At 71.8% G+C, this 57,052-nt stretch carries 48 protein-coding genes and 1 pseudogene (2 of these 49 only partly in view); 26 read left to right on the top strand and 23 right to left on the bottom strand.

All coding sequences use genetic code 11. The features are described 5' to 3' along the window. From ACZ4O3_RS05305 to ACZ4O3_RS05270, 8 genes are all read left to right on the top strand, one after another. Positions 1-717 carry the 3' portion of a hypothetical protein gene (locus ACZ4O3_RS05305; RefSeq protein ID WP_467721228.1) on the top strand. Its footprint begins 24 nt before the window's first position, so only the last 717 of its 741 coding nucleotides appear in the window; the start codon falls outside the window, past its left edge; the stop codon is at positions 715-717. Continuing rightward, positions 714-1,943 (top strand): ATP-binding protein, encoded by a 1,230-nt coding sequence (locus ACZ4O3_RS05300; protein WP_467721226.1) that lies wholly within the window; start codon positions 714-716, stop codon positions 1,941-1,943. The genes ACZ4O3_RS05305 and ACZ4O3_RS05300 overlap by 4 nt, the downstream gene beginning before the upstream one ends. A 127-nt stretch (positions 1,944-2,070) precedes the next feature. Continuing rightward, positions 2,071-3,432 carry an FtsW/RodA/SpoVE family cell cycle protein gene (locus tag ACZ4O3_RS05295; RefSeq protein WP_467721225.1) on the top strand — a complete coding sequence of 454 codons (1,362 nt, stop codon included), beginning with the start codon at positions 2,071-2,073 and terminating at the stop codon, positions 3,430-3,432. Positions 3,433-3,458: 26 nt separating this feature from the next. After that, positions 3,459-4,916 carry a penicillin-binding transpeptidase domain-containing protein gene (locus ACZ4O3_RS05290; protein WP_362728795.1) on the top strand — a complete coding sequence of 486 codons (1,458 nt, stop codon included), beginning with the start codon at positions 3,459-3,461 and terminating at the stop codon, positions 4,914-4,916. Between the two features lie 133 nt (positions 4,917-5,049). Further along, positions 5,050-5,988, top strand: coding sequence for an AurF N-oxygenase family protein (locus ACZ4O3_RS05285; RefSeq protein WP_467721224.1), 939 nt, complete (start codon positions 5,050-5,052; stop codon positions 5,986-5,988). Between the two features lie 82 nt (positions 5,989-6,070). Beyond that, a complete protein-coding gene (locus ACZ4O3_RS05280) occupies positions 6,071-6,724 on the top strand; it encodes a TetR/AcrR family transcriptional regulator (RefSeq protein WP_384999182.1) in 654 nt (217 codons plus the stop codon). Positions 6,725-6,734: 10 nt separating this feature from the next. Further along, complete coding sequence (locus ACZ4O3_RS05275; protein WP_467721222.1) at positions 6,735-7,067, top strand: hypothetical protein; 333 nt, start codon at positions 6,735-6,737, stop codon at positions 7,065-7,067. A 104-nt stretch (positions 7,068-7,171) separates the two neighbouring features. Continuing rightward, positions 7,172-8,305: a C40 family peptidase gene (locus ACZ4O3_RS05270; protein ID WP_467721220.1), complete on the top strand. Its 1,134-nt coding sequence runs from the start codon at positions 7,172-7,174 to the stop codon at positions 8,303-8,305. Between the two features lie 171 nt (positions 8,306-8,476). On the opposite strand, the pseudogene ACZ4O3_RS05265 reads toward ACZ4O3_RS05270, so the two are convergent. After that, a pseudogene (locus tag ACZ4O3_RS05265) lies at positions 8,477-8,952 on the bottom strand (tyrosine-type recombinase/integrase); the annotation flags it as partial. A 62-nt stretch (positions 8,953-9,014) separates the two neighbouring features. On the opposite strand from ACZ4O3_RS05265, the gene ACZ4O3_RS05260 reads away from it, so the two are divergent. Continuing rightward, entirely contained in the window at positions 9,015-9,401 is a 387-nt protein-coding gene (locus tag ACZ4O3_RS05260; protein WP_467721219.1) for a hypothetical protein, read from the top strand. 71 nt (positions 9,402-9,472) lie between these two features. Next, positions 9,473-9,766, top strand: coding sequence for a hypothetical protein (locus ACZ4O3_RS05255; RefSeq protein WP_467721218.1), 294 nt, complete (start codon positions 9,473-9,475; stop codon positions 9,764-9,766). A gap of 838 nt (positions 9,767-10,604) precedes the next feature. On the opposite strand, the gene ACZ4O3_RS05250 is transcribed toward ACZ4O3_RS05255, so the two are convergent. Genes ACZ4O3_RS05250 through ACZ4O3_RS05230 form a run of 5 tightly spaced genes read right to left on the bottom strand, consistent with a single transcriptional unit; the run spans position 10,605 to position 16,216 of the window. Beyond that, positions 10,605-11,858: a styrene monooxygenase/indole monooxygenase family protein gene (locus tag ACZ4O3_RS05250; RefSeq protein ID WP_467721217.1), complete on the bottom strand. Its 1,254-nt coding sequence runs from the start codon at positions 11,856-11,858 to the stop codon at positions 10,605-10,607. Between the two features lie 15 nt (positions 11,859-11,873). Next, complete coding sequence (locus ACZ4O3_RS05245; protein WP_362729460.1) at positions 11,874-12,509, bottom strand: GTP-binding protein; 636 nt, start codon at positions 12,507-12,509, stop codon at positions 11,874-11,876. After that, positions 12,490-12,921, bottom strand: coding sequence for a DUF742 domain-containing protein (locus ACZ4O3_RS05240; protein ID WP_362729462.1), 432 nt, complete (start codon positions 12,919-12,921; stop codon positions 12,490-12,492). The genes ACZ4O3_RS05245 and ACZ4O3_RS05240 overlap by 20 nt, the downstream gene beginning before the upstream one ends. After that, positions 12,918-13,421: a roadblock/LC7 domain-containing protein gene (locus tag ACZ4O3_RS05235; protein WP_362729464.1), complete on the bottom strand. Its 504-nt coding sequence runs from the start codon at positions 13,419-13,421 to the stop codon at positions 12,918-12,920. Before ACZ4O3_RS05235 ends, ACZ4O3_RS05240 begins: the two co-directional genes overlap by 4 nt. Then, the gene (locus tag ACZ4O3_RS05230; RefSeq protein ID WP_467721214.1) at positions 13,418-16,216 is read right to left on the bottom strand and encodes a sensor histidine kinase; all 2,799 of its coding nucleotides are present in this window, start codon (positions 16,214-16,216) and stop codon (positions 13,418-13,420) included. The genes ACZ4O3_RS05235 and ACZ4O3_RS05230 overlap by 4 nt, the downstream gene beginning before the upstream one ends. Positions 16,217-16,623: 407 nt before the next feature. Between ACZ4O3_RS05230 and ACZ4O3_RS05225 the strand changes: the two genes are divergently transcribed. Continuing rightward, entirely contained in the window at positions 16,624-17,412 is a 789-nt protein-coding gene (locus ACZ4O3_RS05225; protein WP_467721213.1) for a hypothetical protein, read from the top strand. A 489-nt stretch (positions 17,413-17,901) separates the two neighbouring features. On the opposite strand, the gene ACZ4O3_RS05220 is transcribed toward ACZ4O3_RS05225, so the two are convergent. After that, positions 17,902-18,393 carry a MarR family winged helix-turn-helix transcriptional regulator gene (locus ACZ4O3_RS05220; protein WP_467721212.1) on the bottom strand — a complete coding sequence of 164 codons (492 nt, stop codon included), beginning with the start codon at positions 18,391-18,393 and terminating at the stop codon, positions 17,902-17,904. Between the two features lie 275 nt (positions 18,394-18,668). Between ACZ4O3_RS05220 and ACZ4O3_RS05215 the strand changes: the two genes are divergently transcribed. Beyond that, a complete protein-coding gene (locus tag ACZ4O3_RS05215; RefSeq protein ID WP_362728333.1) occupies positions 18,669-19,475 on the top strand; it encodes a lysozyme in 807 nt (268 codons plus the stop codon). A gap of 68 nt (positions 19,476-19,543) precedes the next feature. Here the strand turns inward: ACZ4O3_RS05215 and lon are convergent, their stop codons facing one another. Further along, positions 19,544-21,964: an endopeptidase La gene (gene lon / locus ACZ4O3_RS05210; protein ID WP_467721211.1), complete on the bottom strand. Its 2,421-nt coding sequence runs from the start codon at positions 21,962-21,964 to the stop codon at positions 19,544-19,546. A gap of 194 nt (positions 21,965-22,158) precedes the next feature. Here lon and ACZ4O3_RS05205 point away from each other — a divergent pair, with 194 nt between their 5' ends. Next, positions 22,159-22,968, top strand: coding sequence for a GNAT family N-acetyltransferase (locus ACZ4O3_RS05205; RefSeq protein ID WP_467721209.1), 810 nt, complete (start codon positions 22,159-22,161; stop codon positions 22,966-22,968). A 70-nt stretch (positions 22,969-23,038) separates the two neighbouring features. Here ACZ4O3_RS05205 and ACZ4O3_RS05200 read toward each other — a convergent pair whose 3' ends face one another. Next, positions 23,039-23,788 (bottom strand): rhomboid-like protein, encoded by a 750-nt coding sequence (locus ACZ4O3_RS05200; RefSeq protein ID WP_467721208.1) that lies wholly within the window; start codon positions 23,786-23,788, stop codon positions 23,039-23,041. Between the two features lie 256 nt (positions 23,789-24,044). Between ACZ4O3_RS05200 and ACZ4O3_RS05195 the strand changes: the two genes are divergently transcribed. From ACZ4O3_RS05195 to ACZ4O3_RS05180, 4 genes are all read left to right on the top strand, one after another. Continuing rightward, positions 24,045-24,743, top strand: a complete 699-nt coding sequence (locus ACZ4O3_RS05195; RefSeq protein WP_467721207.1) for a spermine/spermidine synthase domain-containing protein — start codon at positions 24,045-24,047, stop codon at positions 24,741-24,743. Positions 24,744-24,853: 110 nt separating this feature from the next. Then, positions 24,854-25,594, top strand: coding sequence for a response regulator transcription factor (locus tag ACZ4O3_RS05190; protein ID WP_362722323.1), 741 nt, complete (start codon positions 24,854-24,856; stop codon positions 25,592-25,594). Beyond that, the gene (locus tag ACZ4O3_RS05185; protein ID WP_362722326.1) at positions 25,591-26,697 is read left to right on the top strand and encodes a HAMP domain-containing sensor histidine kinase; all 1,107 of its coding nucleotides are present in this window, start codon (positions 25,591-25,593) and stop codon (positions 26,695-26,697) included. The genes ACZ4O3_RS05190 and ACZ4O3_RS05185 overlap by 4 nt, the downstream gene beginning before the upstream one ends. A gap of 325 nt (positions 26,698-27,022) precedes the next feature. Further along, a complete protein-coding gene (locus ACZ4O3_RS05180; protein WP_467721206.1) occupies positions 27,023-30,856 on the top strand; it encodes a multifunctional oxoglutarate decarboxylase/oxoglutarate dehydrogenase thiamine pyrophosphate-binding subunit/dihydrolipoyllysine-residue succinyltransferase subunit in 3,834 nt (1,277 codons plus the stop codon). 91 nt (positions 30,857-30,947) lie between these two features. Here ACZ4O3_RS05180 and fxsT read toward each other — a convergent pair whose 3' ends face one another. The 8 genes from fxsT to ACZ4O3_RS05140 form a co-directional block, all read right to left on the bottom strand. Then, the gene (gene fxsT / locus ACZ4O3_RS05175; protein ID WP_467721204.1) at positions 30,948-33,956 is read right to left on the bottom strand and encodes an FxSxx-COOH system tetratricopeptide repeat protein; all 3,009 of its coding nucleotides are present in this window, start codon (positions 33,954-33,956) and stop codon (positions 30,948-30,950) included. A 121-nt stretch (positions 33,957-34,077) separates the two neighbouring features. Continuing rightward, positions 34,078-35,484 carry an aKG-HExxH-type peptide beta-hydroxylase gene (locus ACZ4O3_RS05170; protein ID WP_467721320.1) on the bottom strand — a complete coding sequence of 469 codons (1,407 nt, stop codon included), beginning with the start codon at positions 35,482-35,484 and terminating at the stop codon, positions 34,078-34,080. Further along, entirely contained in the window at positions 35,484-36,638 is a 1,155-nt protein-coding gene (locus ACZ4O3_RS05165; RefSeq protein WP_467721203.1) for an FxsB family cyclophane-forming radical SAM/SPASM peptide maturase, read from the bottom strand. The genes ACZ4O3_RS05170 and ACZ4O3_RS05165 overlap by 1 nt, the downstream gene beginning before the upstream one ends. 145 nt (positions 36,639-36,783) lie before the next feature. Further along, the gene (fxsA, locus tag ACZ4O3_RS05160; RefSeq protein ID WP_362731874.1) at positions 36,784-36,978 is read right to left on the bottom strand and encodes an FxSxx-COOH cyclophane-containing RiPP peptide; all 195 of its coding nucleotides are present in this window, start codon (positions 36,976-36,978) and stop codon (positions 36,784-36,786) included. Between the two features lie 27 nt (positions 36,979-37,005). Further along, entirely contained in the window at positions 37,006-40,386 is a 3,381-nt protein-coding gene (locus tag ACZ4O3_RS05155) for an SAV_2336 N-terminal domain-related protein (RefSeq protein WP_467721202.1), read from the bottom strand. A gap of 7 nt (positions 40,387-40,393) precedes the next feature. Next, the gene (locus ACZ4O3_RS05150; protein ID WP_384991483.1) at positions 40,394-41,425 is read right to left on the bottom strand and encodes an AAA family ATPase; all 1,032 of its coding nucleotides are present in this window, start codon (positions 41,423-41,425) and stop codon (positions 40,394-40,396) included. Positions 41,426-41,537: 112 nt separating this feature from the next. Continuing rightward, positions 41,538-43,754 (bottom strand): VMAP-C domain-containing protein, encoded by a 2,217-nt coding sequence (locus ACZ4O3_RS05145; protein WP_467721201.1) that lies wholly within the window; start codon positions 43,752-43,754, stop codon positions 41,538-41,540. Continuing rightward, positions 43,751-44,209 (bottom strand): CU044_2847 family protein, encoded by a 459-nt coding sequence (locus ACZ4O3_RS05140; RefSeq protein WP_362729983.1) that lies wholly within the window; start codon positions 44,207-44,209, stop codon positions 43,751-43,753. Before ACZ4O3_RS05140 ends, ACZ4O3_RS05145 begins: the two co-directional genes overlap by 4 nt. A 225-nt stretch (positions 44,210-44,434) precedes the next feature. On the opposite strand from ACZ4O3_RS05140, the gene ACZ4O3_RS05135 reads away from it, so the two are divergent. After that, a complete protein-coding gene (locus ACZ4O3_RS05135; RefSeq protein ID WP_152776632.1) occupies positions 44,435-44,614 on the top strand; it encodes a DUF6104 family protein in 180 nt (59 codons plus the stop codon). A 142-nt stretch (positions 44,615-44,756) separates the two neighbouring features. Here ACZ4O3_RS05135 and ACZ4O3_RS05130 read toward each other — a convergent pair whose 3' ends face one another. Further along, positions 44,757-45,554, bottom strand: a complete 798-nt coding sequence (locus ACZ4O3_RS05130; RefSeq protein ID WP_467721200.1) for a hypothetical protein — start codon at positions 45,552-45,554, stop codon at positions 44,757-44,759. Between the two features lie 212 nt (positions 45,555-45,766). Between ACZ4O3_RS05130 and ACZ4O3_RS05125 the strand changes: the two genes are divergently transcribed. Both ACZ4O3_RS05125 and ACZ4O3_RS05120 read left to right on the top strand, forming a co-directional pair. Continuing rightward, the gene (locus ACZ4O3_RS05125) at positions 45,767-46,675 is read left to right on the top strand and encodes a DUF4097 family beta strand repeat-containing protein (protein ID WP_362720225.1); all 909 of its coding nucleotides are present in this window, start codon (positions 45,767-45,769) and stop codon (positions 46,673-46,675) included. 1 nt (position 46,676) lies between these two features. Further along, a complete protein-coding gene (locus ACZ4O3_RS05120) occupies positions 46,677-47,744 on the top strand; it encodes a PadR family transcriptional regulator (protein WP_467721199.1) in 1,068 nt (355 codons plus the stop codon). 95 nt (positions 47,745-47,839) lie between these two features. On the opposite strand, the gene ACZ4O3_RS05115 is transcribed toward ACZ4O3_RS05120, so the two are convergent. Beyond that, entirely contained in the window at positions 47,840-48,805 is a 966-nt protein-coding gene (locus ACZ4O3_RS05115; protein ID WP_362720223.1) for a zinc-binding dehydrogenase, read from the bottom strand. 166 nt (positions 48,806-48,971) lie between these two features. Next, on the bottom strand, positions 48,972-50,204 hold the full coding sequence (locus tag ACZ4O3_RS05110) for an NAD(P)-dependent malic enzyme (protein ID WP_362720220.1): 1,233 nt from the start codon (positions 50,202-50,204) through the stop codon (positions 48,972-48,974). 583 nt (positions 50,205-50,787) lie between these two features. Here ACZ4O3_RS05110 and ACZ4O3_RS05105 point away from each other — a divergent pair. From ACZ4O3_RS05105 to ACZ4O3_RS05095, 3 genes are read left to right on the top strand one after another with little or no spacing between them, the layout of a single operon-like run. Continuing rightward, positions 50,788-51,744 carry an ABC transporter substrate-binding protein gene (locus ACZ4O3_RS05105; RefSeq protein ID WP_362720217.1) on the top strand — a complete coding sequence of 319 codons (957 nt, stop codon included), beginning with the start codon at positions 50,788-50,790 and terminating at the stop codon, positions 51,742-51,744. 30 nt (positions 51,745-51,774) lie between these two features. Next, complete coding sequence (locus ACZ4O3_RS05100; RefSeq protein WP_362720214.1) at positions 51,775-52,704, top strand: amino acid ABC transporter permease; 930 nt, start codon at positions 51,775-51,777, stop codon at positions 52,702-52,704. Continuing rightward, positions 52,701-53,501: an amino acid ABC transporter ATP-binding protein gene (locus ACZ4O3_RS05095; protein WP_362720212.1), complete on the top strand. Its 801-nt coding sequence runs from the start codon at positions 52,701-52,703 to the stop codon at positions 53,499-53,501. Before ACZ4O3_RS05100 ends, ACZ4O3_RS05095 begins: the two co-directional genes overlap by 4 nt. Before the next feature lie 63 nt (positions 53,502-53,564). Here ACZ4O3_RS05095 and ACZ4O3_RS05090 read toward each other — a convergent pair whose 3' ends face one another. Next, positions 53,565-54,335 (bottom strand): class I SAM-dependent methyltransferase, encoded by a 771-nt coding sequence (locus ACZ4O3_RS05090; RefSeq protein WP_362720210.1) that lies wholly within the window; start codon positions 54,333-54,335, stop codon positions 53,565-53,567. Positions 54,336-54,435: 100 nt separating this feature from the next. Here ACZ4O3_RS05090 and ACZ4O3_RS05085 point away from each other — a divergent pair, with 100 nt between their 5' ends. Beyond that, positions 54,436-55,083 (top strand): CGNR zinc finger domain-containing protein, encoded by a 648-nt coding sequence (locus ACZ4O3_RS05085; protein WP_384991459.1) that lies wholly within the window; start codon positions 54,436-54,438, stop codon positions 55,081-55,083. Here ACZ4O3_RS05085 and sodX read toward each other — a convergent pair. Further along, positions 54,969-55,421 carry a nickel-type superoxide dismutase maturation protease gene (sodX, locus tag ACZ4O3_RS05080; protein WP_384991524.1) on the bottom strand — a complete coding sequence of 151 codons (453 nt, stop codon included), beginning with the start codon at positions 55,419-55,421 and terminating at the stop codon, positions 54,969-54,971. The two genes, ACZ4O3_RS05085 and sodX, sit on opposite strands and share 115 nt — an antisense overlap. A gap of 145 nt (positions 55,422-55,566) precedes the next feature. On the opposite strand from sodX, the gene sodN reads away from it, so the two are divergent. Together sodN and ACZ4O3_RS05070 are read left to right on the top strand one after the other, a co-directional pair. Further along, positions 55,567-55,962, top strand: a complete 396-nt coding sequence (gene sodN / locus ACZ4O3_RS05075) for a superoxide dismutase, Ni (protein WP_055634112.1) — start codon at positions 55,567-55,569, stop codon at positions 55,960-55,962. Between the two features lie 101 nt (positions 55,963-56,063). Further along, positions 56,064-56,288 (top strand): hypothetical protein, encoded by a 225-nt coding sequence (locus tag ACZ4O3_RS05070; protein WP_362723757.1) that lies wholly within the window; start codon positions 56,064-56,066, stop codon positions 56,286-56,288. Between the two features lie 108 nt (positions 56,289-56,396). Here the strand turns inward: ACZ4O3_RS05070 and ppk2 are convergent, their stop codons facing one another. Then, positions 56,397-57,052, bottom strand: the 3' portion of a protein-coding gene (gene ppk2, locus ACZ4O3_RS05065; RefSeq protein WP_467721198.1) for a polyphosphate kinase 2. It continues 241 nt past the right edge of the window; the window shows 656 of its 897 coding nt (coding positions 242-897); its start codon lies beyond the right edge, outside the window; the stop codon is at positions 56,397-56,399.

The following is a 57,052-nucleotide window of genomic DNA, read 5'->3' as shown; positions in this document are numbered from 1 at the left end:
ACCGCCCTCGCCGCGGCCGCCGTCGCCCTGCTGGCGGCGGCGGTGGCCGGCTGTGGCGACTCCGGCGGGCTCCAGGAGGCCGGAGCCACCCCGACCGCGGTCAGCCCCGTGAAGCTCTGGCCCGACCTGCGGCCGGCGTCCAGCCCGGCCTGGCCCTACGACGAGGGCAGCGCGCGGACCGTCAAGGGCGTCACGGTGCCCGGCGACGACATCCGCGGGGTCGATCCGGTGGCCGTCGTGGAGGCGGAGATCTCCTCGGGGTCGGCGGACTACGGGTCGAAGGGCCCGTACCACGAGACGGTGAACCGGGTGAGGGAGTGCGCGGCAGGGGGCGGCGGAGCACGGTGTCCGCTGCTCAAGCCGTACTACCGGGATCTGACCGGGGACGGCCGGGACGAGCTGACACTCGGCTTCCGGCTGTATCCGACCAACCAGACCGCGCTGCGCGTGTACACCGTCGAGAATCACCGGCTGGTGCAGGTGCTGGAGGACGACGACGCGATCATCGGCGTCGAACTGGCCGGGCGGGCGGTCATCGTCCGGTCGCCGGCCGGGATCAGCGGGTACGAGTACCGGACGACCTGGGCGTGGGATCCGGAGCGGAAGGCGATGGTCTTCTCCCGGGACGAGTTCCTGCGCACCGGCAAGGCACGGCACAGCCGCGGACCGGCACCCTCCGCGTCGGCCGCTCCCGCCCCCTCGGCGAGCGCGCGATGAGGGTTCCGCGCTGGGCCGGGACGCTGGCGGCCAAGTCCGCCGCGTTCATCACGGTGATGTGCTGTGCGCTGGCCGCGCTGCTCGGCGTGCTCGTGCATGTGTCGGTCACCGACCAGACCGTCGCACAGGCCCGTGACCAGGCGCTGTCCCGGCTGACGGAGGCCACGACCGCCTACCGGGCGGGCGACGCGCTGCCGCCGGGCTCCGCGATCGACCCGGCGGGGCTGCCGCCGCGGCTGCGGGTGACGGCGGTGGCCGGGCAGCGGGGCACGATGGTCGCCAGGGACGACGGCCGTCCCACGATGTGGGCGGCGGGCCCGGCCGACCACGGCCGGGCGCTCGCGGTGGCCGTGGACTACGCGCAGCAGGCCCGTACGATCGCCGGCCTCGACCGTTCCATCCTCTGGTCGTCGGTGCTCGCCATCGGGGCGACCCTGCTGGTCGGCGCGTTCGCGGTGACCCGGGTGACCCGGCGGCTGCACGGCACCGCGCAGGTGGCCCGGCGGATCAGTGCCGGGGACCTGGACGCGCGGGTGCACGACCCGCGGACGAAGGATCCGACCCGGCCGCAGGACGAGGTGGCCGCGGTCGCCGCGGCGCTGGACCGCATGGCCGCGTCGCTGCAGGGCAAGCTGCTGAGCGAGCAGCGGTTCACCGCCGACGTGGCCCATGAGCTGCGGACGCCGCTGACCGGTCTGCACGCGGCGGCGGAACTGCTGCCTCCGGGGCGGCCGACGGAGCTGGTCCGGGACCGCGTCGCCGCGCTGCGCACGCTCACCGAGGACCTGCTGGAGATCTCCCGCCTGGACACCGGCCGGGAGCGGCTGGAGACCGACGCGGAGGCCCTGGGCGCGCTGGCCGAGCGGGTGGTGCGGGCGTCCGGGACGGAGACCGAGGTGAAGGTCGTACGGGACGTGTGGGTGGAGACGGACCGGCGGCGGCTGGAGCGGGTGCTGGGCAACCTGGTCGCCAACGCGCACCGGCACGGGCGGGCGCCGGTGGTACTGACGGTGGAGGGCAAGGAGGTCACCGTCCGGGATCACGGGGGCGGGTTCCCCGAGTACCTGGTGGTGCACGGACCCCAGCGGTTCCGGACCGAGGGCGGGTCCAAGGGGCACGGGCTGGGGCTGACGATCGCGGTGGGGCAGGCGGAGGTGCTGGGCGCGCGGCTGTCGTTCGGGAACGCGATCGCCGGCGGCGCGGTGGCGGTCCTGACGCTCCCTTAGGGGGCTGCGGTTCGCTCGGCTGCGGCCGGGCGCCTGCCACACCGCCCCAGCCGGTCGCACCCCACGCCGCCACGCTGGCGCGGGCCAACAAAGCACGCGACTCGCACTATGTGGGTAAGTTCCGGACATGACCAAGGCCAGTACCACCCTGGCGGCGCCCGAGTCCGCCACCTCCGCCGTACGTCTCCCCCGGCGCCGTGGCATCGAACTCGCCCTGCTCGTGCTGGCCGTACTGCTCTGCGTGTACGGCTACTGCGCGGTCGGCCTGGCCCGGACCGGCACCGTCCCGCCCGGCGCCGCCGGTTACGGCGCCGGGCTCGGCGTCCTCGCGCTCGTCGCCCATCTCGCCGTACGCTTCCGCGCACCGTACGCCGACCCGCTGCCGCTGCCGATCGGCGTGCTGCTGAACGGACTGGGCCTGGTCCTCATCTACCGGCTGGACCTGCAGACCCCCGGCGACCGGGCGGCCCCCGCCCAACTCGTCTGGTCCACCCTGGGCGTCGGCCTGTTCATCATGGTCGTGCTGATGCTGCGCGACCACCGTCTCCTCCAGCGCTACTCCTACGTCTGTGTCGCCGCCGCGCTCGTCCTGCTGCTGCTCCCGATCTTCTTCCCGGCCGTCAACGGCGCCCGGATCTGGATCCGGATCGCCGGATTCTCCATCCAGCCGAGCGAGTTCGCGAAGGTGCTGCTCGCGGTGTTCTTCGCCGCGTACCTCGCCGCCAACCGCAACGCCCTCGCCTACGCAGGGCGCCGGCTGTGGTTCATGCAGTTCCCGACCGGGCGGGTGCTCGGGCCGATCGTCACCATCTGGCTGGTGAGCGTCGGCGTCCTGATCCTGGAACGCGACCTGGGCACGTCCCTGCTCTTCTTCGGGCTCTTCGTCGTCATGCTCTACGTGGCCACCGGACGCACCGGCTGGATCGCCGTGGGCCTGCTGCTCGCGGTGCTCGGCGCGGTCGCCGTCGGCCATCTGGAACCGCACGTCCACGGCCGCATCGAGGACTGGCTGCACCCCTTCGCCTCGATCGACGCCGGGCAGGGACCGAACCAACTCGCCCAGTCCCTCTTCGCGTTCGCCGCCGGCGGGGTCGTCGGCACCGGGCTCGGCCTCGGCCACTCGATCCTGATCGGGTTCGCCACCAAGTCGGACTTCATCCTGGCCACCGCGGGCGAGGAGCTCGGCCTCACCGGGCTGTCCGCGATCTTCCTCCTCTACGGCCTGCTCGTCGAGCGGGGCTACCGGGCCGGCCTGGCCCTGCGCGAGCCCTTCGGCCGGCTGCTCGCGGTCGGGCTCGCCTCGATCGTCGCGCTCCAGGTCTTCGTCATCGCGGGCGGGGTGACCGGCCTGATCCCGCTGACCGGCATGGCGATGCCGTTCCTCGCCCAGGGCGGCTCCTCTGTGGTCACCAACTGGGCGATCGTCGCGCTGCTGATCCGGGTGAGCGACTCGGCCCGCCGTCACTACGACGGGCGGGTGGCCCCGTGAGCCGGCGCGACGGCCAGAACACCGGCATGGCCAGGTACATCCGGCGGGCCCGCGCCTTCTGCGCCCTGCTGCTCTTCGCCCTGCTCGTCAACGCGGCCCGCGTCCAGGTGGTCCGGGCCCACGCCTACGACGACAACCCCGCCAACCGCCGCTCCACCATCGCCCGTTACGGTCTGCCGCGCGGCGACATCCTGGTCGGCGGCGAGCCGGTCACCGGCTCCCGGGACAGCAGGGAGCAGCTCCGCTACGAACGCACCTACCCGCAGGGCCCGTTGTACGCCCCGGTCACCGGGTTCGCCTCCCAGCTGTACGGCACCACGTTCCTGGAGCACGCCGAGGACGGGCTGCTCTCCGGCACCGACCCGGTGCTCGCGCCGTTCCCGCTGTGGAACGACACCAGCCGGAAGCGATACCCGGTCGGGAACGTCGTCACCACCCTGAACCGGTACGCCCAGGAGGCCGCCTACCGGGGACTGGGCACCCGCAAGGGCGCGGTGGCCGCGATCGAGCCGTCGACCGGCCGGATCCTCGCCCTGGTCTCCACCCCGTCGTACGACCCCTCCGAGCTGTCCGGCAACGGCGAGCCGGTGGCCTCGGCCTGGGCCCGCCTGAACGACGACCCGGAGAAGCCGATGCTCAACCGCGCGGTACGGCAGACCTATCCGCCGGGGTCGACCTTCAAGGTGGTCACCGCGGCGGCCGCGCTGGACGCGGGCGTGGTCACCGACCTGGACGCGCCGACCGACTCCCCCGACCCCTACCGGCTGCCGGGCACCACGACCCGGCTGACCAACGAGGCGGACGGCTGCGCGGACGCCTCGCTGCGGGCCGCCTTCGAGTGGTCCTGCAACACGGTCTTCGCCAAGCTGGGCGTGGACGTGGGGGTCGCGGACATGACGGCGACGGCCCAGGCGTTCGGCTTCAACGACCGGAACCTGCGCATCCCCTTCTCCACCGCGCAGAGCACCTTCGACACGAGCGTGGACAGGGCGCAGCTGGCGCTGTCGTCGATCGGGCAGTACAACACCCGCGCCACTCCGCTGCAGATGGCGATGGTCGCGGCGGCGGTGGCGAACGGCGGGATGGCCCGGCCGCCGTACCTGGTGGAGCGGACCGTGCGCAGGACCGGCGAGACGGTCGGCACGGGCGGCGCCGGGTCGGTCCGGCAGGTGATGAGCCCCTCGACGGCCGTCCGGATGAAGGAGCTGATGACGGACGTGGTCCGGGAGGGCACCGGCTCCAACGCGGCGATCCGCGGCGCCACGGTCGGCGGCAAGACCGGCACCGCGCAGCACGGCGTCGGCAACACCGGGTTGCCGTACGCCTGGTTCGTGTCCTGGGCGCAGGCGGACACCGACGTGGAAGCGAAGGTCGCGGTGGCCGTGGTGGTGGAGGACGCGGCGGCCGACCGGGGCGACATCAGCGGAGGCGGGGACGCGGCACCGATCGCCAGGGCTGTGATGCGGGCGGTACTGGGACTGTGAACCGGGTCCGGGGCCCGGGGTCGGGGTAGACGCGGAGTCAACAAGTCGTGCGCGAGGGATTGACCGTCTTACTGACAGGCGGTCTCATAAGGACGGACGACAACATACCCCCGGGTAACGAGGTGAGGGAGCCATGACGACCCTGACGGAAGCGGACGCGGTCGACGGACTGCGCGACGCGCTCGGCCTGCTCAAGGACCGCGAGCAGGTGGCCGAACGGCTGCTCCTCTCCTCCGCGAAACACTCCTTCGACCCGGACAAGGAGCTGGACTGGGACGCGCCCTTCGAGGACGGCAAATGGTTCTGGCCGCCGGAGCTGGTGTCGCTCTACGACACCCCGATGTGGAAGCGGATGTCCGGGGAACAGCGGATCCTGCTCTCCCAGCACGAGGCCGCGGCCCTCGCCTCACTCGGCATCTGGTTCGAACTGATCCTGATGCAGCTGCTGGTGCGGCACGTCTACGACAAGGCGGCGACGAGCGCACACGTGCGCTACGCGCTGACCGAGATCGAGGACGAGTGCCGGCACTCCAAGATGTTCGCGCGCCTGATATCCCGCGGTGACGCGCCCTGGTACCCGGTGAGCCGGGCCCACCTGAACCTGGGCCGCCTGTTCAAGACGATCTCGACCACGCCCGGCTCCTTCACGGCCACACTGCTCGGCGAGGAGGTCCTGGACTGGATGCAGCGGCTGACCTTCCCCGACGAGCGCGTACAGACACTGGTCCGGGGGGTCACCCGCATCCACGTGGTCGAGGAGGCCCGGCACGTCCGGTACGCCCGCGAGGAACTGCGTCACCAGATGCTGACGGCACCTCGCTGGTCCCAGGAGTTCACCCGGGTCACTTCCGGCGAGTTCGCCCGGGTGTTCTCGGTGGCCTTCGTGAATCCCGAGGTCTACACGAACGTGGGGCTGGACCGGCGGGAGGCGGTGGCGCAGGTCCGGGCGAGCGGACACCGGCGGGAGGTCATGCAGAGCGGTGCGAAGAAGCTGACGGACTTCCTGGACGACATCGGCGTCCTGCGCGGCGCCGGGCGGCGGCTGTGGAAGAGCTCGGGGCTGCTGGCCTGAGTTCATGGTGTGGCCGAGGGGACCCGTCGCGCGGGGACCGCGCGACGGGCTGCCACCCGGGGGCACCGGCTACCCTGCGACCATGACCCCGTCGGCCGCCACCCCCGCCTACCGCCGGCTGTCCGTCGAGGAGCGGCGCAGCCAGCTCCTCGAAGCGGCCCTCTCCCTCTTCGCGCACCGCGTCCCCGAGGACGTCTCCCTCGACGACGTGGCGGAGGCGGCCGGGGTCTCCCGCCCCCTGGTGTACCGGTACTTCCCGGGCGGCAAGCAGCAGCTCTACGAGGCCGCCCTCCGGTCGGCCGCCGAGGAGCTCGAGCACTGCTTCGACGAACCCCGCGAGGGCCCGCTGGTGCCCCGCCTCTCCCGTGCCCTCGACCGCTACCTCACCTTCGTCGACCAGCACGACGCCGGCTTCAGCGCCCTGCTCCAGGGCGGCAGCGTGGTGGAGACGTCACGGACGACGGCCACCGTGGACGGCGTACGGCGAGCCGCGGCGCGGCACATCCTCAGCCACCTCGACGTCGCCGACCCCGGGCCCCGGCTGCGCATGACCGTCCGCATGTGGATCACCGCCGTCGAGGCGGCCTCCCTGATCTGGCTCGACGAGGACAAGCAGCCGCCCGCCGACGAGCTGCGCGACTGGCTGGTGGACCAGTTCGTCGCCGTACTGAGCGTGACCGCGCGCCGCGACCCGCAGACGGCCGCCCTCGTCGACGCCCTCGCGGCGGATGGCTGAAACTGGTGCGGTGAAGAGTCAGGACACCCCCTTCGAGGGCGGCCCCATGGACGGGCGTGTGCTCCCGGTGCTGCTCGGTATGACCGGCCACCCCCCGAAGACCTACCGCATCCCGGTCCCGGACCCGGCCGGCGGCCCGCCCACCGTGCTGGTCTACCGGCGCGTCCCCCGGGGTCAGAGCAAGCGACTGGGCCTGAACCAGGGCTGGAAGTACGTGTACGACGCCACGGGCAGGGGCGGCGACGGAGGCCCGAAGTGGCCGTGGTCGAGGAAACCGGCCGCGGACCCCGCCCCCGCACCGGACGCCGCGCCGTTCCGCAAGCCGGATGACACGCAGGGGTGAAACGGCTGGGCCGTTACGCCCACAATCGCTGGCGCGGACCACACATACATGTCTGATTATCACGATGCGGAACGGATGGACCGTCCCGCATCGGAGGTGATGATGTGTCAGGAAGGTTCCTGCGCCTGGCCTGTACCGCCGCGGTGGCCGCTCAGGCCGTCCTCGTGCCCGCGCCCGTACACGCCGCGCCCTCCGCTCCCGGACCCGAGCGGCCGGTGGCCGAGCTGCTGACCGACCTTCAGCAGCGGTACCGCCAGGTGGAACAGGCCACCGAGACCTACAACGCGACCCAGGAGCGGCTGGAACGGCAGCGCACCGAGGTGGACCGGCTGGACGACGAGCTGGCCAGGTCCCGGCTCTCCCTGCACACCAGCAAGGCCGCGGCGGGCCGGCTGGCCCGGCAGCAGTACCAGAGCGCCACCGGGCTCTCCCCGTATCTGCGGCTGCTGCTCGCCCGCGACCCGCAGCACGCGCTCGACGAGGGCCATGTCATCGGGCAGCTGGCGCGCGAGCGGGCCGAGACGGTGGGCCGGCTGGCGGGCGACGAGAAGAAGCACTCCGAGCTGACCCGGCGGGCCCGCACCGCGCTGGACGCCCGGCTCGCGCTCGCCGCACGGCAGAAACAGCAGCGCGACGAGGTGCGGGCCCGCCTCTCGGACGTGGAACGGATGCTGGCCGCGCTCACCCCGGCCCAGCTCACGGCCGTCACCGGCCTGGAGCGGACCGGCGAGGCCGAAGCCCAGCGCAGGCTGACGACGTCCGGCGCGCTCGGCACCTCCACGCCTCCCCCCTCCCAGGCGGGCGACCGGGCGGTGCGCTACGCGGTGGAACAGCTGGGCAAGCCCTACCAGTGGGGCACGGCGGGCCCGTTGTCGTACGACTGCTCGGGGCTGACCCAGCAGGCCTGGGACCACGCGGGCACGCCCATTCCGAGGACCAGCCAGGAACAGTGGGCCGACCTGCCGCACATCCCGCTCGCCGAGCTCCGCCCGGGCGACCTGGTCGTCTACTTCCCCAAAGCGACCCACGTGGCCCTCTACCTGGGCGACGGCAAGGTGGTCCAGGCCCCCCGCCCGGGGGCGAGGGTCAAGATCTCCCCGATCGCGGCCAACCCCATCCTGGGCGCGGTGCGCCCGGACCCGGGGGCGGGCTCCCTGGCCCGCTACACACCCCCGAAGCTCCCCCCGGCGGCCGCCCAGGGCCCGGACAAGGGCTACAGCCCCGCCCCGAACCTCTGAGCGCCGACCGGCCCCGCCGGGCGACGGACCGTCAGGCCCCGGACAGCGACGCCAGGTAGGCGTTCGTCTTCTCCGGCTCGTAGAAGCAATACGACGGCCCCGCAAGGCCTCTACCAGCGGTTTCTGCCGAACTGGTCGGGCCGTACGGGGCTGTGGGCCGTCTGTGGGCCGTCAGACAGAACGTGGGGCCTTGGCGTACACCGTCGCGATGGCCGTGCGGGTGCCTCCTGGCTGCTCGGCATGAGGTGAGCGTAGATCCGCAACGTCAAGGCAGCGTTGCTGTGGCCGAGGTACTCGCTGACAGCCTTGATGCTCTCCCCGCCATCCAGGAGCGCGGACGCGTAGAAGTGCCGCAGCGCATGCATGCCGTGCTCGCGGGCCGCCGCGTAACCGGCCGCCTTGGTCTCCGGCTTCGGGATGACGCCGGCCGCGACGAGTGCCGGCTTCCACGACCCCTCGTTGAGGGAGGTGCGCCATACGTGGTTGCCGCCGACCGCCGTGAAGACGAGCCGCCGGGTCACCTTCGGCCCATCGGGCGTCTTCCAGGGCAGTGTGATCTCAACCGGCGGGAACTGCTTCATATGGGCCCGGAGTGCGTCGGCCACGGGGCCGGGAAGTGGTACGTCCCTGGTCTTTCCGCCCTTGGGGGAGCTGGGGCAAGTGGAGGGCTGGAGGAGTCATCCGGCCGGGCGTTGGTTCGGCTGTCGCCATGGAGAACCAGGCCTGCGATCATTCGGGCATGACTTACGATCTTGCCGTTTGGGAGGGAGAGGCCCCGCTCGACGACATCCAAGCGGGCTCCGTCTACGACGAGCTGTATGAGCGCTACCTGGAGTCGGGGGACGTTGCCGTACGACCGTCTGCGCGTATTGAGACGTACGTACAGACACTCATCGAGCGCTACCCCGAGGGTGATCACGATGGCTACAAGAGCCCCTGGGCGTCCCCACCGTTGATCGCCGAGGCGTCCGGACCGATGGTGTACCTGCTGATGTCCTATATCCAGGCCGCGGAAGTCTCGGAATACGCTGCCCAACTGGCCCGGAGTCATGGACTGGTCTGTTTTGATCCACAGGGTGAGGACTTGCGGCCGTGAGGCTCATTGACGGAAGCGCGGCCGCGACCAGGATGCGTCAGTGGTGGCAAGCGCGGCGAGCGCGACGAGCGTTGAACAAGCTCTTCGAGACGTTGGAGGACACCCACAACACTCCGGAAGACGAGACGTTCGCGAAAAACGCTCCCTGCCATTGCAGCCCTCAATGGCCGGCGCTGGAGACCACGGCCAACGGCTATGTGATCCGAGCGGAGCCGAGATCGCACTACAGCATCCTGACAAACCCGGAGGTCGGTACCTTCGTGGCGCGCTGCACCAGTTGCCAGGCCAGGTATCCCCATCCTTGGGGCATGGACCCGACGGAGGAGATGCCCTACGCCTGGGCACGGGAACCGATCGAGGACTGAAACCCTGCGAGTGGGAGTCTCTGGCATCAGCGTCTGCAGGTCTCCTCTGCGGTGGTCGCTTGATGCCCGCCTGGCTGCTCCCCGCCTAGAGATCGTCCTTCGGCATGCCCTTCCCCTGCCCGTTCGGTCGGGAAACAGCGGACACCGGCGGTCGCTGTTACGACGTCCAGACCTCAACGGCCGCCCCGCCGCCCCGCCCGTAGTTCGCATCAAGGGGTACCCCGCGACACCCCCGCTCGGGCCGTCTCCGGGCCGTGCGGGGATGCTCGACGATGACAGATGACGACACTCATCAACCGCTCTCTCCCTGCTCAGAGACGACACTTCGGATACTGGCGCAGGTGTTCATCCATGAACGTGAGTTGAGACCTCACTCGTCAGATGGCAGGTCATATCGCGCTAGCCAGTTCGGAGCGTCCAGATCCTCGAGAGCCTGCTCCGACAACCGGGCAAGCCCCGCACCACGCCCCCGGGCGAAACATGCCGGAGCCTCGCACCGTGCGTGCTCCTTGGCAGCAGCCCGAGCGGCAGCCTCACTGTCGTACCGCGTCACGTTGTGGCGCTCGTAGCCCTCCTGCGAGTCGGCGGAAGCCTGTCCGGCTGCAAGAGCCCTGCAACCTTCCCAACCGTGGTACTTGTCGCCTTGGTCGCTCACCCAGAAATCTGGCATGCCGGGGAGTCTGCCATAGCGGACTACGTGACCGTAGTACGCGAGAGCCGAGCATCGGCGACACTCAACGGCCCCGGTGCTTCCGGGCCGTCTGTGGACCGTCCGAGGTCAGCCGACATCGACCGACAACGACAGAGGACGACAGCAAGAGCGCAGGCCAGCGCCCCATCACGCTCCCGAGATCGACGCCAGGTAGGCGTTCGTCTTCTCCGGCTCGTAGAAGAAGTTCTCGAAGTCGGAGGGGTCGTTGAAGGCGTTGGCGAAGCGGTCGGCGGCGGGCTGGAGCTGGCCGGCCGCGCCGATCAGGTTGAGGATGTGCTCCGGCGGCGGGGCGAGCATCGCGTTCGTCCACTTGGTGACGTGCTGGGCGGTGTCCCAGTAGCGGTCGAAGGTCTGCTGCATCCAGGTCTCGTCGAACTCCTTCTCGCCGTGTTCGATGATCGAGGCGAGATAGGCCGCGGCGCACTTGGACGCCGAGTTGGAGCCCTGGCCGGTGATCGGGTCGTTGGCGACGACGACGTCCGCGACACCGAGGACCAGACCGCCGCCGGGGAGGCGGCCGACCGGGTTGCGCACGGTGGGCGCGTAGCGGCCGGCCAGCGTGCCGCCCGCGTCGGTCAGTTCGGCCTTGGTGGCCCGCGCGTACTCCCAGGGCGTGTACCGCTCCATGAGTCCGAGGGTCAGGGAGAGGTGCTCCGCCGGGTCCTTGACGCCGTTGAAGACGTCCAACGGGCCGCCGGGTATGCCCTCCCAGAAGAGGATGTCGGCCGGTCCCGAGGTGGTCAGGGTCGGCATGACGAAGAGCTCGCCGACCCCGGGGACGAGGTTGCAGCGGACCGCGTGGAAGTCCGGGTGCTCGGGGCGCGGGTCGAGGCCGTGCACGTAGGCGACGGCCAGGGCCCGCTGCGGCTCCGTGTAGGGGGAACGGGAGGCGTCCCGGCCGAACATCTGGACCAGCTCGCCCTTGCCCGCCGAGACCATCACCAGGTCGTAGGCGCGGGCGAAGTAGTCGAGGTCTCCGACCGCCGCGCCGTGGATGACCAGCTGGCCGCCGCGCTGGGCGAAGGTCTCCATCCAGCCGGCCATCTTCACCCGCTGGTCGACCGACTGCGCGTACCCGTCGAGCTTGCCCACCCAGTCGATCGCGCGGGCCGCGGGGCCCTCTCCCCAGGAGCCGGGGGCGGCGACGGAGACGCCGAGTCCTTCGATCTTCGGGGCCTGGGACTCCCAGAAGTTCAGCTGGAGATCGCGCTCGTGCTGCAGTGCCGTGTGGAACATGCACTGCGTCGACATGACCCGGCCGGAGCGGATCTCGTCCGCGGTCCGGTTCGACATCAGGGTGACCTCGTAGCCGTGCGACTGGAGGCCGAGGGCGAGCTGGAGACCGGACTGGCCGGCCCCCACGACGAGTATCTTCCGCATACGGGGACCGTTCTCCTACTCGGGTGTTTCGTCCAGCGCGTGGGCGACCAGGGACAGCAGCGTCTCGATCACCGGGACACGACGGCGGGCGTCCATGATCATTACAGGTATGCGCGGCGGGATCGTCAATGCCTCCCGCACATCCTCGGGTTCGAAGCGCTCACTGCCGTCGAAGTGGTTGACCGCGACGACGTACGGCAGCCCGCAGCTCTCGAAGTAGTCCAGCGCCGGGAAGCAGTCCTTCAGACGCCGGGTGTCCGCGAGGACGACGGCCCCGATCGCGCCCCGCACCAGGTCGTCCCACATGAACCAGAACCGCTGCTGCCCCGGCGTACCGAACAGGTAGAGCACCAGGTCGTCGTCGAGGGTGATGCGGCCGAAGTCCATGGCCACGGTGGTGGTGAGCTTGCCGGGCGTGGCGGTGAGGTCATCGGTCTCCGCGCTCGCCTCGGTCATCAGCGCCTCGGTCTGCAGAGGCGTGATCTCCGAGACGGCGGTGACCAGTGTGGTCTTGCCGACACCGAAACCTCCCGCCACGACTATCTTCGTGGCGACGGGGGCCCTGCTGCGGTCCGTCTGCCAGGACCGCTCTTGCTCCTCACCGTCGAGGAGCGGGGCGACGCCGGAGGCGTCAGAGACGGCGTAGTCCACTCAGCACCCTTTCCAGCAGAGCGCGGTCCGGACGGCCCACGCCGTGACCGGTCCCCGTTCCGTACACACGGATCTTTCCCTGGTCCGCGAGGTCACTGAGCAGGACCCGGACCACACCGAGCGGCATCTTCAGCAGCGCGGCGATCTCGGCCACCGTGCGCATCCGGCGGCACAGCTCGACGATGGCCCGCATCTCCGGCATCACCCGGGTGTTGAGGGATCCGTTCGTCAGTTCCTTGCGCTCCTCGGCGGCCTCCAGCGCGGCCGTGCTGCCGACGAACGTCTCCACGAGGAGCACGTGGCCGAAGCGGGTACGGCCGCCGGTGAGCGAGTAGGGGCGGACGCGGGCGGGCTTGCGCTCGCCGCCGCGTACCGGGAGGTTCTGCCTGCGGTCCTTCGGCGCGTTGCTCATCGGCCGCTCCTCGTCGCTTCCGCCTCCAGGGATTTCCGCAGTTCACTGCGGAGTTCGGGGGTCAGGACGTGGCCGGCGCGGCCGACGAACAGTGCCATGTGGTAGGCCACGACACTCATGTCGCACTCCGCGGAGCCGTGCACGCCGAGCAGCGAGCCGTCGCTGATGGACATCACGAAGAGGCTGCCCTCGTCCATGGCGACCATCGTGTGCTTGACCCCGCCGAACTCCATCAGCCGGGCGGCGCCGATGGTCAGGCTGCCGATGCCGGAGACGACGGTGGCGAGGTCGGCGGCGGAGCCGCGCGGGCCGCGCCGTTTCTCGGTGCGGGCCTCCCGGGCCTCCTCGTTGCGTCCGGGGTCCGAGGAGAGCAGGAGCAGGCCGTCCGAGGAGACGACGGCGACCGACTGGATGCCGGACACCTCCTCCACGAGGTTGCTCAGCAGCCAGTGCAGGTTACGGGCCTCACTGCTCAGTCCGAAGGTACTGGGCGCGGTCAACTGCTTGCCTCCTCGACTGTGCCCCCCGTTGCTTCACCGGATGCGGCTGATCCGGGTACGGCTGGTGCGGTGCTCGGCACCTGGTTCTGTCCGGTCTGTTCGGCGATCTCCGCCTGGACGTCCCGACGGCCGGCGTCGGCGCCGCTGCGGAAACCGCCGAGCCTGCGGCGCAGCGCGTCGGCGTCGACACCGGTGCCGCGCTGGCGCGGGGCCGGGGCGGTGGTGGTGATCTTGGGGGTGCGCTTGGGGAGGCCCTTGCTGGTGACCGGGTCCTCGTCGCCCTCGCCGTCCGTCAGGGCACCGCCCGTGCGGTACCCGGTGCCGGGTGCGGGCAGCGGGCGGGCGTGCTCCTCGGCGTCGGCGGGGTGTGCCCGGTCCCCGGCGGCGGCGACTCCGGGCGGCTCCTTCGCCGCCCCGGGTTCCGGCCCTGCCAGGTCGGGGATCAGGAGTTCCATCGTCGTCTCGGCAGGGGTCTCCGCGGGGGCCTTCGGGCGGGCCGCCGGTTCGGGGGCCGCCGTGTTCGGCGGGGACGCCTGCTCGTGGGCGGGGTGTTCGTCCGCGTTCCGTACGGCCTGCTCGGCGAGCGTCACCAGGGGGTCGCCGGACTTCGGGCGGCCGTGCAGGACGTTGGAGTTGACCTCCGCGTCCGCGCCGGGAAGGGAGAAGCCGTGCGAGCCGCCGGGAGCCGTCGCGGCCGAGGGGACCGCCGTCGCGGGGGGCGTGGCCAGCAAGGGCTGGGGCAGCACCACGACCGCCGCCACCCCGCCCTGCTTCTGCTCGCGCAGCTGCACGCGGACACCGTGCCGGTGGGCCAGGCGGGCCACGACGTAGAGGCCGAGCCCGAGACCGTCCTCGCCCTCCTGGTCGTACGGCGACTCGGGGTCGAAGTCGGCGAGGCGGCCGTTGAGCCGGACCAGACGGTCGGCGGTGGTTCCGATGCCCTCGTCCTGCACGGAGAGCATGACCTCGCCGCTCTCCAGCAGCCAGCCGGAGATCTCCACGGGCACGTCGGGCGGCGAGAACGAGGTGGCGTTCTCCATGAGTTCGGCGAGCAGGTGGCTGAGGTCGTCGGCGGCGAAGCCGGCCACGTGCACGTGCGGGGGCAGGGCCGAGATGCGGACCCGTTCGTAGCGCTCGATCTCGCTGACCGCCGCCCGGACGACGTCCACCAGCGGGATCGGGCCCGCGTGCTGCTGGACGTGTTCGGTGCCGGCGAGGACCAGCAGGTTCTCGCTGTGCCGGCGCATGACCGTGGCGAAGTGGTCGAGCTTGAAGAGGGTGGCGAGCCGGTCCGGGTCCTGCTCGCGCTCCTCCAGGCCCTCGATGACGGCGAGCTGGCGCTCGACCAGGCCGAGGGTGCGCAGCGCGAGGTTGACGAAGGTGCCGCCGATGCTGGTGCGCAGCCGCTCCAGCTGGTCACCGGCGTCGGTGAGTTCGGCGCGCAGCTCCTCGCGGGCGTCGGCCATCTTCTGGCGCTGGCCGACCAGGTGCTTGCGGTCGGTCTCCAGGGTGGCGATGCGGTCGTACAGCTCGACGGCGTGCCCGTGCAGGGCGTTGACCGAGCGGACGACCTGGGCGAACTCGTCGTCACGACCCGTGAAGGTGATCGGTCCCTCGGTGCGCGGGTCCTCGGCCTCCGCCAGCCGCGCGGAGCCCCGGCGGAGCACCGACAGGGGGCGGGTGAGGGTGCGGGCCATGGCCGTGGCGATGCCCACCGCCACCAGCATCAGGGCGCCGAGCACCGCGACCCGGATCTCCAGCGCGGTGACGTCGTCGTCGCGGAGCGCCGCGAGGTCCTCGGCACGGTGTGTGTAGAGGGCGGACTCGCTGCCCCGCATCAGGTCGACCCGGGCCGACAGCGCCGTGTCCAGCTTCTTGGTGCCGGTGGCGAGGTCGTCGTCGGAGAGGGTCGGCTGGTCGGTGAGGGCTGCCAGGTACTTGTCGGCGTTGTTGACGTCGTTGCCGGTGACCGTGGAGTCGTACGACTCGACCGTCGCCTTGGGCGCGGTGTCCCGGAAGTCGGCGAGGGCGGCGTCGGCACGCAGCCTGGCCTGCTGGGCGGCGGCGGTGAGCGCGTCGCGCTGCTTCCGGTCGGCGTCGGAGGTGGTGGTGCTCGTGGTGGGCAGACCGGTGAGCGGGTCGATCGTGGTCTGGGTGGTGCTGGGGATGTTCAGGGCGGCGAGCAGGAGGCCCCGGGCGGCCGCGGACTGCTGGACGGCGGAGTCCAGCTCGGCGAGCGCGTGGGCGCCCGAGCCCGCCCTCGGGGGCGTCCGCTCGGCCAGTTCCTCGGCGAGCCGGTGGAGTTCGGTGATGGTCCTGGAGTACGCCTCGTGCGCCTGCAGGGCCGTGGACCGACCGGTGAGCGCGGAGCGGCGGACGGCCGCGATGCCGTCGAGGTCGGTGCGCAGCCAGCCCGGGATGTCGGTGTCCGCGCGCAGGTCCTCGACCTGGCGGTCGACCCGGGCGCCGCGGTCCTGCGAGGGCGCCTTGGACTTGGGGCGGCCCGCAGCGACGTAGGAGGTGACCTCGTCACGCTCGTCGGCGAGGGAGTTGGCCAGCGCCAGCGCGTCCTGGGTGCGCCCGGCGAGGGTCACCAGGTCCTGGGAGTCGCTCAGCTGTCCGGAGGCGGTCAGCAGGGCGGGCGCGCCGGCCCCCGCGATCGCCGCGGCGACCACCGCCACGGCCACGATCAGCCGCGTGCGGACATGCTTGCGGCGGCCGGTGCCGACGGGAGCGACGGCGCCCGTTTCGGAGGCCGTCTTCTTGCCTGTGCGCCGAGGCCGCGTCTTCTGCACCGGTGCTCGCATTCCTGAACTCGTGTACCCAAGGGGCCGGGTGGCACTCCGTCATAATCCCCGGCATCTGGTGCCAAGTGGTGCGTGTACCCGGTACCTGCACCCCTTCTGTAGGTCCCCGACCCTCCCAGCGCCGGCGGGCGGCGGTCCGGCATCGCCTGCCCCGCCACCCGAAGGAGTGAACATCGGAGGGGAGTTGGCGGGCAAGTTCCGGCGGACCGTGCGGGGGCCCTGTCCGGCCTGCCGGTTGGACGCGGGCGGCAGGCTTTGACAGGATTCGCCACCACGTCTTCCCGGAGTGCTCTATTCCAGCCCAAAACAGGCGGCTGACCTGCGGGACTGCGTGAATTCCCGGACGGTTGCCAGCCTTTGGCGAAGATCGTGAAGGGGTCGTGCAGACTGGCCGGATGCGCACTGAGCTCGTTTCGGAACCCGGCACCCCCGACCGTCCCAACGAGGACTTCGCGGGGGTCGGACTTCCCGCCTCGGGACAGGGGGGTTGCCTGATCGTCCTGGACGGAGTCACCCCGCCGGAGGACGGAACCGGGTGTCTGCATTCCGTCCCCTGGTTCACCGCCCGCCTCGGCGGCGCACTGACCGAACTGACCCTTTCGGCACCAGATCTGACGCTGCGGGAAATCCTCGGACGCGCCATCCGGCGCACCGCGGAGGCTCATGGTGACACCTGTGACCTTTCTCACCCGCGCACGCCCCAGGCGACGGTCGTCCTGGGCCGCTGGTCCGAGGAGAGCCTGGAGTACCTCGTCCTGTCCGACTCCGCGCTGCTGCTGCGCTCCCCCGACGGCGCGGTCACCGCGGTCCTGGACGACCGTCTCGACCGTGTCCCGCGCTCCTCGCTGGCCTCGGACGCGATCGCCGACGCCACGGTCCGCAACAAGGAGGGCGGCTTCTTCACGGCCGCCGCCGACCCCTCGGTCGCGGCCCGGGCGGTGGCCGGCACCGTGCCCCGGAACCGGGTCGGCGCGCTCGCCGCCCTCACCGACGGGGCGACCCGCTGGACGGAGAAGTTCCGTGCGGGCGACTGGGCGGCCCTCTTCGACGTCATACGCAAGGAGGGCGCGCGGGCACTGGTCGACAGGGTGCGGGAGCTGGAGGCGGCCGACCGGGAGAAGCGGGCGTTCTTGGGGCGGAGCAAGACGCACGACGACGCGACGGTGGTGTACGTCGAGTTCTGAGGCCCCCGCGCGCCGCTCTGTGGCCCCCTGTGCCCCTGGACCCCCGCGCGTGCCGGAGCGTCCCGCACGTCCCGGAGCCCTGTGTTCCGATACCCCCGCGCGTGCCGGAGCCCCCTGCACCCGGGGCCACCGCGCGCACTGAAGCCCCTGCGTCAGCCCCTGCGTCCCGATTCCCCGCGCGGAAGCCCCCGCGCGTCCCGGAGCCCCCTGCACCCGGGGCCACCGCGCGCACTGAAGCCCCTGCGTCAGCCCCTGCGTCCCGATTCCCCGCGCGGAAGCCCCCGCGCGTCCCGGAGCACCCTGCGTGCCCGGGGCCACCGCGCGCTCCGAAGCCCCCCGCGTTCCGAGACCCCCCGCGGGTCCCGGGGCCCCTGCACGTCCCGATACCCCCGCGCATCCCGGAGCACCCTGCACATCCCGGGCCCCCGCGCCGCTCTGAAACCCCCTGCGCCCCGATACCCCCGCGCGATCTGCTGCCCCCTGCGGCGGCTACTTCTCCATCACGCCGTTCAGCTGGTGCAGCAGCCGGGCCAGCTCGGCGACCTCCCGGCGGGGCCAGTGGGCGAGCTGGCTGACGTAACGGCCGCGGCGGGCCTCGCGGACCGTGCCGACCCGGCGCCGGCCCTCGTCGGTGAGGGCGACCAGCCAGGCCCGCCCGTCGGCCGGGTCGGGCTCGCGGGCGATGAGTCCGAGCTCCTCCAGGGCGCGCAGCTGACGGGACATGGTGGCCTTGCCGACGCCGATGTAGGCGGCCAGTTCGGTGGCGCGCTGGCCGCCGCACTCGTCGAGCCGGACCAGCAGGCCGTACGCGGCCGACTCCAGGTCGGGGTGGACCTCGCGCGCCATTTCTCCCTGGTTGGCGCGGGCGCGTCGCAGCAGCACCGTCAACTCGCGTTCCAGGGTCAGGAATTCCTGGTCCGCGCCGCCCGGCGGCAACCCGGCGGCGACGCGCTGTCCGTCGCCCTTTTCGTCGTCGTGCACGTCAGCACCCCTGATCGGTTTCGCAGTCCTGAAAGTTTCCGTCAAACCCTGTCATCGCCGCAGCTCACCAAGTATTCCGCAGGCGTAGACCATCGGCGGCCTCCGGACCCCTTCCCCGGCGTTCTCCGTGTGCGTGGCGTCTCCACCAGGCCATGAATGACATGCCCATGTCAGCAATGCGCGTCACGCCGTGTGACTCCGCGTCGTGTCGCGCCCCCCGCACCGGCCGTCTCTGGCATATCTGGGACCCCCACCTCACCCCACGGAGGCACGTCATGCCCGTGCACAGACCCGCCCCCACTCTCCCCACCGGACTGCTCGCGCTCCTGCTCGCGACGGTCTCCCCGACCCCGGCCCACGCCGACACGACCGTCCCCGCCCGCGGTTCGGCCTACATGGGCATGGGCGTACTGACCCACGACGGCCAGAGCGGTACACCCAAGAGCGGCGACGCCACCCAGACCGAGGGTGTCGACGTCTCCGGCCACCAGGGCAACGTCTCCTGGCCGACCCTGCTGGGCAGCGGGGTCAAATGGGCGTACACCAAGGCGACCGAGGGCACGTACTACACGAACCCCTATTTCGCCCAGCAGTACAAGGGCTCCTACGACGTGGGCATGATCCGCGGCGCGTACCACTTCGCGACCCCGGACTCCACGAGCGGTGCCGCCCAGGCCAACTACTTCGTCGACCACGGCGGCGGCTGGTCCAAGGACGGCCGGACGCTGCCCGGCGCCCTCGACATCGAGTGGAACCCGTACGGCGCCGCCTGCTACGGCAAGTCCAAAAGCGCGATGGTCAGCTGGATCGCCGACTTCCTCAAGACCTACAAGGCGCGCACCGGCCGGAACGCGGTGATCTACACGGCGACCAGCTGGTGGACCGACTGCACCGGCAACTACAGCGGCTTCGCGGCCGCCAACCCGCTGTGGATCGCCCGGTACGCCTCGGACGTGGGCACACTGCCGGCGGGCTGGTCGTACTACACGGCGTGGCAGTACACGTCGTCCGGTCCGAACGTCGGAGACCACGACAAGTTCAACGGGGCCCGTGACCGGGTGATCGCGCTCGCCAACGGCTGACGACCACGCGGCACGAGGGCCCGGGCCCCCTCGCGGGGACCCGGGCCCTCTCCCTCCGGCAGCGTCCGTCACGCCGCTACCGGAACCTCCGGCGTCGCGCCGTTCGTGGCGGGCGCGAGCGCCAGCTCCAGGACCTGGCGGACGTCGGTGACGGCGTGGACGTCGAGCTTGTCCAGCACCTCCGCCGGGACGTCGTCCAGGTCGGCCTCGTTGCGCTTGGGGATGATGACGGTCGTCACCCCGGCGCGCTGGGCGGCGAGCAGCTTCTGCTTCACACCGCCGATCGGCAGCACCCGGCCGGTCAGCGAGACCTCACCGGTCATGGCCACGTCCGTGCGGACCAGACGGCCGGACAGGAGGGACGCGAGGGCCGTCGTCATGGTGACGCCGGCGCTCGGGCCGTCCTTGGGGACCGCGCCCGCCGGGAAGTGGATGTGCACGCCCCGCTCCTTGAGGTCGGCGACCGGGAGTTCCAGTTCGGCGCCGTGCGAGCGGAGGAAGGACAGGGCGATCTGCGCGCTCTCCTTCATCACGTCACCCAGCTGGCCGGTCAGGGTCAGACCCGCCGCGCCCGTCTCCGGGTCGGCCAGCGACGCCTCCACGAAGAGGACGTCGCCGCCCGCTCCGGTGACCGCGAGCCCGGTCGCCACACCCGGGACCGCCGTACGGCGCTCGGCCGGGTCCTGGGCGGACTCGGGCACGTGGTGCGGCCGCCCGATCAGGTCCCTCAGGTCCTCGTCCCTGATCGTGAAAGGCAGCGTCCGCTCGCCCAGTTCGTGCTGGGCAGCGACCTTGCGCAGCAGCCGGGCGATCGACCGCTCCAGGGTGCGCACGCCCGCCTCCCGGGTGTACTCCCCGGCGAGCTTGCGCAGCGCGCTCTCGTCGAGGGCCACCTCGTCCGCGCCGAGGCCGGCCCGCTCCAGCTGGCGCGGGAGCAGGTGGTCGCGGGCGATGACGACCTTCTCGTCCTCGGTGTAGCCGTCCAGCCGGACCAGCTCCATGCGGTCGAGCAGGGCCTCCGGGATGGCCTCCAGGACGTTGGCGGTGGCCAGGAAGACGACGTCGGACAGGTCGAGTTCGACTTCCAGGTAGTGGTCGCGGAAGGTGTGGTTCTGCGCCGGGTCGAGCACCTCGAGCAGGGCGGCCGCCGGGTCGCCCCGGAAGTCGGAGCCCACCTTGTCGATCTCGTCGAGCAGGACGACCGGGTTCATCGAACCGGCCTCCTTGACCGCCCTGACGATCCGACCGGGCAGCGCGCCCACGTAGGTACGCCGGTGACCGCGGATCTCGGCCTCGTCCCGGACACCGCCGAGGGCGACCCGGACGAACTTCCGTCCCATCGCGTGCGCGACGGACTCACCGAGCGAGGTCTTACCGACACCGGGCGGACCGACGAGCGCCAGCACGGCACCGCCACGGCGCCCGCCGATGACGCCGAGGCCCCGGTCGCTGCGGCGCTTGCGTACCGCCAGGTACTCGGTGATCCGCTCCTTCACGTCCTCCAGGCCGGCGTGCTCGGCGTCCAGGACCGCCTTGGCACCCTGGATGTCGTACTGGTCCTCGGTGCGCTCGTTCCACGGCAGTTCCAGGACGGTGTCCAGCCAGGTCCGGATCCACGAGCCCTCGGGCGACTGGTCGCTGGACCGCTCCAGCTTGTCGACCTCCTTGAGGGCGGCCTCGCGGACCTTCTCCGGCAGGTCGGCCGCCTCCACCCGGGCGCGGTAGTCGTCGGACTCCTCGCCGTCCTTGGCGGCGTCGCCGTTCAGCTCGCGCAGCTCCTTGCGGACCGCTTCGAGCTGGCGGCGGAGCAGGAACTCGCGCTGCTGCTTGTCGACGCCCTCCTGGACGTCCTTGGCGATCGTCTCGGCCACGTCCTGCTCGGCCAGGTGGTCGCGCAGCTGCTGGGTGGCGAGCTTCAGCCGGGCGACCGGGTCGGCGGTCTCCAGCAGCTCGATCTTCTGCTCGGTGGTCAGGAACGGCGAGTAACCCGAGTTGTCGGCGAGCGCGGAGACGTCGTCGATGGCCTGCACCCGGTCCACGACCTGCCAGGCGGCGCGCTTGCGCAGCCAGGCGGTGGCGAGGGCCTTGTACTCCTTGACCAGTTCGGTGACGTGACCGGGCACCGGTTCCGGAACGTTCTCCTCGATGCGGGTGCCCTCCACCCACAGGGCGGCACCCGGGCCGGTGGTGCCGGCGCCGATGCGCACGCGGTGACGGCCGCGGATCAGCGCGCCGGGATCACCGTCGGCCAGCCGGCCGACCTGCTCCACGGTGCCGAGCACACCGGTGCCCGGGTAGGTCCCGTCGACCCGCGGCACCAGGAGCACCCTGGGCTTGCCGGGCTCGTTGCGGGCGGCGGCCTGGGCGGCCTCCACGGCGGCACGTACATCGGGGTCCTTGAGGTCCAGCGGGACCACCATCCCGGGCAGCACGACCTCGTCGTCGAGCGGCAGCACAGGGAGGGTGAGTGATGCGGACGTCGAAGCCATGATCTCCCTTTCGGCACTGAACTTGAGCTATGCCGACTCAATGCATGTGAGCCACCGAATGTTCCCAGGGGTGCGTTCGCTGTGAGCGATCGCTCACCGACCTGGCCGTGCCGGGCGCACGGCCGGGAGAACAGCCGCCGCCACGACCGGAAAACAGTTGATCGGCACGGGCTCATTCCCCGTACGGTCGGCCGATGACCGACAACGAGACCGAGACCGACGCGGCCCTGCTGGCCGCCTACGACTCCCAGATGCGCGCCGTCCAGCCGGTCCCCGCGCCCGGGATCACCTACCAGCACGACGGCCCCGTCCTCCGGGTCGTGGGCCAGCACCGGGGGTTCGTGACCGGACCGCGCGACTGGGGCGGCGTGCGCGGCCCGGAGCTGGACGCGCTGATCGCCCGGCAGCGGGACTTCTTCGCGGCGCGCGGCGAGGCGGTGGAGTGGAAGACGCGCGGGCACGACGACCCGGCGGACCTCCCCGACCGGCTGCGCGCGGCCGGCTTCGTGCCCGAGCCGCGGGAGACGGTCGTGATCGCCCCGGCCGAGGACCTCGCCGCAGGGTCCCCGGCGCCGCCGCCCGAGGTGGCGCTGCGCCGGGTCACCGCCGACACGGACCTGGACCGCATAGCCGCACTGGAGACGGCGGTGTGGGGCGAGGACATGGCGTGGATCGCCGGATACCTCAGGGGCCGGCTCACCGTCGAGCCCGACGACAACGAGGTGTACGTGGCCGAGGCGGCCGGCGAGGTCGTCTCGGCGGCCTGGGTGGCCTTCCGGCCCGGCACCGACTTCGCCATGCTGCTGGGCGGGTCCACGCTGGCCGAGTGGCGCGGCAGGGGCGTCTACCGTGCGCTGGTGGCCCTGCGGGCGGCCCGGGCGGCGGCCAGGAACACCCCCTACCTCCTCGTGGAGGCCTCGGACGACAGCGCCCCGATCCTGCGGCGGCTGGGCTTCAGGGCCGTGACGACGACGACCCCGTACGTCTGGACCCCGGCCGGCTGACCCTCCCCGCCCCCAGGCGCCCACCGCCACGGCCACGACCGCGCGCGGGCACCGCCGCACCACCGGCGGGTCATACGGCGGTGCCGCCGGCCGGGACCGGGGCCTGCCGCCGCTCCCGGTGCCAGCGCCGTACCACCGGCCACAGCGCCGTCCCGATGCCCAGCGAGATCAGATGCCCCCAGTCGGTCATCGGGTCCTCGAAGGCGATGAGGTCCGCGACGAGGCCGCAGCCGACCAGGGTGAGCAGGGGCCAGCGCAGCCAGGGGGTGAGCAGGCCGCAGAGGGCGCCGATGCTGGCGGCCACGCCGAAGCTGATGCCGTAGTCGAGGCGGTGCAGGGAGGTGTCGGGGAGATGGCCGGCCAGGACCGCGAGGCCGACCGGGACCTCGGTGGCGAGGGTGGCCAGCACATGGCCCGCCAGGAAGACCAGGATCGCCCGGGCGCCCCCGGTCCGCCGCTCCAGCGCGGTGAGGACGAGCACGAAGGCGAGGGCGTAGGGGGAGAGCAGACCGCCGGCCACCCACAGGGCGCTGGCCAGCAGGACGAAGACCGGGGTACGCACGAGGTGGGCGACGTCGGTGCTGGAGTCCTGGTAGACGGCGTGCAGCAGGCCGGGGCCGGCGAACTCGGCGAAGAGCGAGGTGAGCGCCAGGATCACCGTGTAGCCGAAGGTGACCGGTGTGCCGGTGGGAGTGGGCAGCAGCCGCCAGGGCCGCACCCGCGGGGCGGGGCGCGTGATGGTCGCGCCGAGGACCGCGACCGGGCCGCGCTGCCGCGGCACCCCGTCCAGCAGGGGGGCCGCCGGCACGGTCCGTTCCACGGTGAGGCGCTCCTTCCGTTTCACCTCGCCAGCCTTCGCACTCCCCCGGGCCGCTGTCTATGACCGAGGCCACCCGGCGAGCGATTCACAGGATTTTCCGAAGAACCACGGGAAGCCGGGAGGACCATATGAGCCGTCCGGGGCCCCCGACGGCCGCGAAGCGCCGGGCGACCCCTCGAACGAGTGACTCCCCGAGGGCTGTACGGCACCCGTAATTCGCGTGGCCGCAAAGCCCTGTTGGGGCAGGATGGCCGGCATGGCGGACATCAAGGGCACGACTTCCGCGGACGACGGTCCTCCCGTGGTCCTGGACCGGCGCGAGGGGCCGTACGGCGAGGTGGTCCTGCGCAGACACGGCGGACTGCTGCAGATCATCGCCAACGGCTGCTTCCTGATGGACACCTCCGACGGCCGCTCGGAACGGCTGCTCGTGGACGCCGCCCGGGAGGCGCTGGACGGACGCGCGGGGCCGGCCGTGCTGATCGGCGGGCTCGGCGTCGGGTTCTCGCTCGCACACGCCGCGCGGGACCCCCGCTGGGGCCGGATCACGGTCGTGGAGCGGGAGCCGGCCGTGATCGGCTGGCACCGGGACGGCCCGCTGTCCCCGCTCTCCGGGCGCGCGTTCGCCGATCCGCGCACGGAGATCGTCGAGGCCGATCTGGTCGCGTACGTCAATGAGACTTCCGACACATTCGACGCGCTGTGCCTCGACATCGACAACGGCCCCGGCTGGACCGTCGACGAGGACAACGAGGGCCTCTACTCACCGGCCGGACTCGCAAGCTGCGCAAGGGTGTTGAGACCGGACGGGGTACTCGCCGTGTGGTCCGCCAAGCCCTCCGCCGAATTCGAGGAAACCTTGCGGAATGCCGGGTTCAAACAGGTGCGTACCGAAGAGATCCCGGTTGCCCGGGGCGTTCCGGACGTCGTTCACCTTGCCGTCCGCCCTGGATAGCGAGTGCGCCGTCTGTCCCCGTAATGTGCATCCCTGACGCGGATCATTCAAGCGTCAATCGCAGTCATGGGATCACCCCACTGGTTCCGGAAAGCACACAGGGGCGGGCGATGGAGCAGACACACACCTCCCACAACGGCACGGCGACGGCTACTCCGGGCGCTCAGCGCCGGGTTCTGGTCGTCGAGGACGACGCCACGATCGTCGACGCCATCGCGGCCCGCCTGCGCGCCGAGGGATTTCTCGTGCAAACGGCGGGAGACGGGCCCGCGGCCGTCGACACCGCCGAGGCCTGGCAGCCCGATCTGCTGATCCTCGACATCATGCTGCCCGGCTTCGACGGTCTGGAGGTCTGCCGTCGCGTGCAGGCCCAGCGGCCGGTGCCGGTGCTGATGCTCACCGCGCGCGACGACGAGACCGACATGCTGGTCGGCCTCGGGGTCGGCGCCGACGACTACATGACCAAGCCGTTCTCCATGCGGGAACTGGCGGCCCGGGTGCACGTACTGCTGCGCCGGGTGGAGCGGGCGGCCGTCGCGGCCTCCACCCCCCGGTCCGGCATCCTGCGCCTCGGCGAGCTGGAGATCGACCACGCACAGCGCCGGGTGCGGGTGCGCAGCGAGGACGTGCACCTCACGCCGACCGAGTTCGACCTGCTGGTGTGCCTGGCCAACACCCCGCGCGCGGTGCTCTCCCGTGAGCAGCTGCTCGCCGAGGTCTGGGACTGGGCGGACGCCTCCGGCACCCGCACGGTCGACAGCCACATCAAGGCGCTGCGCCGGAAGATCGGTGCCGAGCGGATCCGCACCGTGCACGGGGTGGGCTACGCACTGGAGACACCGACGCCATGACCGCCGGGCCGGCCGGACCGAGAGGCCCCGGGGAGGAGCCCTGGGGCACCGTGCGCCCGTTCTCGATCAAGACCAAGCTCGGCGCGCTGGTCGTCGTCTCGGTCCTGATCACCACGGGTCTGTCGATGATCGCGGTGCACACCAAGACGGAGCTGCGCTTCATCACGGTCTTCTCGATGATCGCCACGCTGCTGATAACGCAGTTCGTGGCGCATTCGCTCACCGCGCCGCTGGACGACATGAACGCAGTGGCCCGGTCCATCTCGCAGGGCGACTACACGCGCCGGGTACGCGAGAACCGCCGGGACGAGCTGGGCGACCTGGCCGAGACGATCAACGTCATGGCCGACGAGCTGGAGGCCCAGGACCGCCAGCGCAAGGAGCTGGTGGCGAACGTCTCGCACGAACTGCGCACGCCCATCGCGGGCCTGCGGGCCGTCCTGGAGAACGTCGTCGACGGGATCGCCGAGCCGGACACCGAGACCATGCGCACGGCCCTGAAGCAGACCGAGCGGCTCGGACGGCTCGTGGAGACCCTGCTGGACCTCTCCCGCCTGGACAACGGCGTCGTACCGCTGCGGCAGCGCCGCTTCGAGGTGTGGCCGTACCTCTCGGGCGTGCTCAAGGAGGCCAACATGGTCGCCGGCGCGCGCGGCCTCGCCTCCAACTCCGGCAGCCACACGCGTACGGACGTCCATCTGCACCTGGACGTCTCGCCGCCGGAGCTGACCGCGCACGCCGACCCGGAGCGCATCCACCAGGTGGTGGCGAACCTCATCGACAACGCGGTCAAGCACAGCCCGCCGCACGGCCGGGTGACCGTGAAGGCGCGGCGCGGCCGTCAGTCCGAGTCGCTGGAGCTGGAGGTCCTGGACGAGGGCCCCGGCATTCCGCGCTCGGAGTGGCACCGCGTCTTCGAGCGGTTCAACCGGGGGGCCGTTCGGCGTCCGCACGGGCCGGGCAGCGACGGCGGTACGGGGCTGGGGCTGGCGATCGCCCGGTGGGCGGTGGATCTGCACGGCGGCCGGATCGGCGTGGCCGAATCCGACCGGGGCTGCAGGATTATCGTCACCCTCCCAGGGCTTTCCTCCGTCCCAAGTTGACGTAAAGTTCGATTCGGAGCCTCAAGATCCACCTGCGGTCCCGGACGCGTCCGCGCGGCCGGGCGCCCGTGATCAGGTGCGACCTCCGCGCACGTCGTGAGGGGTGCCAAGGGGCGGTGATCATCGGCGTGGCGGAGCCATGCCCGATTCGGTCCGCTCACAGCGGAACCCCGCTTGTTTCCCGCCATTCCGAGCCCCGAAACACGCTTTCCGGTGTGACTTACACGACGATGAACCGGCCCGACCTGACCTTCACGGTCTTGGGGGCGTAGCCTTTATTTCCGCTGTCCATCACCTTGTGAAGCGGAAGAGGGCGGTTGCCGCCGTGTCGCCACAGTCCCCCAGTAACTCGAGCTCCCCCACCCTGCGGGCGGGAGATGCACCCACGACCGACGCAGACCAAGCGGGCAAGAACCCCGCAGCCGCGTTCGGACCGAACGAGTGGCTCGTCGACGAGATCTATCAGCAGTACCTCCAGGACCCGAATTCGGTAGACCGAGCCTGGTGGGACTTCTTTGCCGACTACAAGCCGGGGGCGCCTGCCGCCTCGGCTCCGGCGGGTACCGCGGCCGCGGGGGCCGCGGGCACCACGACGCCCGCGCAGGCGCAGCAGGCCGCGGCTCCGGCGGCGCCGGCGCCCGCCACGCCCGCGCCCGCCGCGGCCGCTCCGGCCGCGCCCAAGGCCGCGGCACCCGCTCCGGCGCCCGCGAAGCCCGCGCCCGCCGCCGCGGCCCCGGCCGCCGCGAAGCCGGCCGCCGCCGCGAAGGCCGCGCCCGCCGCCGAGGCGCCCGAGGGTCCCGAGCTGGTCACCCTGCGTGGCCCGGCCGCGGCCGTCGCGAAGAACATGAACGCCTCGCTGGAGCTGCCGACGGCCACCTCGGTCCGCGCGGTCCCGGTGAAGCTGCTGTTCGACAACCGGATCGTCATCAACAACCACCTCAAGCGCGCCCGGGGCGGGAAGATCTCCTTCACGCACCTGATCGGCTTCGCGATGGTGCAGGCCATCAAGGCCATGCCGACGATGAACTACGCGTTCGGCGAGAAGGACGGCAAGCCGACCCTCGTCAAGCCCGCGCACGTCAACCTCGGCCTGGCCATCGACCTGGTGAAGCCCAACGGCGACCGCCAGCTGGTCGTCGCGGCCATCAAGAAGGCCGAGACGCTGAACTTCTTCGAGTTCTGGCAGGCCTACGAGGACATCGTCCGTCGCGCCCGCGACAACAAGCTGACGATGGACGACTTCACCGGCGTCACGGTCTCCCTGACCAACCCCGGCGGCCTCGGCACCGTCCACTCGGTCCCGCGCCTGATGCCCGGCCAGTCGGTCATCATGGGCGTCGGCTCCATGGACTACCCGGCGGAGTTCCAGGGCACCAGCCAGGACACCCTGAACAAGCTCGGCATCTCGAAGGTCATGACGCTCACGTCGACCTACGACCACCGGGTCATCCAGGGCGCCGCCTCCGGCGAGTTCCTGCGCTCGGTCGCCAACCTTCTCCTCGGTGAGAACGGCTTCTACGACGACATCTTCGAGGCCCTGCGGATCCCCTACGAGCCGGTCCGCTGGCTCAAGGACATCGACGCCTCGCACGACGACGACGTCACCAAGGCCGCCCGCGTCTTCGAGCTGATCCACTCCTACCGGGTCCGCGGCCATGTCATGGCCGACACCGACCCGCTGGAGTACAAGCAGCGCAAGCACCCCGACCTGGACATCATCGAGCACGGTCTCACCCTGTGGGACCTGGAGCGCGACTTCGCCGTCGGCGGCTTCGCCGGCAAGTCGATGATGAAGCTGCGCGACATCCTCGGCGTGCTGCGCGACTCGTACTGCCGCACCACCGGCATCGAGTTCATGCACATCCAGGACCCGAAGCAGCGCAAGTGGATCCAGGACCGCGTGGAGCGCCCGCACTCCAAGATGGAGCGCGAGGAGCAGCTGCGGATCCTGCGCCGCCTGAACGCGGCGGAGGCCTTCGAGACCTTCCTGCAGACGAAGTACGTCGGCCAGAAGCGCTTCTCCCTGGAGGGCGGCGAGTCCGTCATCCCGCTGCTCGACGCGGTGATCGACTCCGCCGCCGAGTCCCGCCTGGACGAGGTCATCATCGGCATGGCCCACCGCGGCCGCCTGAACATCCTCGCGAACATCGTCGGCAAGTCGTACGCGCAGATCTTCCGCGAGTTCGAGGGCAACCTCGACCCGAAGTCGATGCACGGCTCCGGCGACGTGAAGTACCATCTGGGCGCCGAGGGCACCTTCACCGGCCTGGACGGCGAGCAGATCAAGGTCTCGCTGGCCGCCAACCCGTCCCACCTGGAGACGGTCGACCCGGTCATCGAGGGCATCGCCCGCGCCAAGCAGGACGTCATCAACAAGGGCGGCACGGACTTCACGGTGCTGCCGGTGGCGATCCACGGCGACGCGGCCTTCGCGGGCCAGGGCGTGGTGGCCGAGACCCTGAACATGTCACAGCTGCGCGGCTACCGCACCGGCGGCACGGTCCACGTCGTCATCAACAACCAGGTCGGCTTCACGGCTGCTCCCGAGTCGTCCCGCTCGTCGATGTACGCGACGGACGTGGCGCGGATGATCGAGGCCCCGATCTTCCACGTGAACGGCGACGACCCGGAGGCCGTGGTGCGTGTCGCGCGCCTCGCCTTCGAGTTCCGTCAGGCGTTCAACAAGGACGTGGTGATCGACCTCATCTGCTACCGCCGCCGCGGTCACAACGAGTCGGACAACCCGGCCTTCACCCAGCCGCTGATGTACGACCTGATCGACAAGAAGCGCTCGGTGCGCAAGCTCTACACCGAGTCCCTCATCGGTCGCGGCGACATCACCCTGGAAGAGGCCGAGCAGGCCCTGCAGGACTACCAGGGCCAGCTGGAGAAGGTCTTCACGGAGGTCCGCGAGGCCACCTCGCAGCCGGCCGTCTCGGACGCCCAGGCGCCGCAGGACGGCTTCCCGATCGCCGTCCCGACGGCCATCTCCACGGAGGTCCTCAAGCGGATCGCCGAGTCCCAGGTCAACATCCCGGACTACTTCACCGTGCACCCGCGTCTGCTGCCGCAGCTGCAGCGCCGGGCGTCGATGATCGAGGACGGGACGATCGACTGGGGCATGGGCGAGACCCTCGCCATCGGCTCGCTGCTGATGGAGGGCACCCCGGTCCGGCTCTCCGGCCAGGACTCCCAGCGCGGTACCTTCGGCCAGCGGCACGCGGTCCTGATCGACCGCGAGACGGGCGCCGACTACACCCCGCTGCTGTACCTGTCCGAGGACCAGGCCCGCTACAACGTCTACAACTCGCTGCTCTCCGAGTACGCGGTGATGGGCTTCGAGTACGGCTACTCGCTCGCCCGTCCGGACGCGCTGGTGATGTGGGAGGCGCAGTTCGGTGACTTCACCAACGGCGCCCAGTCGGTCATCGACGAGTACATCTCCGCGGCGGAGCAGAAGTGGGGCCAGACCAGTGGCGTCACCCTCCTCCTCCCGCACGGCTACGAGGGCCAGGGCCCGGACCACTCCTCGGCCCGCATCGAGCGGTTCCTCCAGCTGTGCGCGCAGAACAACATGACGGTCGCGATGCCGACCCTCCCGTCGAACTACTTCCACCTCCTGCGGTGGCAGGTGCACAACCCGCACCACAAGCCGCTGGTGGTCTTCACCCCGAAGTCGATGCTGCGCCTCAAGGCGGCGGCCTCGAAGGCCGAGGAGTTCACGAGCGGGCAGTTCCGCCCGGTCATCGGCGACGCCTCGGTCGACGCGAACGCCGTCCGCAAGGTCGTCTTCTGCACCGGCAAGGTCTACTACGACCTGGAGGCCGAACGGCAGAAGCGCGGTGTCACGGACACGGCGATCATCCGCCTGGAGCGCCTGTACCCGCTGCCGGGTGCGGAGCTCCAGGCCGAGGTCAACAAGTACCCGAACGCCGAGAAGTACCTGTGGGCCCAGGAGGAGCCGGCGAACCAGGGTGCCTGGCCGTTCATCGCCCTCAACCTGATCGACCACCTGGACCTGGCGGTCGGCGCGGACGTCCCGGCCGGCGAGCGCCTGCGCCGCATCTCCCGCCCGCACAGCTCCTCGCCGGCCGTCGGTTCCGCGAAGCGGCACCAGGCGGAGCAGGAGCAGCTGGTGCGTGAGGTGTTCGAGGCGTAAGGCCTCCGGGTCCTCCGGCTCCTCCGGAGGACCCACGCCGATGGGCCCGGCCCCCGTTGCGGGGGCCGGGCCCATCGGCGTGTGGGAGGGCTCAGCTGGCCTGGGGTTCGAAGTCCCAGTACGGACGGTTGCGGGCACGCGCAGAGACGGTGTGGACGTGCTGCTTGCCCAGGGTCGCCTCCAGGTCGGTCAGGGCCTCCTGCTCGGTCTTCTCCGCCTGCTGACGGGCCCGCAGCCCGCGCAGGTCGGCCGCGTAGGCGACCCGGGCGGAGAGGGTGAGCGGGTGCGTGCGGCCGAGGGTCTCGGTCGCCCGGGCGATGGTGTTCCGGCTCAGTTCGGCGGCGGACTCCGTCTCACCGATCAGGTTGCGCAGGGCGGTGGCGTTGATGGCGCAGCCGAGCGTGTAGGGGTGACTCTCACCCACGGCCGCGCTCATGTCGGCGAGGGCCTGCTCGATCAGCACGTGGGCGTGCTGGCGTTCACCGACGTTGCGCAGGACCAGCGCCTGGTTGGCACGGGCGCCGATGATGAACGGGTGTCCTTCCGGGAGCAGTTGCTCATAGCGGGCCAGCACGGACTCGCTGGTCTCCCGGGCCAGGTCGATGTCACCGTGCTCACGGTTGAAGCAGCTGTGGCTCACGGCGGCGGACAGGGTGAGCAGGTGCCGGTCGCCGAGCTTGCGTTCGAAGCCTTCCAGCACCTTCGTCAGCAGCTTTCCCGCGGCGGCCCGGTCCCCGACGCGCAGCAGGCACAGCGCCAGGTTGTGCTCGGCGCGCAGGGTGTCCTGGTTGGCCTCGCCCGCGACGATCCGGTACTCGCGCACGTTCCTCGCCTGGGCCGACTCGGCCTCCGCGTAGCGGCCCAGCAGTCTGAGCCCGATCGCGAACGACACCTCGGAGAAGAGGGTCCACAGGTGACGGCTGGTCAGCACCAGCCGGCGCTGCTCCAGCGTCCGCTGGTCGATGTCCAGGGCGTCCTGGTAGCGGCCCATCAGCCGCAGCGTGAAGCCCCAGTTGTTCAGCGCGTTGAGCGTGCGCGAGTCCTGCTCGCCGAGGAGTTCCCGGTAGGTGGGGTACAGCTGTTCGTCCAGGACGAGGGCCTCGTCGTAGCGGCCGAGGGCGCGTACGTCGGCGGCCAGTCCGCTGAGCACCCGCAGGTAGTCGAGGTCGCGTTCGCCCCGCTCCTGGCGCAGCCGGTCCGCCGCCGCGCGTTCGATGGCCTCCGTCTCCTCCAGCATGCCCGCGGCGCGCAGCAGGTTGGCGTAGTGGTAGGTGACGTCCCAGACCCGCGGGTGCGAGTCACCGAGCAGCTCGCGCCAGATCTCCAGGGCCCGCCGGCCGAGCTTCCAGCCGGCGGTGTACTCGCCCGCGAAGTACATGTAGCGCAGGCAGTTGAGGACCAGGGCCTGCACCCTGCGGTCCTTGCTGTTGAGGACGTCGGCGTGCTTCAGGTGCGGCACGAGCTCCGCGTACGTCTCCCAGTTGCGGGTGTCGGTGGGACGGCCGGGGTCGGCCTCGGCCAGCGCTCGCCGCACCACGTCGAGGAACTCCCTCCGGTCGGCCTCCGGCATGTCCTTGCCGACGGCCTGATGGACCATCCGGTGCAGGTAGACCGACTCGCCGGGTGAGGGGACCTCGTCGGCGCCGATCTCGTGGGACTCCAGCCGGACCACGGAGTACTGCCGCAGCTGGTTGATCGCCTTGTTCCACAGCAGCGGATCGTCGAGCAGGCCGGTGAGCTGCTCGGGCAGGTCGTCGTGGGACATCTCGCGGAGCATGCGGACGGGGATGAAGCCCGGCGCGAAGAACGTGCACAGGCGCAGCAGGTCGACCGACTCCGGGACCGTGTCGCGCAGCTTGTTCAGCAGTATCGACCAGGCGGTCTGGAAGGTCACCGGGAAGTCGGCGGAGACCCGTACGACGTCCTGGTCGACGCCGTCCTCCAGCAGGGCGATGTAGTCGTCGACGGTCAGGTCGGAGTCGTTGAGCCAGCCCGCCGTCTGGTCCAGGAGCAGCGGCAGGTCCTCCAGCGCCTCGGCGAGCTGGTCGGCCTCCTGCTCCGACAGCCGGGCCGCGCGGCGCCGGATGAAGGCGACCGACTCGTCGCGGTCGTAGACCCGTACTTCGAGGAGCTTGCTGTTGTGCTCGCTCCACTCGGGGTTCCGGGACGTGATGAGCACGTGTCCGGAGCCGGACGGGACCAGGTCCCAGACCTGGTCGGGTTCGTCGGCGCCGTCCAGGATCAGCAGCCACCGGGAGAAGGGGTTGCCCCGGCGCAGCGAGTCGCGGACCGCGCGGAGCCGCTCGCCGTACTCGTCGCCGGTCGACAGGCCGAGTTTCGGGGCGAGTTCGGCCAGCAGACGGCGGTAGGTGGCACGGTTCTCGGCGTTGACCCACCACACCACGTCGTACTCGGAGCCGAAGCGGTACACGTACTCGGCCGCGAGCTGGGTCTTGCCCACGCCGGACATGCCGTGCAACGTCACCACGCCCGCGCCCGGTTCGCTGTTCTGCAGCAGGTGGTAGGCCTCGCCGAGCAGCGGCTCACGGCCGGTGAAGCGGGTGTTGCGGCGCGGTACACCGCCCCACACCTCGGGCATGGCGGCGGGGAAGCGGGGGCCGCGGGTGCCGGGGTCCGCCGCCGGGCGGCCGTCGGCCTGCAGGTCCAGCCGGTCCAGGAGGCGCCGCTCGGCCTCGTCGGCTCCCATGTTGGTCAGGTCGACCGGGGCCAGTACGGCGATGGCCGCGGGCACGGAGGCGTTGGTGACGGAGGCGGCGGCGAACTTGGCGGGGTCGGGGCCGACGACCTCGCGCAGCGCCGCGTTCCACTCCTCGAAGGTCCGGGGGCCGAGCTGGAAGTACCGCTCGCTCACCAGTATCAGGACGCGGCCCTCGGCCAGGGAGAGGCCGCGCAGGAGGTCCACCAGGGTCTCCTCGGCGGGGGAGTCCCAGCGCACGTAGACGACCCGGACACCGCGCCGCTCCAGCCTGTCCCCGATCCACGCCGCCCAGGCCCGGTTGAACCCGGCGAAGCTGATCGTGACGGTCTGCCTCGCGGCCCCCCTCTCGGTCGGCCTGACCGGCGTACGAGTTTCAGACATGCGACGGCCTCCACGCGTAGTCTTAAAATCCTAGAACTTCGGTGCGGCTCTGGGGAACACGGCGACTTCGGAACCGGCACCTCGGCTCGTCGATCTTTGCGCAGCGGGGCCTGAGAAGTCGTCATTTCCGAGATTCACCACGAGGTTGGCGCTGTGCCCACAGCGTGCGGGCCGCCTTGACGTACGCCTGCGCACGCGCCGTGTGCCCCCGGGGCGCGGGATGCGCCGCGAGCCGTTCGTGGGTGGCGGCCATCGCGTCGACGAACCGCCGGCCGGCCGTCGTGAGGTCCGCGGAGCCGGCCAGTGCGGGCAGGGCCGCGCCGACCTGGGCGTGGTAGCGCGCGTACTCGGCCCATGCCCCCGTGGCGTCCTCGCTGCGTGCCGGGCCCGCGGCGAGCGCCCGGCGCTGGAAGAAGTCCGCGAGGGCCAGGTGCGAGTAGGCGCCCTGCAGCAGCCCGTCGTACGGGCGCGGGTCGGGGCGCCAGGGGGCGAAGTACCGGGCCGCCGGGCCCGCCCGGTGCAGCTCCACCAACTCGCCCAGCGCCACCAGTTTGGCGTGCTGCAGTTCGTGGACGAGGGTCGCCGCGAAGGCGACCGGGGTGACCGGGGCGGTGCTGAACAGGGCACCGAACGCCTCGGGCCGGGTGCCGCTGCACCTGCCCCGGCTCCCCGCTCCGGGCGGCAGTTCCATCGGGACCAGGCAGCGCAGCAGCGCCAGGGCCTCCGTGAGCCGTCCCTCACCGCCGCCCCGCAGCGCGGCGGCCGTTCCCGTCCAGGGCTGCAGCCACCGCTTGCGCTCGGACTCGTCCGGGCCCGCCGGACCGACGGCCGCCGGCCGGCCGGCCTCGCGGGGTGGGGCGCGGTAGGGGTCGAGGTCGTCCAGGGGCATGGCCGGGGCGCCGGGGACCAGACCCGGCAGCGCGTACGCCGGGGTCCAGGCGAGCGATCCGGACCAGGCGCCGCCGTCGCTCTCCAGGTGGACGGTCGCCTGGCCGAGTTCCATCCGGCCGCGGTCGTAGGTCACCCGGAGGCGGGCGTCGCCCCGCTCCGGGGTGTGCAGGGCGCCCAGCGACGGCAGGACCAGGATCCCCTCGCGGGCCGTCAGGTCCGAGGTGAAGGTGATTCCGGCACGGGCCGCGGCCACGGCCGCCACGGCGCTGAAGTAGGCCAGGTCCCGGACCAGTTCACGGCGCTGTCCGTCGCCGGGAACACCACCGCGCGGATCGAGCCGGGTCAGGCAGCGCCGGGCCCAGGGGCCGAGCAGCGGATGGCCGAGCCGGGTCCGTGCGGGCGAACCGGGGGCGGCGGCCCGGTCCGCCGCGGTGAGCAGCGCCCAGTCCTCCCGCAGCCTGGCCTTCGCCGCCGGCGGGCAGAGCGCCGGGTCCGCCGCCTCGGCCGCGTCCAGCACGGCGCGCAGCAGGAGCAGCCGCCGGGTGTCCTGGTCCCGGACCAGCATCCCGAGCGTGCCGGCTCCGCCCTCCGTGCGCCCGAGTTCGGCGAGAGCCGGCTCCGGGACCGCCGGAAAGATCACGGGGTGCCCCCTTCGGGAGAGGCCACCGCGGGCACCGCGTCCGCGGCGAGCCGGCCGGCCACATGTCGGATGAAACGCTCCAGGTCGGCGCAGTACACCGAGGGGTTGCGGAAGCCGTGCCCGGCCCGGTAGCGGTGGGCGTACTGGCCCCCGCCGCACACGGTCAGCAGCGGGCAGGACCGGCATCCCTCCGCGAGCGCCGCGGTACCCGCCTGGCGTGCGGCGATCCCCGGGTGCCGCAACGCCTCGTCGAAGGTGTGCCGGAAGACGTCCAGGCCCGTGCGCGCGGCGCCCTCGTACGCCGACTTCAACGAGTCGACCTGCTCGATGGAACCGTCCGTCTCCACCACGAGCGCGTCGAAGGGCGTCAGACCGAGGGACTCACCGGCCGCCGGCAACCCCAGCAGCAGGGCCAGGCACTCCTCGAAGAGCCGCACCCGGGTCTCCCGCCGCTCGGCCGCCCACCAGCGGTCGAAGACCGCGCACAGCCAGTCGCCGTGGCGGCCGCCGCCCCAGTGCGGCGGCGGCGTGGACCAGTTGCCGTGCGGCAGCAGCAGGTCCAGCGCGGGCGGCCGGAGTTCGAGCAGGCTGTCGTACGTCTCCACCGGATCCGCGGTGGGGTCGACGACGGTCAGGATGCCGGCGTACGTATCCGGGAAGCGACCGGCGAGCAGCCGTGCCCCGCGTGCGGCGGCGGGCCAGGACGGGCGGCCCGCACGGTCGACGCGGAGCGCGTTGTGCCGGGCGCGGCCGCCGTCGAGACTGATGCCGACCTGGATGCCGTGCCGGGCCAGGACACTCAGCCGCTCCTCGGTGAGGAGGGTGGCGTTGGTCTGGACGGCGGGGCGGACCGCACAGCCCGCGGGCACGCGCGCGCGTACGGCTTCGGTGAAGCGAGCGAGGGTGTCGACGCCCGCCAGCAGCGGTTCTCCGCCGTGCAGCACCAGGGAGACCGCGGTCAGACCGTGGCCGCGGGCGTGTTCGGCGATGCGGTCGGCGGTCCGGTCGAGGACCGCGGGCGAGGCGGCGGCGGGGCGGGTACGCCAGGTCCGGTCCGGGCCCTCGTAGAGATAGCAGTAGGTACAGGCCAGGTTGCAGCGGCCGTGCACCTTCACGATGAACTGACGGAAGGGGTGACCGGTCGTAGACACTCCAGCACCCCCATGCCGTACGCCATTTCACCCGTATCAGGCCGCATTCCCGGCGGAAGACCGGACGCAAACCCGACGCGATCGAAGTCGCCTTGTTCTGTCTTTATTTGACCGAACGGAACCGCCTTTCTCTGCGCCAGGTGGCTCACATCGCGCTGTTGAACCCCCAGAGCATCTCGCCCGGCCGGTCCGCCCGCTCCCGCAGGCCCTCCAGCACCTCGTGCAGGACCGGGTGCCGGACCGTCCTCAGCTCCTCCAGATCCAGCTCCAGCAGTTCCGGCAGCGGCTCACCGGCCGTCGGTCCGCCCGGTACCCGCTCCGTGTCGTCCTGTCGGCTCATGTCCCCGTTCCTCTCCATCGTCAGCGCTCACTCCAACGCGGCGAGCCGCTCCGCCGAGTCGCCGGCGGTCGGCTCCCCCGGGACCAGCGTGCCCTCCGGCAGCTTCGACCACTCCGCCCGGGCGGCCCGGTAGGCCTCGCGCGCGGCCCGTGGACGGGCGGCCGCCTCATAGGACATACCCCGCCAGTGGTGGGCCTGCGCGCCCAGCACCACGGCTTCCTGACGGCGGCGTTCGGTGCGGGCCCCGCCCTCCGCCTCCCGGGCGGACTCGGCGGCGAGACGGAACGCGTCCATCGCCTCGTCGAGCCGGGTCGGACGGCCCAGGCTGCGAAAGGCCTCGTACTGGGCCTGGCCCAGCTCCAGGCGGCAGCGGGCGGCCAGCATCGGGGCCCCCGCCTCGTCCGCCTCGTCCGCCGCGAGCCCGAAGAGGTACTCGGCCTCCCGGAGATCGACGCGGTCGCCGCGCAGCCGGTACCGCAGGATCAGGGCCCGGCCGAGCAGCAGCAGCCGCAGTCCCAGCTCCCGGTTCCCCGTGGAGGTCTCCCGGCGGCAGTCCCGCAGCACCCGGATCGCCTGCGACAGCGGCGCCCACGCGCGGTCGCCGGTCTCCGAGTCGGCCCGGCGCAGCAGCGCCTCGCCCCACTCGGCGAGGATCTGGGAGTACTCGGGATCGTCCCGGGGCAACTCGGCCGCCGCGCTCGCGAACGCGGTGGCCGCCTCCTGGAGTTCGCGCGGGTCACCGGTCTCGGTGTACCGGGCGACCCTGACACGCCCCGCCCGCAGGTGCAGGGCGGCCCGCCGGCCGCGCCTGCGGGTGACCGCCAGGGCCTCGTCGATCAGGTCCTGGGCCTCGTCCAGAGGGGCACCCGCGCGCAGCAGGGCGTCCACCAGGTCGAGCCGTACCCCGACCCGGTCCGGGGCCTCGGGAGCGGTCTCCAGGGCGTCGCGCAACGAGCGGGAGGCCTGTTCCGCGTAGCCCCGGGCCTGCTCCGGGTCGGTCGTCGCGTCCGACAGGCGCAGCAGGATCCGGCCGTGGGCGCGCGGCAGTTCGGGCGGCCGGTGCCGACGGTCCGGCCAGGCGTCGGCGAACGCCTCCAGCATGCCGACGGCGCTCTGCAGCAGCGCGCTGTCGCCGCCCAGGCTCCACTGCGCCTCCAGCGCGCCGACCCGCTCCAGCGTCAGCCGCAGCGCCTCCGGCTGTTCGAGGTCGGGGGCGCCGCAGGCCACGGCGTACTCCCGGTCGGCGCGGCGCAGCAGGTCGAGGGCGCCGGTCCGGTCACCGTGCCGCCTGCGGTCGCCGGCGGCGGCCCGCAGCACCCCGGCCAGGACTGCCCGTTCACGCCGGGCGTGCGGGTGGGCCACGGCCCGCTCCGCCGCCTCCTCGGCCTCGCGCAGCAGATCGGCGCCGCCCTGCACCTCCCACAGGCGCAGCGTGCAGTGGGCGTACTGCGCCCACAGCTCCGGGTCCGCCCCCACCGGCTCCTCGTGCTCGGTGGCGCCGCGCAGCAGCTGCACGGCGTCGATCAGGTCCTGCACCATGCCCTCGGCGTCGAACCGGGCGAGCAGGGCACGGGCCCGGTCCACCGCCTGGTGGGTGCGGTGTTCACCCGGTCGTACGGCGGTGTCGCGACTGCCGTAGAGGCGGAACTGTTCGGGCAGCGGCATGAAGCGCTCCAGTACGCGGGCCGCCACCTCGGCGAAAGGCTGCGGGACCAGGGTCGCGTCTGCGTTGTCGCCGTTGTCGCCGTTGCGCGCCGGGTAGCCGGTGCCCGGCGGGGTGTACGGCCGTCCGGAACCGCCGTCACCGAGCTGGGCGAGGGCGAGGGCCGGGAAGTTGGGGCCGCCCTTGCCGAAGCGCTGCTCGATGTACTCGGAGCAGTGCTTGAGGACGAGCAGTGCCTCGTCCCGGCCGAGCGCGGAGAGCAGCCCCTCCTGGACCTCGGGGTCCATCTCGTACCACTGGGTGCCGTCCGCGTGCTGATCGGCGTGGCCCTCGCGGGCCCGGGTGACCAGGCCGCCGAGCAGCACCTCGGCGAGTTCGGAGGGGCCGGAGTCGGGCAGCATGGTCCGCTGGACCAGCTGCATCACGGGCAGACAGAGCGGGGCGGCGGCCAGGTAGACGGCGAGCCGGCCGGCGCTCGGAGAGGCGACCGACTGGAACCTGCTGACCCGCTCGACCGGCGACGGCACCCGCCCCGCCCGTACGGGCGGCGCGGGCGACTGGTCCGCGCGCACCCATCCCACCGCGCCCGCCACCGGTCCGGCGCCGGCCCCGGACAGCAGCCTCGCCCACGCCCCGAGCGCCACCGGCTCGGGCGGCAGCACCGGCACCGGCACGGCACCCCGTGGGCCACTGGCCACGGCACCGGCCGGGGTGCGCACCCGCAGCGCGGTGGCGCCGCCCAGCGTCTCGCCGCGGCTCAGCTCGCCGTAGGTGACGGGCAGCCGGGTCCGGCTCCACATCCGCTGCGGCAACGGCTGCAGCACGGCGGCCGGCGCCTGCCGGGACAGGTGGTGCAGCAGCCGGTGCGCGCGACCGCTGTGCCACAGCGGTCCGGCGCAGTCGCTGATCAGGACGGTGATCCGGCGCCCGGTCGGGTCGCTGAGGCGGTCGGCGGTGTGCAGCGGGGCCGCGTGCACGTCCGCACTGCGACTGACCGCCGGCTCGCCGTCGGGGCCGGCGTGCAGATGGCTGATCTGGATGTCCCCGAAGGCACCCAACTGGCCGAACACCTGGACCAGTTCGGTGAACATCCGGTCCCAGACCCGCATCGACGGAGAGGCCTCGAGAACCAGTTGCAGCCGGGCGTCGCCCCGGGTCACCGCGCGGTACACGGGCAGGATCAGGCCGCCCGCACGTGCGCTGTGCTCGGCGGTCCGCGTCTCGTCCAGTTCGGTGCGCAACGGCGGTGCGGCGCTCCGGTAGGCCTGCAACGGCCGTAAAGCGCGCTGGAGTTCGAGTGGCGCGGGCAGCGCGGGGGCCGCGGGCACGCCGACCGGCAGTCCGGTGACCCGGCCGGTCCGCCCACCGTGCCCGCCGCCGTGCTGCTGCGGCACGGGGTACAGGGAGGCCCGGCGATCGGCTCCGCCCGGCCCGGGGGCTACCGGTGCCGGCCGCGCCGTCCGGCCCCCGGCGTCCGCGGACGGGGTGTCGCCCGTCGGGCCCTTCGGCGGTACGGCGGTTCCCCTCCGCGGGCCGCCCGCGGGTCCGGGAACCGCCTGCGCCGGTGCCTCGCCGGCGGGCCGCGTCCACCGGGCCAGCCAGAGGGCGTCGCTGAGCCCCTCGGTGTCCGGGTCGAGCCCGACCTCCCGCAGCCTGCGGACGAGTTCGGCCAGCGGGTCGCCGTCGGCGCCGGGCAGGTCCGGGCCGGGTGGAAGGGGGCCGTGTCGGGGCGCTGCGTCCGGCATCAGCGGCTCACCTCGGGCGGTCGAGCCGCTGGATGAGCAGGTCGGCGAGCCGGTCGCGGCTGGGCGGGGCCGCCGCGTCGGTGAGGTAGATGGCGTTCAGCAGCTGGTCGGCGGCGAGAAGTTCGCTGCGGGAGCGCTCCAGGAAGCGGCCGATCAGGTCGTCTCCCGCGCGGGCCGCCTCGTCGCCGAGGTGGGCGCGGACGAACGTGGCGAGCCGGTTGTGGTCCGGGCGGTCCAGCCGGAGATGGATGCAGCGGCGCATCAGCGGGGCCGGGAAGTCCCGTTCGCCGTTGCTGGTGAGGACCACGAACGGGAAGGCCCGGCAGCGCACCCGGCCGTCGCGGATCCGGACCTTGACGCCGTCGGCGGTGAGCACCTCGGCCTCGCCGTTGGGCAGCCGGTCGGCGATGCGCTGGAGTTCGGGGATCTCGAACTCCCCCTCCTCCAGCACGTTCAGCAGGTCGTTGGGCAGATCGATGTCGCTCTTGTCGAGCTCGTCGATCAGCAGCACTCGCGGCGTGTCGGAAGGCAGCAGGGCCGTGCCGAGCGGCCCGAGGCGGACATAACTGCCGATCGCCTCCACGGCACCCGGGGTGCCGCCGGCCGCGCCGTACCCGCCCTGCGCGGCGATCTGGACATCCTGGAGCCGGGCGATGGCGTCGTAGTGGTAGAGGCCGTCCTGGAGCGTGGAGCGGCTCACGATGGACCAGCGCAGCACGTCGCCCAGGCCGAGTTCGTAGGCCACCGAGTGCGCCAGGGTGCTCTTGCCCGCCCCGGGACTGCCGGTGACCAGGAGCGGCCGGCGCAGGTACAGCGCCGCGTTGATCATCTCCAGCTCCTCGGCGCCGGGCCGGTGCAGCTCGGCCAGATGCCGGTTGGCGCCGAGCCTTCGGTCCCGGGAGCCGTCACCGCCGTCGCCGCCGCCCTCGGCGCTCCGGCCGGAGAAGTCCCGCCAAGGAGGCGGCGGGGGCAGCCTGTTCATGCCGTCGTGGGGTTCGCCGGCGCCTCGGTAGATGAGCCACTCACTGGATTCGGTCATGTCCGGTCCTCGTCGTCACTCGTCCGTCCGGTCCCCACGGCAGCCATCGAACGTGCCTCACGTTATCGACCTTCACCAGGCCCCGTAAGGGCCTCACACAGGGCGCGCGAGTTCACGGCGCCTGAAGCAGGTCACCCGTACCGGGCAGGGGTTGATGCGGATCGTCGTACAGGAGAGCGATGCCCTTGGCCCAGAACGCCTCCGTGAGCCCCTCGCGCACCTGTTTGCGCAGCGTGTGTACGGACTCGGGCAGCTCCCAGGCTCCGTCCACGCCGTAGACGGTCATCCGGGTGCCTCGATGGAACTCCCCGCACACGGAGTCGCTCTGCCGGCTCCAGCGACGCCACAGCACCACCCCGTACCCGGCCCTGACGATCCGGCCGAGTGCGGTGGCGTCGTCCGGGTAGCGCCGGTCGCCCTGCCGGCACAGCACCGGGACGGTCCCGGGCGCGAGCTCGCGCAGCGCGGCCACGTCCGACACCGGCCGGCGCACCGCGTCGTCGCAGTCCAGAATGTCGGCCCTGGCCCGGGTCTCGGCCCGCTCGCGCCCGGCGTGCACCCGCTGCCAGCGGTCACGACGGGCAGCCTCCTCCTCGTCGTCGGGCGGCCCGTCGCCGCAGGATCCGTCGCCGGGCAGGTCACCGCCGTACCAGCCGTCCTCCTCCGGCAGCTGGTCGCGGTCCTTGCAGCGGACCACGACCGGCCGTTCGACGCCCAGCGGGTCGGCACCGGGGCGCAGCCGCCACTCGTCCACCGGAAGGTCGAGCAGCAGATGCGGCAGGGCGGCGTGCAGCGGCACCGGCCGGCCGGGCCCGTCACAGCGGCGGAAGGCCTCGGCGAGCGGCTCGGCGACCCGGGCGGCGAGGTCGGCCAGCGGGGCACCCTGCCCGTCGTCCAGCCGGGTCGCCTCGCCGTCGCCCCGCACCACCGCGACCGACCAGTCGCAGTGACCGCGGTTCCAGGCCAGATGCTCCACCTCTAGCAGGACGGTTTGGGCGCGCGCGGCGCCCTGCGGATGCTCCCGCCCGTGCTCCCCCGCCGCTCCCGCCACCCGGTGCTCGCCCCGGTCGCGCCCGTTGCGCTCGCGCAGCCGGTCACCGAGGTGCTGGGCGCGCCTTCGGGCCAGCTCGCTGCGGTACTCGCTGTCCAGCCGGGTCGCGGCCTGCTTGACCCACTCCCACAGGGCCTGCTCGGCGTCCAGCACGAAGGGCGTGACCGGGCGCTCCGCGGTCATGACCCGCATCGCGTACTCGGCGACCAGCCGGAGCGCGCCGTCGTTGCGCACGTTCTCGTACAGCGCGCCGAGGCCGTCCCGCCAGCCGCGCGGCGCGGGCGACAGGTTCGGCAGCCGGAAGTTCGGCAGCGAGTGCAGGATGTCGAGCAGGCCGCGGGTGCTCTCCGGCGGCGGCAGATCGGCGAGCCGGCCGAGCAGCTCCACCCGCTCGTTGGGACTCAGCGTGCGGCCCGGGCGGGTCCCGAGGTCGGCCTGGAGGTCGGTCCAGGTGGGGCGCCCGGAGTCGGTGGGCTGCTGGCGGTCGCGGTGGTAGCGGTCGTGCGCATGGCAGACCGCCTGGTAGAGGTCGTGCTGGTACGGGTCGTGGTGGCGCAGCCCGTGCCGGTACAGGTCGTGCCGCCGGTCGCCCGGCGCCGTGGGCAGGGTGCGCAGCCGCTCGATCCCGATCGACGTCCCCCCCGTTCCGCCCGCCGCGCGTGACTTGAGGACGCCGACGACCTCGCCGCGCACCGGGTCGATCACCGGTCCGCCGGAGACGCCGGGCGGCAGGTCGTTCTCCCCGACGCGCATCTGGACGCCCGACGACCAGCCGCCGATGGTGCCGTGCACGGTGAGGAAGCCGTCGAGGATCTCCGGCCGGCCCTGGAAGGAGGTCCAGCCGGCGTAGAAGACGCGGCCCGCGGCGTAGTGCGGCATCGGCCGCTCGGAGACGTAGACGCAGTCGTGGTCCACCGGCTCGCGCAACCGGACGAGCGCCAGGTCCGGGGCGGGCCAGCTGCTGGGGACGGGGCGGTCCACGTGCTCGGGGAGGGTCGCGGCGACCTTGCCGGGTACCGCGCAGGGCTCCTCGAAAGGACCGGGCTGATAGACCACCGTGACCTCGCCCCCTTCCCCGCCGTCGATCACATGGGCGCAGGTCAGCACCCAGTTAGGTGCGATGAAGAAGCCACTGCCGAGGAACTCCCCGGACTCCTCGGGGGCATACCCGACACCTGTGCGATGGATGCGTACGGTGGCCGCCATCACGAGGTCACGCAGCGCATGGTGGGCCGGATCCCAGCCGCCGGATGCGCCCCCGTCGTGCCCTTCCGTCATTCCGCGCCCCCGGCCCCGGCCCGGCGGGCGCCCCCGTGCACCGGGGCGCCGCCGGATGCGCCCGCTGGAGTGCCCGCGGAGTCCGCGTGACCGGCTTCCGGGTCGGGCGGGCCGCCCCCGTGCCAGGTCAGGGTCACGGTGACGGCCGCCTTCGCCTCCCCGTCCGCGAGCAGCCCGACCACCTTGCCGGCCTTCGCGGTCAGCTCGATACCGAACTCGACGCTCACCTCATCGGGCCGTACCGCCCGCAACGGCTCGGCGAGCGACCGCGCGACTCCGCCGACCAGCGAGTTCAGGCTCTCGACGGTCGCTTCCACGCGCTCGGTGAGACCGGTGTCCGTGTACGACAACTCCCCTGTCGGCACGGCCAGTTCCTCGGCGCCCGAGATCCGTGCCCACACCGGTGTGCCGTCCGGCAGCCGCACCCGCGCTATCCGCGTAGCGTCCCGCTCCATTCCGCTCCCCCGTTCCCCCGAGCCCCGTGTGCTCCCTACGCCGTACCGTTCGTGGTTTCCCGCTCTTCCCGCACGGGAACACATCGCCGATTCAATCCACGGGGAAAGAGTCCTTCCCTGCGGAGCCGAGCCCTACCCGTCACCGACGGCACACCTTTGCGGTCGGCCTAGGCTGGGAGGCGCCCATCACCGGGCGTCCACACTTTGCACGCAGGAGAGCGACCCATGTACTTCACCGACCGAGGCATCGAGGAACTGGAGAAGCGGCGCGGCGAGGAAGAGATCACCTTCGAGTGGCTCGCGGAACAGCTCCGCACCTTCGTCGACCTGAACCCCGACTTCGAGGTCCCGGTGGAGCGCCTGGCCACCTGGCTGGCCCGGCTGGACGACGAGGACGAGGAGTAGGTCCGCGGCGGGGGCGCGCGCCCGGCCGGAGGCGCGGGGAACTGCGCGGCGGACCCCGCGCGCCTGTCCCGGTCGGTCCCGGTCGGTCGCGTCCGTTCCCGGTCAGCCCCCGCCGCGCGCGGTCAGTCCCGGTCAGTCCCGGTCAGTCCCGCGGAAACATCGTCTCGTACGACAGCTCCAGCACCCCGTGCACCGTCAGCACCGCCCCCGCCACGGCCCACCCCGCGCTGCGCCGCCTCACCCCCCAGGCGGCGACCGGCACCCCGACGGCCAGCTCGGCCACGGCCAGCCGATGCGCCGGCGCCGTCCCTCCCCGCGCCCCGCCGTCGCCCCCGGTGTCCTCGACATGCCTCACGTCGGCCCCGGCGCCGGCCGCCTCCCGGAGACGTCCGGGCGGCTCGCCCGGCGCCAGCCCGTCCCGCAGGTGCACCCCCGCGCGCGTGAGGACCTCGATCAGCCCGCGCAGGCGCGCACACGCGTCGGCCCCCGGCTCCGGCACGGTCAGCCGGTCCAGCGCCTCCACGTCGGCAACCGGGTCGAGGCCCAGCCGGGCGGCGAGGGCGCGCAACTCCTCGTCCTCGCCCGCGGGCGTGCCGTCGGCGAGCCATACGTATCCGACCGGGCGCCGGAAGCCGGACGCGAGGGTGCAGCCGGCCCGGTCGGCATCCCACCACAGCGCCAGGACCGGCCACCCGGAGCCCACGGCGAGCGTGGTGGCCCAGCCGGTCAGGACCCGGTCGACGGGCTCGCACCCGCGCAGCCACGGCGCGTCCTCGGGGACGAGGACGCTCCAGTCGCCGGCCGGGGTCAGCAGCATCCGTTCCCGCAGGAGAGGGGCGAGCGGCGCGACGGAGCCCGGATCGGTCCGGCACAGCAGCAGGGCACCCGGCGCGGGGGTGTGCGCGAACCGGGACACGGCCGGGGATTCATCGGTCGGCATGGACACACGGTAGGCAATGTGCCCGCTTGTCGCCTGATATGAGGCGTTTACGGCCGGACGAAGGTCAATTGCGCGCCCGGCTCGTCACCCAGAAGAGCGCCTTGACTTCCACCGGCCACGATATATCGTGTTTATGGAAGACGCGATATGGCGCGAGCCGTGCATGCGCGTCCGCATCCAGCCGCCATGCCCGGCCGAGGGAGGTCCGCACCATGTCCGAGTGGTCCGTCGCTGAGCCCAGGAAGCTCACCTTCGACACCCCCGTGAGCGATCTGCACGTGCGCATCGTCAACGGAACAGTCAACGTCGTGGGCACGGACGAGGGTTCCGCCCGCCTGGAAGTCTCCGAGATCGAAGGGCCGCCCCTGATCGTCACGCACCGGGACGGCACCCTCACGGTGGCCTACGACGACCTGCCGTGGAAGGGCTTCCTCAAGTGGCTCGACCGCAAAGGCTGGCGACGCAGCGCGGTCGTCTCGCTCGCCGTCCCGGCGGACACCCGCGTGGAGGTGGGCGTGGTGGGCGCCGCCGCCGTCGTCTCCGGGATCAGCGGCACGTCCGTGGTCAAGGGCGTCACCGGTGACACCACCCTGGTCGGTCTCGCCGGCGAGGTCCGGGCGGACACCGTCTCCGGGAACCTGGAGGCCCAGGCCGTCACCGGTGACCTGCGGTTCAACTCCGTCTCCGGAGACCTGACCGTCGTCGAGGGCTCGGGCTCCGCCGTGCGCGCCGACTCGGTCAGCGGCTCCATGATCATCGACCTGGACCCGGACGGTCCGACGGACGTCCGGCTGACCAGCGTCTCCGGTGAGATCGCCATCCGGCTGCCGCATCCGGCCGACGCCGAGGTCGAGGCCAACACCGCCAGCGGCACGATCTCCAACGCCTTCGACGGACTGCGGGTGCACGGCCAGTGGGGCGCCCACAAGATCACCGGCCGCCTCGGCGCGGGCAACGGCAAGCTCCGCGCCACCACGGTCTCCGGCTCCATCGCCCTGCTGCGCCGCCCGCCCAAGGAGGACGACGAGAAGACGGCCTGGGAGTCCGGCCCGGACCCCGAACCCGGGCCCGAAGGGTCCGCACCCCCGGCAGACGGTACGACCGACAAGAAGGTGCTCTGACATGCCTCCCGTCTTCGCCCACGGCCGCCTGCGTCTCTACCTGCTCAAGCTCCTGGACGAGGCTCCGCGCCACGGCTACGAGGTGATCCGGCTGCTCGAAGAACGCTTCCAGGGCCTGTACGCCCCGTCGGCAGGCACCGTCTACCCCCGCCTCGCCAAGCTGGAGGCCGAGGGCCTGGTCACACACACCACTGAGGGCGGCCGCAAGGTGTACGCCATCACCGACGCCGGCCGCGCCGAACTGGCGGACCGCAGCGGCGAGTTGGCGGACCTGGAGCTGGAGATCCGCGAGTCGGTGGCCGAACTGGCCGCCGAGATAAGGGCCGACGTCCGAGGCGCGGCAGGCGATCTGCGCCGCGAGGTCCGGGCGGCCGCCTCCGAGGCCCGGCGCGGCAGCGGGACGGGAGCCGGGGCCGGGGAGTTCGGCGACCTCGGCGACAAGGAGTCCTGGCGGGCCGCCAAGGAGGAGATGCGGCGCGTCAAGCAGGAGTGGAAGGAGCAGGCCCGCCGTGCCAAGGACGAGAGCCGCCGGGCGCGTGACGAGGCCCAGCGGGCGCGCCGGCAGGCCCAGGAGGCCCAGGCCCGGGCGCGTGCGCAGGCCCAGGAGGAGATGCAGCGCATCGCCCACCGGGTGCAGGAGCAGGTCCAGGACCACTTCGCGCGCGGTGACTGGCCGACGGGGGTTCGCGAGGGCCTCACCGAACTCGCCAAGGAGTTGGGCGAGTTCGGAAAGGACTACGGCAAGGGGTTCGGCAAGGAGTTCGGCTTCGGGGGCCGTACCGAGCCGCAGCCCGGACCGGGCCCGGACCTCCGCAAGCCGGCACCCGAGTACACCGAGACCCCGGAGGACTTCCCGGCGCAGTACGTCCCCGAGTGGGCGCACGGCGACGGGACCGGCACCGGCGATCCGGCGCGCGACCTCGACCGGCTCCTGGACCGCTTCCGCGACGACATCCGCGACGCGGCCCGCGACCACGGAGTCACCGCGGAGCAGCTCGACGACACCCGCCGCCACCTGTCGACGGCCGCGGCCCGCATCGGAACGCTGCTGCGCGGCCCGAAGCCCTGAGAAGCGCCGGGGAGGGAGCCGGGGAGCGTCGCCGTCCCTCTCCCCTGCCACCCGTCTCTCGGCTCCCTCTCCCTGCGTCCCGGCTCAGGAGCGGGTCAGGAGTTGGTCAGGACGATCTTCCCGAACTGGTCGCCGGACTCCAGCCGCTGGAAGCCCTCGCGGGCGCGGTCGAGCGGGAGCAGTTCGTCGATGACGGGGCGTACGCCGGTGGCGGCGCAGAAGGCGAGCAGGTCCTCCAGCTCGTCCTTGGTCCCCATGGTCGAGCCCACGACCTTCAGTTCCAGGAAGAAGATCCTGGTCAGCTCGGCGTGCGAGGGCCGGTCGCCGCTGGTCGCGCCGGAGATGACGATGGTGCCGCCGGGCCGCAGCGACTTCACCGAGTGGGACCAGGTGGCGGCGCCGACGGTCTCGATCACGGCGTCCACGCGCTGCGGCAGCCGGGCGCCCGGTTCCACCGCCTCGACGGCGCCCAGTTCCAGGGCCCGCTTGCGCTTCGCCTCGTCCCGGCTGGTGGCGAAGATCCGCAGCCCCGCGGCCTTGCCGAGCACGATGGCGGCGGTGGCGACCCCGCCGCCCGCGCCCTGCACGAGGACCGAGTCACCGGGACGGACGCCCGCGTTGGTGAACAGCATCCGGTACGCCGTCAGCCAGGCGGTGGGCAGGCAGGCGGCCTCCGCGAAGGACAGCTCCCTGGGCTTGGGCAGGATGTTCCAGGTGGGTACGGCGACCCGCTCGGCGAAGGTGCCCTGGTAGCGCTCGGTGAGGATGGAGCGGGGTTCGTCCGGCCCGACCCCGTGGCCGCTCTGCCCGATCACGGAGTGCAGGACGACCTCGTTGCCGTCCGCGTCGACACCGGCGGCGTCACAGCCGAGGATCATCGGCAGCCGGTCCTCCGGGAGGCCGACGCCGCGCAGGGACCAGAGGTCGTGATGGTTGAGGGAGGCGGCGCGGACGTCGACGGTACTCCAGCCGGGGCGGGCCTCGGGGGCGGGACGATCCCCCAACTCGAGGCCGGAGAGCGGCTGGTCGCGGTCGATTCGGGCGGCGTAGACGGCGAACATAGCGCCGACGATAGGTTCCCGGGGCCGGGGGCGAAACCGGGGGCCGCTGTGACACATCCCCTCTTGCGCGGCTGCGGGGCGGCGGTCACCTCGTGAACACCCGAACGGAGGGGTGGCCGGAAGAAAAATGGCCCCGCCCTCCCGGGCGGGGCCATTCGGGGCAACGTCAGCGCCGGGCAACGCCTTCGGCGCGTGCGGCCGCGGCCACCGCCGCGGTCACCGCCGGGGCGACCCGCTCGTCGAACGGCGACGGGATGACGTAGTCCGCCGCGAGATCGTCACCGACGACCGACGCCAGCGCCTCCGCCGCGGCGATCTTCATCCCCTCGGTGATCCGGGAGGCCCGCACCTGGAGCGCGCCCGCGAAGATGCCGGGGAACGCCAGCACGTTGTTGATCTGGTTCGGGAAGTCCGACCGCCCGGTGGCGACGACCGCCGCGTACTTGTGGGCGACGTCGGGGTGCACCTCCGGGTTCGGGTTGGCCATGGCGAACACGAACGCGCCTTCGGCCATGGAGGCGACGGCCTCCTCGGGGACCGTACCGCCGGAGACGCCGATGAAGACGTCGGCGCCGGCCAGCGCGTCCTCCAGGGTGCCCTTGAGCCCGGCCTTGTTGGTGAACCCGGCGACCTCGCGCTTGACGGCGGTGAGGTCCTCACGGTCCGCCGAGATGATGCCCCTGCGGTCGGTCAGGGCGACGTCCCCGATGCCGGCCTCGACCAGCATCTTGGCGATGGCGACCCCGGCCGCGCCGGCGCCGGAGATCACCGCCCGCAGCTGGCCGATCTCCCGGCGGCTGAGCCGTGCCGCGTTCCGCAGCGCCGCCAGCGTCACGACGGCCGTACCGTGCTGGTCGTCGTGGAAGACCGGGATGTCCAGCCGCTCCTGGAGCCTGCGCTCGACCTCGAAGCACCGCGGTGCCGAGATGTCCTCCAGGTTGACCCCGCCGAAGGAGGGGGCGAGCCGGACGACGGTCTCCACGATCTCGTCGACGTCGGTGCAGGCGAGGGCGATCGGGACCGCGTCCACGCCGCCGAACTGCTTGAAGAGGATCGCTTTGCCCTCCATCACGGGGAGGGAGGCCTCGGGGCCGATGTCCCCGAGTCCGAGCACGGCCGTACCGTCGGTGACGACGGCCACGACGGACGACTTCCATGTGTAGTCGTTGACCAGCTCGGGCTGTTCCGCGATCGCGGTGCACACGCGCGCGACTCCGGGCGTGTACGCGAGGGAAAGGTCGTCCTTGTCGCGGATCGGCACGGTGGCCTGCACGGCCATCTTGCCGCCGCGGTGGAGCGCGAACGCCGGATCGAAGGAGTCGAGGGGCTCGGCCCCGCCGTCCTGGTCCGAACTGCCCGGCGTGCTGTCGCTGCGAGGATTGACGATCTCCGCTGCCACTTGTCTTACCCCTTAGGTATGCATGGTTGAGGGTCGGCCACTTCCGGTGAGGAAGTGGACGGGCACCGCGCAGGACCCGATGACTGATACGTACGAGTGGCACGTACGGGCACCTGCACGACGGGCGCGCCGCACACGCGCCCTGGAGCCCCGGATGAGGGGTGTAAAGAACCTTCTTACCGGACGGACCGCGCCCGCGACGAGTCGAATAGGCGCAAGGTCACATCACGGATGTCGTAGGCAACCGACAGATGAGCGGTGCGAGTGACCGGCAGACGGCCCGGGGTACGGCCGGGGATGAACCGGCGGTGAACCGAAGATCTTCCGGCCGGAAGGCCGGATTCCCGCAGATGTGCGGGGCGGCGGGTCGGGGGAGGCCCGGCCCGACGTGTCACGGGGGTCACCCGTTATCCGATTTTGACATGGTGACACGCCTGAATGGGGCAATCCCAATGGCAGGATGCCGTAAACCCACGAGGTCGCGACACCCGATGGTGTGTGTTTCCGTCGACCCATCGGCATATCGACATATCAGGCACATCGGTATATCGGCTTGTTCAACCCACCGCCGGAGGAACCCACCATGACCGCTAGCTCCACCCGTCGTACCAGTGTCGCGCGCTCCAGGACCGCAGCGTTCGGTGCGATCGCGGTCGCAGGCGCCCTGATCCTCACCGGCTGCGGTGACCAGACCGACAAGGGGAGCGACACCGGCTCCTCCTCGTCCTCGGCCCCGCTGGCGAGCAAGCTGCCGGACAGCATCCGCAAGGCCGGTGTGATCAAGGTGGGCTCGGACATCGCCTACCCGCCGGTCGAGTACATGGAGGGCGGCAAGGCCGTCGGCGTCGACCCCGACATCGCGGACGCGCTGGGCAAGCAGCTCGGCGTGAAGTTCGACTTCCAGAACGGCAAGTTCGCCCAGCTGATCGTGGGCCTGCAGTCCAAGCGGTTCGACATGGTGATGTCGGCGATGAACGACACCAAGGACCGCCAGAACGGCATCGACTCCGACACCGGCAAGAAGGTCGGCAACGGCGTCGACTTCGTCGACTACTTCACCGCCGGCACCTCGATCCTCGTCCAGAAGGGCAACCCGAAGGGCATCAAGTCCCTGGACGACCTGTGCGGCAAGGTCGTCGCCCTGCAGCAGGGCACCACGTCCGAGGGCATCGCCAAGGCGCAGAGCACGAAGTGTACGAAGGACGGCAAGAAGGCCATCACCCTGCAGACCTTCGACACCGACCCCGAGGCGCTGCTCCGCCTGAAGCAGGGCGCGTCCGTCGCCGACCTGAACGACTTCCCGGTCGCGGCCTACAACGCCAAGACCTCGGGCGGCGGCAAGGACTTCGAGGTCGTCGGCGACCAGATCGAGGCCGGCCCCTACGGCATCGCCGTCACCAAGGAGAACACCCAGCTGCGGGACGCCCTCCAGGCCGCCCTCGACGCGATCGTCAAGAACGGCGAGTACGGGAAGATCCTGGCGAAGTGGAACGTCACGCAGGGCGGGGTCACCGAGTCGAAGATCAACGGCGGCTCCTGAGCACCCGGGCAAGACTGAAGGGCTGTCACTGTGACTGACACGGTCGACAAGACTCCGGCGCCGTCGGTGCCGCCGGAGCAGATCAAGGCCATCCCGGTGCGCCACTACGGCCGTTGGGTGGCCGGCGCCGCCGTCATCGCCGTCCTGGTGCTGATCGGTATCGCCTTCTCCAACGCGAACATCAACTACGGCATCATCCCGGACTACCTCACGGACGGCACGATCCTGTCCGGTGTCTGGCACACGCTGTACATCTCGGTGCTCGCGATGGTCCTGGGTCTGGTCCTCGGCATCGTCCTCGCGGTGATGCGGATGTCCACGAACCCGGTCACCAGCACCGTGGGCTGGCTGTACGTCTGGTTCTTCCGCGGTACTCCGGTGCTGGTGCAGCTGCTGCTCTGGTACAACCTGTCCCTCGTGTTCCCCATCCTCAACCTGGGGTTCTACAAGGACGAGATGAACCAGGTCATGACGCCGTTCCTGGCGGCGCTGCTGGGTCTGGGTCTGAACGAGGCCGCCTACATGTCGGAGATCGTCCGGGCCGGCATCCAGTCGGTGGACGAGGGCCAGACCGAGGCCTCGCACGCGCTCGGCATGACCAGCGGCCAGACGCTGCGCCGGGTGATCCTGCCGCAGGCGATGCGCGTGATCGTGCCGCCGACCGGCAACGAGTTCATCAACATGCTCAAGACCTCGTCGCTGGCGTACGCGGTGCAGTTCAACGAACTGATCAAGCGCGCCCAGGACATCTCCAGCACCTCGCTGGCGATCGTGGAGATGTACTTCGTCGCGTCGATCTGGTACCTGATCCTCACCAGCGTCTTCAGCGTCGGCCAGTACTACCTGGAGCGCCGCTACGCCCGCGGTTCGACGCGCAACCTGCCGCCGACGCCGTTCCAGCGTCTGCGGAAGAACCTCCGACTGTTCGGTTCCTTCCGCCGCCCGGAGGTGGCCCGATGACCGGTCTCGCCAAGGACATCACCCCGCCGAGCAGCGGCGCGCCGATGGTCAAGGCCGAGGGCGTGCACAAGTCCTTCGGTCTCGCGCACATCCTCAAGGGCATCGACCTGGAGGTGCTGCCGCGCGAGGTGTTCTGCCTGATCGGTCCGTCCGGTTCCGGCAAGTCCACGTTCCTCAGGTGCATCAACCACCTCGAGAAGATCAGTGCCGGCCGGCTCTACGTCGACGGCCACCTGGTCGGCTACCGCCAGCAGGGCGACAGGCTCTACGAGCTGAAGGAGAAGGAGGTCGCGGCGCAGCGACGGGACATCGGCATGGTGTTCCAGCGCTTCAACCTCTTCCCGCACATGACGGCGCTGGAGAACGTCATGGAGGCGCCGGTCCAGGTCAAGCGCGAGTCCCGGGCGGTGGCCCGGGAGCGCGCGGAGCGGCTCCTGGACCGGGTGGGCCTCGGCGACCGCAAGGGCCACTACCCGGCGCAGCTCTCCGGCGGCCAGCAGCAGCGCGTGGCGATCGCCCGCGCGCTGGCCATGCAGCCGAAGCTGATGCTCTTCGACGAGCCGACCTCGGCGCTCGACCCGGAGCTGGTCGGCGAGGTCCTGGACGTGATGCGGGACCTGGCCGAGGACGGCATGACGATGATCGTCGTCACCCATGAGATGGGCTTCGCCCGCGAGGTCGGCGACAGCCTGGTCTTCATGGACGACGGTGTGGTGGTCGAGTCCGGCCACCCGCGCGACGTCCTGACCAACCCGCAGCACGACCGGACGAAGTCGTTCCTGTCGAAGGTGCTGTAGGGACCCGCGCCCGCGACCACCGAAGGGGCGGTACGAGGCTCTCGTACCGCCCCTTCGCGCTGTCTACCGAACGGCCAGCAGCAGGGTGTCCGAAGGCGAGCACCACACCGCCCGGGCCTCCCCGAAGCCCTTCTCCCGCAGCACCCGCGCGTGCCAGGCCGCCGGGGGCATGTCGCCGTCCGCGTGCTCGCCGTAGATCTCGAACCGGCGGGCCGTCGGCGCGGCCAGTGCCGGGTCCCGCGCGGCCAGCTGCCACCACTCGGCCCAGTCGAGCGCCCCCGCCTCCTTGGCCTGATCCATCCGCAGATGCCGCTGCGCCCGTTCGGCCGCGTTGATCCGGGGCGTGCTGTCGTCGATCATGTGGTCCGCGTTCATGAAGACACCGCCGTCGCGGACGAGTTCCGCGACCTGACCGTAGAGGGCCGCGAGGGGTTCGCTGTGCAGCCAGTGCAGGGCCGTGGCGGTCAGGACGGCGTCGTAGGAGTCGTACGGCAGTTTCGTGCGCCAGTCGGGGTCCTTGAGGTCGGCGGTGACGAACACGGCCCGCTCGTCGCCCGCGAAGGTGCCCTCGGCGATGGCGAGGAGGGCCGGGTCGAGGTCGACGCCGACGCTCACCGCCGCCGGGAAGCGGCTCAGCAGCCGGGCGGTGATGCTGCCGGTGCCGCACGCGAGGTCGAGGACCCGCGGGGCCGTACCGACGAGCGCCTCGACCATGTCGAGCATGATCCGGAAGCGTTCCTCCCGGTCGGGCATGTACCACTCCTGCTGCCGGTCCCAGCTCTCCTGCCAGGCCCGCCAGTCGGTCCCGGTCGTGGTCGTCTGCGCATCCGTCATGGCAACCCTCCGCCGCACAAGTCCCGTAATACCCTGGAAGCACGACCGGCTGTTACCCGACCGCACCACTGACCGTAGAACACCCCCGTAAGGACTACAAGTGGAACTGGCCTATTACTCGGATTACGCCGTCCGACTCGTGAACAGCGAGGAACCGGCCCGGGGCAAGGACTCCCTGACCTCGGTCGAGGCCGTCCGCGACCTCTTCGGGGTCAACGCGTCGGCGGCCCGCCGCACCACCGACGCCGATGTCACCCGCTTCCGCTCGGTACGGGCCCGGCTGCGCGCGGTCTTCGAGGCCGCCGACCAGGGCGACGAGACCCTGGCGGTCGACCTGCTGAACTCCCTGCTGCTCGAATTCCCGGTCTCCCCGCAGATCTCCGGCCACGACCACCGGGACGAGGACGACCGCCCGCTGTGGCACATGCACCTGGCCGACCACCCCTCCAACGCCACCGCGGGCTATGCGGCGATCGCGGCGATGGGCCTGGCCTTCCATCTCACCGAGTACGGCGTCGACCGGCTCGGCCTGTGCGAGGCGGCGCCGTGCCGCAACGCCTACCTCGACACCTCCACCAACCGCTCCCGGCGCTACTGCTCGGACCGCTGCGCGACCCGCGCCAACGTGGCCGCCTACCGGGCCCGCAAACGCCTGGAGGCGGACCGGCCGGGCCGGCCCGAACGCTCGGCGAGCACCGGGCGGGCCGCCGAGAGCGCCCAGCGCGCCAGTGCCAGCGGCGAACGCTGACCGGCCCTGAGCGGCCGCCAGCGGAACAGGGCACGGCCGAGGATCAGCTCCTCGGGCACGGTCCCGTAGTCGGTGCTGTCCCCGCCCGCGTACGCGTTGTCCCCGAGCACCCACCAGCCGCCCTCGCGCAGCTCCACGGCCCGCTTGACGACCAGCAGGTCCTGCTGGAAGGGGTGGCGCAGGACGACGACGTCACCGGCCCTCACCCGGGCCCCGTACCGCACCAGGAGCTGATCCCCCTGGTACAGCGTGGGCACCATCGAGGGGCCGGTCACCTCGGCCAGCCCGAAGGGCGCGGCGCCCCTCCCCCGCTCGGTCTCCTGCGACAGCTCCGGCATCGCCGGCACCTCCCCGGTCCGTTCCTCCACCAGTGTCAGTCTGACCCTGGACTTTTGTCCTAAGCCCATGGGGGCACTCGCGAATTCAGGCTTCCCAGGGAGTAATGTCCCACCTGAGAAGACGATCACGAGGAAGGAATGCTCCATGCTTTCCCGCCTGTTTGCCCCCAAGGTCAAGGTCAGCGCGCACTGCGACCTGCCCTGCGGTGTGTACGACCCGGCCCAGGCCCGCATCGAGGCGGAGTCGGTGAAGGCCGTGCAGGAGAAGATGGCCGCCAACGACGACCCGCACTTCCAGGCTCGCGCCACCGTCATCAAGGAGCAGCGCGCCGAGCTTGCCAAGCACCACGTGTCGGTGCTCTGGAGCGACTACTTCAAGCCCCCGCACTTCGAGAAGTACCCCCAGCTGCACGTGCTGGTGAACGACACCCTGAAGGCCCTGTCCGCCGCCAAGGCGTCCACGGACCCGAAGACCGGCGAGAAGGCCCTGGAGCTCATCGCCGAGATCGACAAGATCTTCTGGGAGACCAAGAAGGCCTGACCTTCCGGTCCCCCTCCCCGCACCCGGCCCGCAGGCCGCCACCCACGGCGACCACGGCGGACCGGGTGCGGTCGTCTTTCCCCCGTCACGGAAGGGCCGCCATGAACGACGCGCCTCGGCTCTGGAAAGTGGTCATCGCCCTGGAGGCCACCTCGGAGCAGGTGGACGCCCTCACCGACCGCTTCGTCGAGACGATCTGCCCGGACCCGGACCACGAGGGCCCCTGCGCGACCCCCTGGGCCCTGCACGTCACCGACGGCGCCTCGCTGGGCGCGCGGGAGCAGAAGCGGTTGCGCGCGGAGATCGAGGACACCATGGCCGACTGAGGCGGCGACCGGACGGAAACCGTTCGTGGAACCGGCGCGGCCGTGTTCCGCCGGTTCCACGAGCAAGGGGGCCGGCCGGGGATCCGGCCGGCCCCCTCGGCGTCGGTGCTAACGGTGGTCGTCCTCGCCGGCCTCCAGGAGGCCCGCCGCCGCGCCCACGACCCGCGGGTCCGGGCTGCCGACGACCTCCTCGTCCTTGTTGGCGTAGTCGAAGCGGGCCAGGACGCTGCGCATGGCCTCGACCCGGGCCCGCTTCTTGTCGTTGCTCTTGACCACCGTCCAGGGGGCGTACTCGGTGTCCGTCGCCCGGAACATCGCGACCTTCGCGGCCGTGTAGTCGTCCCAGCGGGCCAGCGAGGCCAGGTCCATCGGGCTGAGCTTCCACTGCCGTACCGGGTCGACCTGGCGGATGGTGAAGCGGGTCCGCTGCTCGCTCTGCGAGACCGAGAACCAGAACTTGACCAGGTCCACCCCGTCGTCCACGAGCATCCGCTCGAACAGCGGGGCCTGCCGCATGAAGCGCCGGTACTCGTCCTCCGAACAGAAGCCCATGACCCGCTCGACACCGGCCCGGTTGTACCAGGACCGGTCGAAGAGGACGATCTCACCGGCCGTCGGAAGGTGCTCGACGTAGCGCTGGAAGTACCACTGGCCGCTCTCGCGTTCGGAGGGCTTCTCCAGCGCCACCACCCGCGCGCCACGGGGGTTCAGGTGCTCCGTGAAGCGCTTGATGGTGCCGCCCTTGCCGGCCGCGTCCCGTCCCT

The organism is Streptomyces sp. NPDC026515 (assembly GCF_055567595.1).
The sequence above is the reverse complement of the archived record's forward strand: the minus strand, read 5'-3'. Positions and strand labels throughout refer to the sequence as shown.

Coding starts and splice junctions, on each gene's coding strand:
- ACZ4O3_RS05070 (WP_362723757.1), top strand. CDS start 56,064: ATGAACGACGCGCCTCGGCTCTGGAAAGTGGTCATCGCCCTGGAGGCC.
- ACZ4O3_RS05090 (WP_362720210.1), bottom strand. CDS start 54,335: ATGACGGATGCGCAGACGACCACGACCGGGACCGACTGGCGGGCCTGG.
- ACZ4O3_RS05240 (WP_362729462.1), bottom strand. CDS start 12,921: ATGAGCAACGCGCCGAAGGACCGCAGGCAGAACCTCCCGGTACGCGGC.
- ACZ4O3_RS05130 (WP_467721200.1), bottom strand. CDS start 45,554: ATGCCGACCGATGAATCCCCGGCCGTGTCCCGGTTCGCGCACACCCCC.
- ACZ4O3_RS05215 (WP_362728333.1), top strand. CDS start 18,669: ATGCCCGTGCACAGACCCGCCCCCACTCTCCCCACCGGACTGCTCGCG.
- ACZ4O3_RS05140 (WP_362729983.1), bottom strand. CDS start 44,209: ATGGAGCGGGACGCTACGCGGATAGCGCGGGTGCGGCTGCCGGACGGC.
- ACZ4O3_RS05105 (WP_362720217.1), top strand. CDS start 50,788: ATGACCGCTAGCTCCACCCGTCGTACCAGTGTCGCGCGCTCCAGGACC.
- ACZ4O3_RS05120 (WP_467721199.1), top strand. CDS start 46,677: ATGCCTCCCGTCTTCGCCCACGGCCGCCTGCGTCTCTACCTGCTCAAG.
- ACZ4O3_RS05195 (WP_467721207.1), top strand. CDS start 24,045: ATGGCGGACATCAAGGGCACGACTTCCGCGGACGACGGTCCTCCCGTG.
- ACZ4O3_RS05135 (WP_152776632.1), top strand. CDS start 44,435: ATGTACTTCACCGACCGAGGCATCGAGGAACTGGAGAAGCGGCGCGGC.
- ACZ4O3_RS05295 (WP_467721225.1), top strand. CDS start 2,071: ATGACCAAGGCCAGTACCACCCTGGCGGCGCCCGAGTCCGCCACCTCC.
- fxsT (WP_467721204.1), bottom strand. CDS start 33,956: ATGTCTGAAACTCGTACGCCGGTCAGGCCGACCGAGAGGGGGGCCGCG.
- ACZ4O3_RS05145 (WP_467721201.1), bottom strand. CDS start 43,754: ATGACGGAAGGGCACGACGGGGGCGCATCCGGCGGCTGGGATCCGGCC.
- ACZ4O3_RS05285 (WP_467721224.1), top strand. CDS start 5,050: ATGACGACCCTGACGGAAGCGGACGCGGTCGACGGACTGCGCGACGCG.
- ACZ4O3_RS05280 (WP_384999182.1), top strand. CDS start 6,071: ATGACCCCGTCGGCCGCCACCCCCGCCTACCGCCGGCTGTCCGTCGAG.
- ACZ4O3_RS05150 (WP_384991483.1), bottom strand. CDS start 41,425: ATGACCGAATCCAGTGAGTGGCTCATCTACCGAGGCGCCGGCGAACCC.
- ACZ4O3_RS05185 (WP_362722326.1), top strand. CDS start 25,591: ATGACCGCCGGGCCGGCCGGACCGAGAGGCCCCGGGGAGGAGCCCTGG.
- ACZ4O3_RS05225 (WP_467721213.1), top strand. CDS start 16,624: ATGCGCACTGAGCTCGTTTCGGAACCCGGCACCCCCGACCGTCCCAAC.
- ACZ4O3_RS05205 (WP_467721209.1), top strand. CDS start 22,159: ATGACCGACAACGAGACCGAGACCGACGCGGCCCTGCTGGCCGCCTAC.
- ACZ4O3_RS05260 (WP_467721219.1), top strand. CDS start 9,015: ATGGAGAACCAGGCCTGCGATCATTCGGGCATGACTTACGATCTTGCC.
- fxsA (WP_362731874.1), bottom strand. CDS start 36,978: ATGAGCCGACAGGACGACACGGAGCGGGTACCGGGCGGACCGACGGCC.
- sodN (WP_055634112.1), top strand. CDS start 55,567: ATGCTTTCCCGCCTGTTTGCCCCCAAGGTCAAGGTCAGCGCGCACTGC.
- ACZ4O3_RS05095 (WP_362720212.1), top strand. CDS start 52,701: ATGACCGGTCTCGCCAAGGACATCACCCCGCCGAGCAGCGGCGCGCCG.
- ACZ4O3_RS05125 (WP_362720225.1), top strand. CDS start 45,767: ATGTCCGAGTGGTCCGTCGCTGAGCCCAGGAAGCTCACCTTCGACACC.
- ACZ4O3_RS05115 (WP_362720223.1), bottom strand. CDS start 48,805: ATGTTCGCCGTCTACGCCGCCCGAATCGACCGCGACCAGCCGCTCTCC.
- ACZ4O3_RS05155 (WP_467721202.1), bottom strand. CDS start 40,386: ATGCCGGACGCAGCGCCCCGACACGGCCCCCTTCCACCCGGCCCGGAC.
- lon (WP_467721211.1), bottom strand. CDS start 21,964: ATGGCTTCGACGTCCGCATCACTCACCCTCCCTGTGCTGCCGCTCGAC.
- sodX (WP_384991524.1), bottom strand. CDS start 55,421: ATGCCGGAGCTGTCGCAGGAGACCGAGCGGGGGAGGGGCGCCGCGCCC.
- ACZ4O3_RS05250 (WP_467721217.1), bottom strand. CDS start 11,858: ATGCGGAAGATACTCGTCGTGGGGGCCGGCCAGTCCGGTCTCCAGCTC.
- ACZ4O3_RS05290 (WP_362728795.1), top strand. CDS start 3,459: ATGGCCAGGTACATCCGGCGGGCCCGCGCCTTCTGCGCCCTGCTGCTC.
- ACZ4O3_RS05300 (WP_467721226.1), top strand. CDS start 714: ATGAGGGTTCCGCGCTGGGCCGGGACGCTGGCGGCCAAGTCCGCCGCG.
- ACZ4O3_RS05190 (WP_362722323.1), top strand. CDS start 24,854: ATGGAGCAGACACACACCTCCCACAACGGCACGGCGACGGCTACTCCG.